Origin of the sequence: Actinopolymorpha sp. B17G11 (assembly GCF_040196095.1) — a bacterium.
In the GTDB taxonomy this organism is placed as follows: domain Bacteria; phylum Actinomycetota; class Actinomycetes; order Propionibacteriales; family Actinopolymorphaceae; genus Thermasporomyces.
The window spans coordinates 114,670-172,340 of sequence record NZ_JBEFTW010000011.1 but is presented as its reverse complement, the minus strand read 5'-3'; the positions used below and the strand labels follow the sequence as shown (position 1 = coordinate 172,340).

Sequence of the window (57,671 nt, the reverse complement as noted above, 5' to 3'; positions counted from 1 at the left end):
CTTGCTGACCCGTCGGGCGACCTGTGGATAGTGACGTCGCGGAGATGCCGGCCGGCCGGTCGTCATCTAACCACCCCAGCCACGCGAGGGGTACGACGGGAGCCAGCACCGCGATCGGCCAGGCGAACAGGTAGCCGTACGCATGGAGTCGCAACGGTGCCGCCACGGTCGTGTCGACCGTCGCGGCCGGGTCCGCGGTCCAGACCACCGTGCCGTTGGCGACGAGACTTCCGGCCGCCGACGCCAGCACGGCGGCCAGGCAGGCACCGGCGATGAGCGCCACGACCATCACCACACCCTGGCGGAGGAAGAACGTCGCGAGAACGGCCCCGAGCATCAGCCCGATCACTCCTGCGAGCACGGCGTACCACGAATCCATCGCCACGAGCCGGCCGGCGTCGAGCTCACTCGCCGGGAGCGGACCCACCTGCGTCATGATCAGCTCGATGTCGGGCGCCAGCACCGCCCACGCGATCCCGCATCCGACCCCGGCGAGCGCAAGCGTGAGAACGATCACCATGCACGCCCGAAGTCGCCCCCGGTCGGGCAGAGACTCCTCAGCGGCGTGTCCGTGGGCGTCGTCGAACGCTGACCGCTCGGGCGGAATCGCCGGGCTGGGAGGAGTCGGTGTGGTCACCGGGCCAGATCCTAGAGGACTTGTGCTGAAGTCAGCTCAGGACGGGACACACCCCGGCCCGAGGAGCGCCTTCAGGTCACCCATCAGCGCAGGAGAAGGCGTGACGCGCCAACGGTCCTCGAGCCGCATCACGAGCGTCTTGCTCTCCGAGCGCAGGTGGAGATGCACATGGGTCATGCCGGGATGGGTCGAGAAGATCTCCTTGAGCCGGTCGACGATTGGAGGGGTGCAGCGTTCGCGGGCCAGTGAGATCGCGACCGGTCCGGTCTGCTGGGCGCTGATGTCGGGAAGCGACAGCTCCATCGCGATCAGCTGGGGCGTGTCGTCGCGCCGGTCGAGCCGCCCCTTGACCACCACCACCGCGTCCTCGGTGAGCTGGAGCGCGGTGAGCTGATAGGTCGACGGAAAGAACATCACGTCGATCCCACCCTCGAGGTCCTCGAGGGTGACGATCGCCCACGGGTCGCCGCGTTTGGTCATCTTGCGCGAGATCCCGGTGATGAGACCGCCGACGGTGACGATCGACCCGTCGGGGCGTTCCTCGTCGGTCAGCAACGTGCCGATCGTGCAGTCGGACGCGCTCGCGAGCACGTGCTCGATGCCGAACAACGGATGGTCGGACACGTAGAGCCCGAGCATCTCCCGCTCGTGGGCAAGCAGGGTCTGTTTGTCCCACTCCCCGATGTCGGGCACCTGCGGTGCCATCAACGCCTCGTCGATGCCGTCGTCACTGTCGCCGAACCCGAACAGCGAGTCCTGACCGATCGCCTCCTGGCGCTTCTGGTCGACAAAGAAGTCGACGGCGTCCTCGTGCCACTGCACGAGCGCCCGGCGGCGGTGCCCCATCGAGTCGAAGGCACCCGCCTTGGCCAGCGACTCGATGACCCGCTTGTTGCAGGCGGTGGCCGGTACCTTGGCCATGAAGTCGCCCGCGTCGGTGAACCTGCCCTTGGCCTCACGGGCGGCCACGATGGCGTCGACGACGTTGTGGCCGACGTTGCGGACCGCGGTGAGGCCGAACCGGATGTCGGTGCCCACCGGGGTGAAGTTGGACGCGGACTCGTTGACGTCCGGGGGCAGCACCTTGATGCCCGACCGGCGACAGGCGTTCAGGTAGACCGCCATCTTGTCCTTGTCGTCCTGCACGCTCGTCAGCAGGGCGGCGAAATACTCGGCCGGGTAGTTGGTCTTGAGGTAGGCCGTCCAGTAGGCCACCTGCCCGTAGGCCACGGTGTGCGACTTGTTGAACGCGTAGTCGGAGAACGGCACGAGGACGTCCCACAGCGCCTTGATGGCACCGTCGGAGTAACCCCTGGAGCGCATGCCCTCGGAGAAGGGAACGAACTCCTTGTCGAGGACCTCCTTCTTCTTCTTGCCCATCGCCCGGCGCAACAGGTCTGCCTGCCCCAGGCTGTAGCCGGCGACCTCCTGCGCGATCCGCTGCACCTGCTCCTGGTAGACGATCAGGCCGTGGGTCTCGCCCAGGTGCTTCTCGCCGACCTCCCGCAGCTCGGGGTGGATCGGGATGATCTCCTGCTGGCCGTTCTTGCGGAGCGCGTAGTCGGTGTGGGCGTTGGCACCCATCGGGCCGGGCCGATAGAGCGCCAGAACCGCGGAGATGTCACCGAAGTTGTCCGGCTTCATCAGTCGCAGCAGCGAACGCATGCCGGCACCGTCCATCTGGAAGATGCCGAGGTTGTCGCCGCGGGCGAAGAGTTCGAAGGTCGGCTTGTCGTCGAGCGGGACCTCCAGCAGCTCGACTTTCTCGCCACGGCTGAACTCGATGTTCTTGACCGCGTCACTCAAGATGGTGAGGTTGCGCAGGCCCAGGAAGTCCATCTTCAAAAGGCCCAGCGTCTCGCAGGTCGGATAGTCGAACTGCGTGATGATCGCCCCGTCGGCCTCCCGCTTCATCATCGGCACGTGGTCGATCAGCGGCTCCGAGGAGAGAATCACCCCCGCGGCATGGACGCCCGTCTGGCGGATCAGGCCCTCCAACCCGCGGCCGGTGTCGATCACCTTCTTGACGTCGGGATCCTGCTCGTAGAGCGCTCGGATCTCGCCGGCGTCGTTGTAGCGCGGATGCTTGTCGTCGAAGAGGCCTGCGAGCGGGACGTCCTTGCCCATCACCGCCGGCGGCATCGCCTTGGTGATCTTGTCCCCGAGCGCGTACGGATAGCCGAGGACCCGCGAGGCGTCCTTGATCGCGGCCTTGGCCTTGATCGTGCCGAACGTCGCGATGTAGGCGACCTTGTCCTCGCCGTACTTCTCGCTGACGTAGCGGATCACCTCGCCACGCCGACGCTCGTCGAAGTCGACGTCGATGTCGGGCATCGAGACACGCTCGGGGTTGAGGAAGCGCTCGAAGATCAGGTCGTACGGAATAGGGTCGATGTCGGTGATGCCGAGCGCATAGCAGGCGAGGCTGCCGCCCGCCGAGCCGCGGGTGGTCGTGGCGATGCCGTTCTGCTTCGCCCACATGATGAAGTCAGAGACCACCAGAAGGTAGGACGGGAAGCCCATCTGGATGATGATCTTCATCTCGTACTCGACCTTCTGGCGGTAGTCCTCGGGGTAGCCGTCCGGGAACCTCCGCTCCATCCCCTTCCAGACCTGCTCGCGGAACCACGACTCCTCGGAGTGGCCCTCGGGGACGTCGAGACGCGGCATGAGGTTGCGGGTCTCGAACATCCCCGCCGTGTCGACCCGCTCCGCGATGGCCAACGTGCTGCGGCAACCGGCCTGCCACGCCTCGGAGCTGTCGATGCCCCGCATCTCCTCGGCCGGCTTGAGGTAGTAGCCCGACCCCTCGAACTGGAACGTCGGCGCCACCAGGGTCGATGCGGTCTGGACGCACAGGAGGGCGGCGTGCGCGGTCGACTCGTGCTCGTAGGTGTAGTGGGAGTCGTTGGTCACCACGAAGGACAGGTCCAGCTCCCCGGCGACCTTCTCCAGGCCGGCCCGCGCCCGCTTGTCGATGTCGATCCCGTGGTCCATCAGTTCGACGAAGAAGTTCTCCCGGCCGAAGATGTCCCGGAAGTCACCGGCCGCCTCCAGCGCTTCCTTCTCCTGGCCGAGCCGGATCTTGGTCGACACCTCGCCGGACGGGCAGCCGGTGGTGGCCATCAGGCCGGAGGAGTGTTCCGACAGCAGCTCCCGGTCGATGCGTGGCTTGCGGAAGAAGCCCTCCATCGACGCCCGGGTCTGCAGCCGGAAGAGGTTGTGCAGACCTTCGGCGTTGCGCGCCCAGATCGTCATGTGCGTGAACGCACCGGCACCGGACACGTCGTCGTCCTTCTGGTGCTGGTGACCCCACCGGACCGGCGCCTTGTGGAATCGTGACTCCGGCGCGACGTAGGCCTCGAGCCCGATGATCGGCGTGACCCCGGCCGCCTGTGCCTTGGTGAAGAAGTCGTACGCACCGTGCAGGTTGCCGTGATCGGTGATGGCGACGGCCGGCATCTGCAGGCGCTCGACCTCGGCGAACATGTCCTTGAGCTTCGCCGCGCCGTCGAGCATGGAGTATTCGGTGTGGACGTGAAGGTGCACGAACGAATCGGCCATGCTCGGATGCGCCTCCTGTTCCGCCTACGCCACAGCTCCGCCTGGAAGACCGTGGCGCGGGGCGCCGGCTGGGGAGAGAGTCCGACTCTAGGCCCACCCGCCGACAGGCCGAAGCCGCCCCGCCGAGTGGCGGTGAACCGGCTCCAACGATCACGCCGATTTCCCTGTGCTGGTGACGTTTCGTGCCTCAGGTGACGCGTTCGGTATCAGCACGGGCCTGGTCGAGCGCACCCGCGAGATCATCGGGATAGGGCGAGGCGAACTCCACCCACGCGCCCGACCCGGGGTGCTCGAACCCCAGCCGATGCGCGTGGAGCCACTGGCGGTCGACGCCCAGGCGGCGAGCCAGGACCGGATCCGCGCCGTAGGTGAGATCGCCGACGCACGGATGGCGGATGGCACTCATGTGCACCCGGATCTGGTGCGTACGCCCGGTCTCGAGCCGGATCTCGAGCAGCGACGCATGCCGCAGTGCTTCCAGCGTCTCGTAGTGGGTAACCGCCGGTTTGCCTCCCGCCACGACCGCCCACTTGTAGTCATGGGTGGGGTGCCGGTCCACGGGAGCCTCGATCGTGCCGCGGGACGGGTCGGGATGGCCCTGGACGAGCGCGTGGTAGATCTTGTCGACCCGGCGCTCCTTGAACGCCCACTTGAGCGCGGAGTAGGCACGCTCGGACTTCGCGACCACCATCAGGCCGCTGGTGCCGACGTCGAGCCGGTGGACGACGCCCTGCCGCTCGGCCGCGCCGGACGTGGCGACCCGGAACCCGGCAGCCGCGAGATGCCCGACGACGGTCGGGCCACGCCAGCCCGGGCTCGGGTGCGCGGCGACACCGATCGGCTTGTCGACCACCACGAGGTCCGGGTCGTCGTGCACGATCCGCATGCCCTCGACCGTCGCGGGTGCGACCGGCGGCTGCGGCGCCGGCAGCTCCACCTCGAGCCAGGCGCCTGCCCACACCCGCGCGGACTTCATCGCCGGCGAGCCGTCGAGCTGGACCTGTCCGTGCTCGACCAGCTCGGCGGCTTTGGTACGCGAGAGGCCGAACAGCCGCGCCAGCGCCGCGTCGAGACGTTCACCTTCGAGGCCGTCGGGGACCGGGAGGCTCCGGCGGTCGCCCATGGCCGGTGTGGCACTCACTCCGCGCCCCCGGTCGGCTTGTCCCCGGCGGACGCCCGCTCGATCGTGCCGTCCCACCGCCGACCACGCAGAGCCATCAGGATGATCAACGCGGCCGCGGCGCAGATCGAACTGTCGGCGAGGTTGAACACCGGCCAGTGCGGCAGTGCGAGGAAGTCGACGACGTGACCACGCAGGAAACCCGGTTCGCGGAAGACGCGGTCGGACAGGTTGCCCAGCGCGCCACCGAGCAACAGCCCGAACGCGACCGCCCACGCCGTGCTCGCGAGCGTCCGCGACAACCGGATCACCACCGCGGCGACGCCGAGCGCGACGAGCGACAGGACGACGGTGTAGCCCTCCGCCAGCCCGAACGCGGCGCCGGGGTTGCGTACCAGCCGCAACGTCAGCAGGCCACCCCACAGCGAAACCGGGTCGCGGTCGGACAGGTAGGCCGTCGCGGCGATCTTGGTGAGTACGTCCGCGACGAGGACGACGGAGGCCACCGACGCAAAGAGGACGATTCGTCGTCGCCTCAGCTGATCATCGACCTCGGTCGCGTCGTTCAGCGACGCTCTTCCCTCTGTTTGCATGACACGCACAGTGTCGCACGCGGGAATGCGAGCAACCGAGCCTTCCCGATGGGGTTGCCGCAGCCCTCGCAGATGCCGTACGTACCGTTCCTGATCCGGCCCATCGCCCGCTCGGTCTGCGCCAGCATGTCGCGGGTGTTGGCGGCGAGGGACATCTCGTGCTCACGTTCGAACGTCTTCGAGCCCGCATCGGCCTGGTCGTCACCCGCGCCGTCCCCGCTGTCACGGAGCAGGTCGGCGATTTCGACGGCGGCCGAGTCGAGTTCGGTGCGCAGCCGGTCCGCCTCGGCCCGAAGCTGGAGGTAGAGCTCTTCGAGCTCCGCCTCCGACCACGGCTCCTCGTCGGCGCGGACCTTCAGGGTGGGCGCACGTTCGGCGAGGTCCGCACCGGTCTCGGCGGTCCTCGGGCGCGTCGCCTTCTTCGCAGGTGCCTTCGCGGGAGCCTTCGTCGCCGCCGCCTTCTTCGCCGGAGCCTTCTTCGCGGAAGCCTTCGTCGGCACCGTGTCCTTGGCCGGGGCCTTCTTCGCGGAAGCCTTCGTCGGCACCGTCTTCTTGGCCGGAGCCTTCTTCGCGGAAGCCTTCGTCGGCACCGTGTCCTTGGCCGGAGCCTTCTTCGCCGCGGCCTTCTTCACGGGAGCCTTCTTCGCCGGAGCCTTCTTCGCCGGAGCCTTCTTCGCCGGAGCCTTCTTGGCCGGAGCTCTCCCCGCGGTCGCCTTCCGGGTCACCGCGTTCCGGCCGGGCGTGTCGCTCCTCGCGGCGTGCGGACGCCCCAGCTGGCCGTCGTGCGTGACCATCAGCGACCTCCGAGTTCGCTCCGGGTCGGCCGCCGGTCCGCCAGATCACCGGAGTCCCGACCGGAGAGCAGGCGCACCAGGCGTTCCTCGACGTCGGGCGCTGCCACCTCGAAGATCTTGTCCCGGCTCCGCTGTCCGGAAACCAGGCTGACCCGCCGCGCTGGTACGCCGAAAGCCGCCGCGAGCGCCGCTCCGGCCGCGTCGCTCGCCCGACCATCGACCGCGGGTGCGGTGACCGAGACGACCAGGGACGGACCGTTGCGTCCGGTGTACGTACCTCCGACCGAGGTACGCCGTGCACCCGGTTTGACCCGGACCGCGATCCGTTTCGACGACTCCATCCAGACAGTGTGCAACGCCGCCGTCGATCACCCCACCGGCATCGGAGTTCTAAGATGGCGGGCCGAATGTGGACCATCCCAAGACCGGAGTACCGGTGACCAATCACGACAACCCGGGCGATTCCCGCGCCTACCGTGCCGTCGAGCCGCAGGTCGACCTGCCCACACTTGATCACGAGATCCTCGCGTTCTGGCACGAGCGGGGCATCTTCGACAAGTCGCTCGCGCAGACCGAAGATGCGCCTCCGTGGACCTTCTACGAGGGCCCGCCGACCGCCAACGGCATGCCCGGCGCCCACCACGTAGAGGCCCGCGTCTTCAAGGACCTGTTCCCGCGCTTCCAGACCATGCGGGGCCGGCACGTCGAACGCCGGGCGGGCTGGGACTGCCACGGCCTGCCCGTCGAGGTCGCGACGGAGAAGGAGCTGGGCATCTCGGGCAAGCAGCAGATCGAGGACTACGGCATAGCCGAGTTCAACGCCGCCTGCCGGGCCTCTGTCGAACGCTACGTGGGTGCCTTCACCGAACTGACCGAACGCATGGGCTACTGGGTCGACATGTCCCAGGCGTACTGGACGATGAACCCGGCGTACGTCGAGAGCGTCTGGTGGTCCCTCAAGCAGATCTTCGACAAGGGCCTGCTGGTCCGCGACTACCGCATCAGCCCCTACTGTCCTCGTTGCGGCACGGCCCTGTCCGACCACGAGCTCGGCCAGCCCGACGTCTACCAGACCGTGGCCGACCCGTCGGTCTACGTCCGGATGCCCCTCACGTCCGGCCCGCTGGCAGGCACCGACGACAAGCCGGGCGCGGCACTTCTCGTCTGGACCACGACACCGTGGACGCTCGTGTCCAACACCGCGGTCGCGGTCCACCCCGACGTCGACTACGTAGCGGCGACGGACGGCGACGAGACGCTGGTCGTCGCCGAAGGACTCCTGCCGGTCCTTGGTGAGGGGTGGGAGGTCACCGCCCGGTTCCGTGGCGCGGACATGGAGCGCTGGACCTATCGCCGGCCGTTCGCGCTCGTGTCGTTCCCGGCCGGCGCCGACGGTGCGGTGCCCGACACCGCGTACGTCGTGGTCGACCCGTACGTCACCACCGAGGACGGCACCGGGCTCGTCCACCAGGCACCGGCGTTCGGTGAGGACGACTACCGCGTGGCCAAGGCGTACGGCCTGCCCGTCGTCAACCCGGTCCGGCCCGACGGCACCTTCGAGCCCGACCTCGCACTCGTCGGCGGGGAGTTCTTCAAGGCCGCCGACCCGGCCCTGGTCGCCGACCTCGACGCCCGCGGCGTCCTGTTCCGCGGCGAGACCTACGAACACAGCTACCCGCACTGCTGGCGATGCCACACGCCGCTGCTCTACTACGCCCTCCCGTCGTGGTTCATCCGTACGACCGCGATCCAGGACGAACTGCTCGCCGAGAACGAAGGCACGAACTGGTACCCCGACACCATCAAGCACGGCCGCTACGGCGAATGGCTGCGAAACAACGTCGACTGGGCGCTGTCCCGGAACCGCTACTGGGGCACTCCGCTGCCGATCTGGACCTGCCCCGACGGACACCACACCTGCGTGGGCTCACTCGCGGAGCTGGGTGAGCTGGCGGGGCGGGACCTGTCCGACCTGGACCCGCACAGGCCGTTCGTCGACGAGGTCACCTTCGCCTGCCCGGCGAGTGTGGACAGCGCCTCCTGTGACGCGACCGCCGAGCGGGTCAAGGAAGTCATCGACGCGTGGTACGACTCGGGAGCGATGCCGTTCGCCCAGTGGGGCTACCCCTACGCCGAGGGTTCGCGGGAGAAGTTCGCGCAGGCCTACCCCGCGCAGTTCATCTGCGAGGCCGTCGACCAGACCCGCGGCTGGTTCTACTCGCTGATGGCGGTGGGTTCACTGGTCTTCGCCCGTTCGTCGTACGAGAACGTCGTCTGCCTCGGCCTCATCCTCGCCGAGGACGGCCGGAAGATGAGCAAACATCTCGGCAACGTCCTCGAGCCGATCCCGTTGATCGAGCGGCACGGAGCCGACGCGGTGCGGTGGTTCATGGCCTGCTCGGGCTCACCGTGGTCGGCGCGGCGGGTGGGTGACGCGACGATCCAGGAGGTCGTCCGCAAGGTCATCCTCACCTACTGGAACTCTGTCGCGTTCCATACCCTCTACGCCCGTCTCGCTGGCTGGGCTCCCACTGGCGGAACTCCCACTGGCGGGACTCCCACCGGTGGGGCGAGCGGCACCGAGGGTGGCGCCGACGCCGTACTCGACCGCTGGCTGCGCTCGGAGACCCACCGCCTCGTGCGCGACGTGTCCTCCGCGTTCGACCAGTTCGACACCCAGCGGATCGGCCAGCTGCTCGCTTCGTTCGTCGACGACGTGTCGAACTGGTACGTACGCAGGTCACGACGGCGGTTCTGGTCCGGCGACCCGGCGGCGTTCGCCACCCTGCACGAGTCGTTGGAGCTGCTCACCCGCCTCCTGGCGCCTCTCACCCCGTTCGTCACCGAACACGTCTGGCAGCGCCTCGTCCGACCGGTCACCCCGGACGCGCCGGAGTCGGTGCACCTCGCGGGGTGGCCGGCCGCCGACGAGGCCGCGATCGACGACGACCTCGCCGCCCACGTCACCCTCGCCCGCCGGGTCGTCGAACTCGGCCGGGCCGCCCGGGCCGAGGCGAAGGTCCGGACCCGGCAACCCCTTCGCCGGGCACTCGTCGGCGCCACCGGATGGACGACCCTGCCGGAGTCGCTGCGTCGGGAGGTGGCCGAGGAGCTCAACGTGCTCGACCTGCAAGGGCTCTCCGACATGGCCGGCGACCTCGTGGACTACGCCGTCAAGCCGAACTTCCGCGCACTCGGCAAGCGGTTCGGCAAGGACACACCACGGATCGCCGCAGCGGTGAGCTCCGCGGACTCCGGTCGGCTGGTCGCGCAGCTGCGTGACCAGGACCATGCCTACGTCGACGTCGATGGCGAGCAGGTGCGGCTGGATCCGTCCGAGGTGCTCACGTCGGAACGCCCGAGGGAAGGCTGGGCCGTCGCCAACGCCTACGGCGAGACCGTGGCCCTCGACCTCACGGTCACCGACGAGCTACGCCGGGCCGGCACCGCCCGCGAGATCGTCCGCCTGATGCAGGAGGCGCGCAAGAACGCCGGGCTGCAGGTGAGTGACCGGATCGCCCTCACCTGGTCCGCCTCGGATCCCGAGACGGCGGCCGCGTTGCGCGAGCACGAGGCGTTCATCGCCGACGAGGTGCTCGCCGGCCAGATCGGTGAAGGTAAGCCTGCGGAGGCCGACGAGGACCTCGCGGCTGGTGAAGCGGAGAACCTCGGCCTGTCGTTCTGGTTCCGCCGCTCCTGAGGCCGCGGAAACGACCTGACGATGCGTGCCATTTCCCCACGATGCGCGGCCGATTCGCCGTGCATCGTGGGGAATGATCACGCATACACGTGATCATTCCCCACGGTTCGAGCAGACGAGAAGGCCCGGGACGCCTGAGACGTCCCGGGCCTTCTCTTGATCTCTTAGAGCGAGGACTCGTCGTCGTCCTCGAGCAGTGCGTTGAGGCGCGGTGTACCGCCGCCACCTCCGGAGGCGACCCGCTCGCCGCGCTCCATGCGTTCGCCACCGGCCGCCATCGCCGCCGGCTTGTGCGAGTTGATCGACCGCGGCCCGTTGGCGTCGGACTGCGGTGACACGCCGTTCTCGACGCTGCCCTGACCGGCGAGCAGACGCAACTGGCTCTCGAAGTAGGCCTTGAGCCGGCTGCGGTACTGGCGCTCGTAGGTACGGAGCTCGTCGACCTCGCGCTGCAGCCGCGTCTTCTCCTTGTCGAGCTGACCGAACAGCTGGTTGCGCTTCTCGTTGGTCTCGCGCTCCAACTGCTCCGACTTCGCCCGCGCCTCGGACTCCAGCCGGCTGGCCAGGCCACGCGCCTCGTTCTCCAGCCGCTCGGAACGGGCCCGGGCGTCGGAGAGGATCCGGTTGGCCTGCTCCTTGCTCTCGGCCACGAGCTGGTCGGCGTTCTGCGTGGCGATCTCCAACAGACGGGCCGCGGCGGTGGACGCCTCGGCGACGCTCTGCGGACCGGCCGCCGGCTGCTGCCGCACCTGCGGATGCACCGGCTCGTGCTGCTCGGGGACGGGCTGCTTCGCGTAGGGCGCACCCTCGCCCCGCTGGGCCGCGGCCAGCTTCTGGCGCAGGTCCTCGTTCTCGTGGTTCAGCCGCTCCAGTTCCGACTCGACCTCGTCGAGGAACTGATCGACCTCGCCCATGTCGTAGCCCTCCCGCAAGCGGACGGGCGTGAAGCGCTTATTGCGCACGTCCTCGGGTGTCAACGGCATGACCTCACCTCAGGCTCGCAGGACTTGACAATGTGGTTCGGAGCAACCGTACCCGGTTTGAGTGGCAAAGACCGAGGGGGCTCCACAAAGGACGGTATTTCGTTCAGTTCGTCACCGTGAGTACAAGCGCCTGAAGTACGTAAATGATGACGATCAGGAGCAGGAAGGACAGATCCAAGGCAAAGCCGCCCAACCTCAGCGGAGGGATTACGCGGCGTAGCGCCTTCAGGGGTGGATCGGTGACGGTGTAGACGCCCTCGAGCGCCACCAGGAGGATGCCGCTCGGCTCCCAGGACCGGGCGAAGAACTGCACCCAGTCGACCACCAACCGGACAAACAAGAACACCAGAAAGATCCACAGGATCACGTAGATCAGCTGGCCGACGATCTGCACGTGCGCTCCTCGGGGTCGCCCATCGGTGAACTGTCGACCCTATCTCCGATTCGAGGCAGGCCCGACCGGGTGGGAAACCGTTCGGCGACCGGTCGGCGCACGCTCGCATCGGCAGACAGCCGCCGCGCTAGCTCTGGTTGAAGAACCCGGCCTCGGCGATCCGCTCCTTGTCCTCGGCCCGGACCTTGACGTTGGCGGGCGAGAGCAGGAAGACCTTGGCGGTGACGCGTTCGATGCTGCCGTGGAGTCCGAAGATGAGCCCGGCGGCGAAGTCGACCAACCGCTTGGCGTCGGAGTCGTCCATGCCGGTCAGGTTCATGATCACCGGGGTGCCGTCACGGAAGTGCTCGCCGATGAGACGCGCGTCGTTGTAGGTGCGCGGATGGAGTGTGGTGATCCGCGACGCCGGAACCTCCGGCGCTACCTGTACACGCCGCCGGTCGGGGAAGGCCGCGACATTGCCCGGGCGTTCGTCGTGCACGGACTGCGACTCGCCCGCGTGGGACTCCCGCTCTTCTGTGTCGTAGTCGCCCTCATAGGCAGGGTCGTACTCGTCGTCGTAGCGGCCCTGGTCCTCAACGAGACCGAGATACACCGCGACTTTGCGCATCGCGCCGGCCATCTGACCTCTCGCCTTCTGCGTTTCAGCTTCGACGGGACGAACCTGTGCTGGTGCCCCACGTGCAGAGGATCCAGCCTCATCACGAGGCTCCGTCCGCGCCGACGCTACCTGTTGGAGGGCCGCACACCTAGTAACCCGCGCCCAACGCGTACGTGTGTCGCGCCGGCGGCGACCGCTTGCTCCAGGTCGTCGCTCATTCCGGCCGAGATCCAGGTCGCGTCGGCGTGTCGCGCCCGGATGCTCGCGGCCACCTCGGCAAGCCGCGCGAACGCCGCTGCGGGGTCACCGTCCAGCGGTGCCACGGCCATCACCCCGCCGAGCCGGAGTAACGGCGATGCGGCGATCTGGTCGGCCAGGTCGGAGACCTCGGCGGGATCGGCGCCACCGCGCCCGGGGCGGTCGTCCAGGCGTACCTGCACCAGGCACCGGAGCGGCTGGTCCACACCACCCACATCCGGGTCGACCGACTGATCGTGCCCCGGCTCGCGGTGTCGCTGGACAGCACGATCGAGAGCACGCACCAACTCGGGCCGGTCGACCGATTGGACGACCGTGGCATACGTGACGACCGAGCGCGCCTTGTTGGTCTGCAGTTGGCCGACGAAGTGCCAGGTCAGATCCAGATCGGCGCAGGCGGCGGCCTTGCCCCGTGCCTCCTGGTCCCGACTCTCGCCGATGTCACGGACGCCGAGTTCGGCGAGCAGGCGTACGTCCGAAGCCGGAAAGGTCTTGGTGACCGCGACGAGCGAGACCTCCGCCGGATCCCGACCACACTGTGAGCAGGCGTTCACGATCCTGTCGCGGACGCCTTGAAGACCTGTCGCGATCTGCGCGCGCCGGACGTCCTCTGCCGGCCGGCCGCCATGGCCGGGGGCGGTGACGGGCTGGGGTCTCGGCCCGCGGTGAGTCATCCGCTACTTGAGGAAGTCGGGGATGTCGAGGTCATCGTCGTCAGTGACCGGACGGCGCGGTGGACGGGCCGTCGTCGGGGTGAACGGCTTGCTCGCCGCGGGCGAGTCGGTCTGCTGAGGACCGCCGTCACGGGTCGCCTGGTCATTGCTTCCGGCCGGGCGGGACTGCTGGCTGTTGCCCAGTAGGCGCTGGCGGAGTTCCTGGGTCTGCGCCGCGAGGTCGCTCCGCGGCGACCGCGCCTGTGCCGGTGTCGCAGCGGAAGTCTGCTCGTCAGCATGCGGCTGTCCTGGCCGGCTGGCCACCGGACCGGGTGCCGCCGGAGTGCCGCCGCTGCCGGGCCGTCCGGCGTAGCCGCTCGACGACGAGCCAGTCGCCGGCCGCTCACCTCCGCCGTTGGACAGCGGGCTTGGCTCCGGCCGTGCGGGCTCGCCGGGCCGCCGGGGTTGGCCGTAGGCCGGTCCGCCCGGCAAGGCCGTCGGTCCGGGCCTCCCGCCCGATCCGCTCCCTTGCCCGACGGCTCCGGCCTGCTGGGCGCCACGTCGCCGCGGCATCCCGCCGTCGAAGCCCGCCGCGATCACCGTGACGCGGACCTCGTCGCCGAGACCATCGTCGATGACGGCACCGAAGATGATGTTGGACTCGGCGTGCGCGGCTTGGGAGACGAGCTGGGCGGCTTCGTTGATCTCGAACAGGCCGAGGTCGGAGCCACCCGCGATGGACAGCAGCACGCCGTGTGCACCGTCGATCGATGCCTCGAGCAACGGGCTGGAGATCGCCATCTCCGCGGCTGCGACAGAGCGGTTCTCCCCACGCGCGGAACCGATGCCCATGAGCGCCGACCCGGCGTTGGACATCACGCTCTTGACGTCGGCGAAGTCGAGATTGATCAGGCCCGGCGTGGTGATGAGGTCGGTGATGCCGGAGACACCTTGGAGCAGCACCTGGTCGGCCTGCTTGAACGCGTCGAGCACGCTGACCTGGCGGTCGCTGATGGAGAGCAACCGGTCGTTGGGGATCACGATCAGAGTGTCGACCTCGTCGCGGAGGGCGTTGATTCCCTCCTCGGCCTGGGTGGCGCGTTTCTTGCCCTCGAAGGCGAACGGCCTCGTGACCACGCCGATCGTCAACGCCCCGAGCGACCGCGCGATCCGCGCGACCACGGGTGCACCGCCGGTGCCGGTGCCGCCACCTTCGCCGGCGGTGACGAACACCATGTCGGCGCCCTTGAGTACCTCCTCGATGTCCTCGGAGTGGTCCTCGGCGGCCTTGCTTCCCACGTCGGGGTTGGCGCCGGCGCCTAGCCCTCGGGTGAGTTCTCGACCGATGTCGAGCTTGACGTCGGCATCGCTCATCAGGAGCGCCTGCGCGTCGGTGTTGATCGCGATGAACTCGACGCCCTTGAGGCCGACCTCGATCATCCGGTTGACCGCGTTGACACCTCCGCCGCCGATACCGACGACCTTGATGACCGCGAGGTAGTTCTGCGGTGCCGCCACGACGCTCGCCTCTCAATAGACATCTCTAGATCGGGTCGCCCTATAACCCTCACCCTCTAGTTCAGGGTTATAGTTATGTCAACCTCGCCTTGAGCAGCAAGGTACGCAACGCCTCGGAAGCTATTCAACGCAACACGCCGGCATGACGGCCACGCGCCTCGCCGGGGTGTGGTCTCCGAGTCAGGTTCTCGTTGTCGGAAAGCCCGGAACGCTGACGTCATAGACCTTCGCACGCTGCTTCAGAAGGGCAGCGAGGACCCGCGCTTTGCTACGGGAGTCGTCGGCGCTCCCCCACATCACGGTGACGCCCCGGTCGAGGTGAAGGGTCACCGAGTCGACGGTCCTCACCCGTACCGTCTCGACCCTTCGGCGCAGTTCCGCCGGAAGCGCTGCTGCCACCTGTGCCCCGGCCTGCCTGAGACCAGCCACCCGCTCCGGATCCGACTCCCTGGCAGCCGTCTCGATCGTCACGAACCTCGTCCGCATCCCTTCGGCGGTGCGGAAGGCTACGCCCTCGGCGTCGACGACCCGGGCAACGCTGCCGTCACGCCACACCGCGACCGGCGTCCGGCAGGTGGCCTCGATCCGGACCTCGTGCGGCCAGGAACGCTCGACCGACGCCCCCTTGACCGCCGGCAGGGCCGCGACCCGCTTGCGTACGGCGTCGAGGTCGATGCGCGCCAAAGGCCGCCCCAGAGGAACGGCGGCGGACGACAGGACCTCAGCCCTGGAAAGCCCCGAGGCCGGAGTCAAGCCACCGACCACGACGGTCCGTGCGTCGAACAGCGTCGAGAAGCCGAACGCCCAGACGGCAAGCCCGGCCAGGACCACGACGGACGCCAGGACCAGTGCCGGACTGAGACGCAGCAACCGGCGCGACCACTGCCGGCGGGCGAACTTGCGGGCCGACGACGCGGACACGCTCGCCGCCGCGCCCGCGGGCGGCGTCCGCGCCGTCGTTCTGGATCTCGTGGGCCGGGACGGCACGGTCATCGGGCTGCGCCTGGCTCGCTTTCTTCCTCGAGTCGCTCACCGACGAGTTCCAGTACCTCGGGCCCGATGAGCGCCACGTCAGGCGCTCCGAGGGTCAGCACCAGATCGCCCGACCGCACGCGTTCGGCCACCCGGATGGGAGCCGCCGACCACGAGCGTTCGTAGACGATCCGCTCGGGCGGCAGCGGGATGTGCGGGATGATCAACGCGCCGGTGATGCCGGGGATCGGATCGTCACCGGTCGGGTCCATCACGATGACCTCGTCGGCGAGGCCGAGGGCCTCACCCAACTCCCGGAAGAAGAACTGCGTCCGCGTGTGCCGCAACGGCCGGAAGCACACGATCACCCGTCCCTCACCGGCGGCGCCCCGGGCGGCGCGAAGGTTGACGAGCATCTCGGTCGGATGGTGGCCGTAGTCGTCGTAGATCCGCACACCGCCCGCCGTGCCCTTGTACTCGAACCGGCGCCGCGTTCCCGCGTAGCTCGACAGGCCCTCCCGGAGGTCACTCGACGGGAAACCGAGGCCGAGCCCGGCGGCGTAGGCGGCAGCGGCGTTCCAGGTGTGGTGCCGGCCGGCGACGTGGACGTCGATCGTGCCCTGGCGGCGGCCGTGGACGACGAGCTCGAACGTCGAACCGAGCGGGCGTACGGCCACGTTGTCGATGCGGACGTCGGCGTCGGTGGCCTCGCCGTAGGTGCGGACGTCGACGCCACGGGCCCGGGCGGCCTCCGCCACCCGGCGGGCGCCCGGATCGTCCACGCACGCGACCAGGAACCCACCCGGCACGATGCACTCGACGAACTGGTCGAACGCCTGGTGGTAGTCGTCCGGCGTCTCGTACATGTCGAGATGGTCGGGATCGACGTTGGTGATGACCGCGACCTCGGGTGAGTACTGCAGAAACGCCCGATCGGACTCGTCGGCCTCCACCACGAAGATGTCCCCGGTGCCGTCGTGGGCGTTGGTCCCCGTGTCGTTGAAGTTGCCACCGATCGCGAACGACGGGTCAGCGCCGCAGTGCTGGAGCGCCACCGCAAGCATCGACGACGTGGTCGTCTTGCCGTGGGCACCCGACACCGCGGCGACCCGGCGTCCGTCCATCACCGCCGACAGCGCCGCCGCCCGCGAATAGAGCAGCAGCCCACGCCGTCGCGCTTCGACGACCTCGGGGTTGTTCTCCTTGATGGCCGTCGAGATCACCAGCGTGTCGGCACCCTCGACCTGGGCGGGGTCATGCCCGACGAAACAGGTCGCGCCGAGGGCGCGAAGGGCGGTGAGCGCGCGGGAGTCCTTGGCGTCGCTGCCACTCACCGTCATGCCGCGGGCGAGCATGATGCGGGCGATGCCCGACAATCCGGCGCCACCGATCCCCACGAAATGAACGTGACCCAGCTTCTCCGCCGGTACCAGCTCCGGTGGTGGTGGAACGATCACAGGCCTTCCTTTCCGGCGTTCCCGTGCGTGCTGGTGGCAACCGAGCGGACCAGCTCGGCCAGCCGGTCGTCGGCGTCCGCGGGCACCAGGTCGTGCGCGACCTTGGCCATCGCGGCCAGCCGGCCCGCGTCGGTGACAAGACCGACGACGTGCTGTCCCACCCATTCGGGGGTGAGGTCCGCGTCGTCGACGAGTACCGCGCCTCCGGCGTCGACGACAGGTTGCGCGTTGAACCGCTGTTCGCCGTTGCCGACCGGGTAAGGCACGAAGACGGCGGGCAACCCGACCACCGCGAGCTCGGTCACCGTGTTGGCTCCAGCCCGGGAGATCACCGCGTCCGCGGCAGCATAGGCCAGTTCCATCCGTTCGATGTAGGGCACCACGACGTAGGGCGGGCTCCCGGCCGGGCTTTCCGGCCGGATGTCGTGTCCCGCACCAGTCGCATGCAGGACCTGTACCCCTGCCGCGCCCAGACTCGCCGCGGCCCCGGCCACGGCCTGGTTCAGGCGTACGGCGCCCTGGGATCCGCCCGTCACGAGCAGGGTCGGCCGGTCGGGATCGAGGCCGAACGCCGCCCTCGCCTCCGCCCGGAGCGCAGACCGGTCCAGCGTCGTGATCTCCCGCCGGACGGGCAGCCCCACAAAGGCCGCATGGCGCAGGGGCGTCCCCGGAAAGCTCACAGCCACATGAGAGGTGACGAACCGGGCCGCGAATCGGTTGGCTATGCCGGGTCGGGCGTTCTGTTCGTGGACCACGACCGGTTTGCGCAGCCGGCGGGCCGCGAGATAGGCCGGCATGGCGACGTAGCCGCCAAGGCCGACCACGACGTCCGCGTCCACCCGCGAGATCACACCGGCGGCGGCGCGCACGGCTCCGGCGAGTCGGCCGGGAACGGTGAGGAGTCGCGGCGTCAACTCCCGCGGGAGCGGCACCCGGGGAATCACGGCAAGTTCGTGCCCGGCGGCGGGGATCAGCCGCGCCTCCAGCCCCTCCTCCGTACCGAGGAAGGTGAGACCCACATCGGGATCAGCCCGGCGGAGTGCGGCCGCCAGGGCGAGTGCCGGACTGATGTGGCCGGCACTGCCGCCACCGGCGAGAACGATGTGCACGAGCTCACCCTTTCGTCGTGCGAGCCTTCTTATCTGATGCCACCTTCGGCCTGGACACCACCTTCGTCCCGGCCGCCGCCTTCGTCCCCGACGCCGCTTTCGCGGCGGCACGGGCCTTCCTCCGGTCGGCCAGGGCCGCCCTGGCTGCCGGCTCGTTCCGCGCGAACGACACAAGGAGCCCGATCGCGAACAGAGTCGGAAGCATCGCGGACCCACCGTATGACACGAGCGGCAACGGGATACCCGCGATTGGCAGGAGCACCAGGACCGCGCCCATGTTGACGAGTGCCTGAGCGGTCAGCCAGCCGATGATTCCCGCCGTGGCGAGCCTGGTGAAGGTGTCGTCCGCGCGCAGGGCTATCCGGACGCCGACGAAGGCCAGCGTCAGGAAGAGGCCGAGCACGATGATCGTGCCGGCAAGGCCGAGTTCCTCACCGATCACGGCGTAGATGAAGTCCGTGTGCGCTTCGGGCAGTCGTCCCCATTTCTCCCGACTGTTACCGATTCCCACACCCCACCAGCCGCCTGTGCCGAGTGCGAAGAGCGAGTGCGCGGCCTGCCAGCCGGTGTCGCGATAGTCGGCGAACGGATCCAGGAACGTCGTGAGCCGCTCCCGCCGGTGCTCTCGCGTCACCACGAGATAGGTGACGACCAGCCCGACGGCGGCCACGGCGATCCCGAAGAACCGCATCGGCGTCCCGACCACGAACAGCATGACGAGCACCAGCGAGAACAGCACCAGCGACGTGCCGAGGTCGCGCTGGGCGAGGACAAGTGCGAGAACAACGCCGCAGACAGGGACGAACGGGATGATCAGGTGTTTCCACTCGCTGAGGAGTTTCTCCTTGCGGGCGAACAGGTCGGCACCCCACAGGACGAGCGCCAGCTTGGCCGCCTCACTGGGCTGGAGAAGGAACGGGCCACCGAACGACAGCCAGTTGCGGTTGCCGTTGACCGAGACCCCGAGCGGCGTGAGCGTGAGCGCGAGCAGGACGATCGACACGATCAGCGCTGGATAGACCACGGCGCGCAGCACCCGCGGCGGCAGGCGGGACGCCACGAACGCCAGGGGCAACCCGGCTGCCACCCAGATGAACTGCCTCGTCGCCAGGGCGTAGGAGTCGCCGTAGACCGACAACGCGTAGACGCTCGACGCCGAGAGCACCATGACAAGCCCGAGGGCGAGCAGCAGCCCACTGACGCCGATGACGAGGTGGTACGACGTCAGCGGACGGTCGAGCGAGCGCCGGATCTCGGCGAGCCAACCGGACTCGTCGTCGCGGGACCGACGCCAACTGGACAGGTGCCCGCGCCCTGCCGCCGGGCGCGAACTGGTCTGGCGCGCGTGGCCGTCCCCTGCGACGGTCCGGCGGTCGTTGGTGGCGCTCGTCACGCGCGTACCGTCTGTGTGAACACGCGTCGTCGTCCCCTCCGGTCGGCTGGTCTCAGGTCACGCCGTGGGGATCAGCCCCGGTGCCCTCGCACCGACGCCGCGAACGCATCACCTCGAGCGCTGTAACTGGTGAAGAGGTCGAAGGATGCGCAGCCAGGTGCGAGCAGCACGGTGTCACCTGGCTGGGCGAGCCGGCCCGCGGCCCCCACGGCCCGATCCATCACCTCAGTGTCGCTGTCGGCGACTTCGATGACGGGGACATCCGGTGCGTGTCGCGCAATCGCGGACGCGATGAGTTCCCGGTCGCGACCGAGCAGGACCACGCCGCGCAACCGGTCCTTGACGGCGTGTACGAGGTCGCCGAAATCCTGACCCTTGGCGAGGCCTCCGGCGACCCAAACCACGGAGTCGTACGCCAGGAGCGAGGCGAGCGCCGCATGGGCGTTGGTGGCCTTGGAGTCGTCCACGTAGACCACGCCGTCACGCTCGGCCACCCGCTGGATCCGGTGCGGCTCGAGGACGAAACCCGCCAGACCTGCCCGGACGGCGGCCGGGGGCACGCCGTGTGCCCGGGCGAGGGCCGCGGCGGCGAGGGCGTTGGCGATGTTGTGCGGCGCCTGTGACGGTAGATCGCTGACGGCACACAGTTCCGCCGCGGACGTCTGTCGTTCGGCGACGAACGCCCGGTCGGCGAGCACACCGTCGACGACACCGAGCATGCCGACCCCCGGCACGCCGGCCGTGAACCCGACCGCCCGGGCCCCCTCCACCACGTCGGCCGCGCGGACCAGTTCCTCGGTGACAGGGTCGGCGACGTTGTAGACGCACGCGATCTCGCAGCCGGTGAAGATCTTGCCCTTGTCCCCGGCGTAGGCGTCCATCGAACCGTGCCAGTCAAGGTGGTCAGGGGCGACGTTGAGAACCGCCGCCGCCCGGGGACGCAGGGGCCGCGCCCAGTGCAGCTGGAAGCTGGACAGCTCGACGGCGAGGACGTCGTACGGCTCGGGGTCGAGCACGGCGTCGACGACCGGCGCACCGATGTTGCCGACCGCCTCCGCCCGCAGTCCCGCTGCCCGCAGGATCGCCGCCAGCATGCCCACCGTGGTGGTCTTCCCGTTGGTACCGGTGAGGGCGAGCCAGGGCGCGGCGGTCGCGGGATCGCGCAACCGGAGCGCGAGGTCCACCTCGCCCAGGATCGGCAGCCCACGCTCCCCCGCCGCCACGAGCAGGGGCGCACCAGGAAGCCAGCCCGGCGAGGTCACCACCAGGTCAGCGTCGTCAGGAAGCGTGGCCGAGGAGCCCGGGCCCAGGCGTACGTCGGCGCCGAGGGTCGAAAGGATCGTCGCCTTCTCGTGTTCGGCGTCGCCCGCGCGGTCGTCGACGACGACGACCCGTGCGCCCACGCCGAGCAGGCCGGCGGCGGCCGAGTACCCGGACACGCCGATGCCCGTCACCAGGGCGGTGACCGACGGCCAGGGCGAGTGCCGGTCCGCGCCGTCCAGCCAACCCAGCCGGTGGTGACCGTTGACCTGCCCGGCAGTGCGCCCAGTCGCCTGCCCGGCGGTGCGCCCAGTCGCCTGCCCGGCGGTCGGTCCCGTGGTCTGTCCGTCGTGCGATGCCGTCATGTGCCCGCCACCCATTCGGCGTAGAAGATCCCGATCGCGCCGGCAACGCAGATGCCGCAGATGATCCAGAAGCGGATCACGATCGTGACTTCGTTCCAGCCCTTGAGCTCGAAGTGGTGGTGGATCGGCGCCATCCGGAAGAGCCGGCGGGGTGTACCCGTCTTCCACCGGGTGAACTTGAAGAAGCCGGTCTGGAGCATGACCGAGGCCGTCTCGATGAGGAACAGCCCACCGATGAGGATGAGCAGCAGCTCGGTACGGGTCATGATCGCGAACCCGGCGATGCCGCCGCCGAGGGCCAGCGCACCTGTGTCACCCAGGAAGATCTTGGCCGGGGAAGCGTTCCACCACAGGAATCCGAAGCACGCAGCAGCGACCGCGAAGGCCACGACGGCGAGGTCGTACGGATCCCGGACCTCGTAGCACTTGGTGCCCGGCTCCTCGAAGCAGGCCTGGTTGAACTGCCAGACACAGATCAGGGTGTACGCGGCGAACACCAGCACCGAGGACCCGGTGGCAAGGCCGTCGAGACCGTCGGAGAGGTTCACGCCGTTGGACGTCGCGGCGATCATCAGCAGCACCCAGAGGACGAAGACCACCGAGCCGAGCTGCAACCAGTCGATGTCGCGGATGAACGAGATGAACGGCGAGCCGGGCGTGACGTCCCGGTCGTCGGGGAACTGCAGCGCGAGGATCGCGAAGACAACCGCGACCGAGGTCTGGCCAGCCAGCTTGGTCTTGGCGCGCAGGCCGAGGCTGCGCTGCTTGGAGACCTTGAGAAAGTCGTCGAGGAACCCGACGAGCCCCAGGCCCACCATGAGCAGCAGGACCAGCGCACCGGACGCCGAGGGCAGCCGCCACGAGTAGACGTGTGCCGCCGCGTAGCCCAGCACGGTCGCCACGATGATGACGATGCCGCCCATCGTGGGCGTACCCCGCTTGGTGTGGTGCGAGGTCGGGCCGTCGTCGCGGATTATCTGGCCGTAGCCACGGGCCGCGAGCATCCGGATCCCGACCGGTGTGCCCAACAGCGCGATCAGTAAGGAGACTCCCCCGGCAAGCAGGATCGCCTTCACGCCTGGCCCTCCAGTGTCTCGGCCCCCTGTCGAATGGCATCACCCAGATAGCGCAGTCCGGCGTCGCGGGACGACTTCACCAGTACCACGTCGCCGCTCCGCAGGTCCTTGCGTAACAACTTCAACGCCTGCGCGGCGTCACGGACGAAGGTCGAGTGGCGAAAACCCGCCGCCCTCGCGCCCCGCTCGATCGGCCTGGCGCCCTCCCCCACGACCACCAGACGTGACACGCCGAGCTCAGCCGCGAGGCGGCCGACCGCCTCGTGCTCCTGCGCCGAGGCCTCGCCCAGCTCCAACATCTCGCCCAGCACCGCGAACGACCGGCGGCCGCCCGCGAGTTCGGGCAGGGTCTGCAGCGCTGCCCGCATCGAGTCGGGGTTGGCGTTGTAAGCGTCGTTGAGGACCGTGACCCCGTCAGCGCGCTCGCCGATCTCCATCCGCCAGCGGGCCAGCGGGACCGCCGCCGAGAGGCGTTCTGCGACCGTCTGAAGGTCCATGCCGATGGCGAGCCCGACGGCCGCGGCGGCCAGTGCATTGGAGACGTGGTGGCGGCCGACCAGCTTCAGGCGTACCTCTGTGGCTCCGTGCGGGCTCACCAGCTCGAAGACCGGACGACCGCCGTCGAGCCAGACCTTCGCCGCACGGACCGCGGCGTCGTCGGCCAGGCCGAAGAGGACCGACGGCGCCTTGGAGCGGTCGGACATCGCCCGGACCAGTGGGTCGTCGGAGTTCAGGATGGCGAGGCCGTCGTCGAGCAGGGCCTCCACCAGCTCACCCTTCGCAATCGCCGTCGCCTCCCGGCTACCGAACTTCCCGACATGGGCGAGCCCGACGTTGAGCACGACCGAGATGTCCGGCGGAGCGATCTGGGTGAGGTACCGGATGTGGCCGATCCCGCGGGCGCCCATCTCCAGGACGAGGTACCGCGTCTCCTCGTCAGCCTGCAACACGGTGAGGGGCATACCTAGCTCGTCGTTGAGCGACCCCTGCGGCGTCACCGTGGGTCCGGCACCCGCCAGCACCTGCCCGAGGAGGTCCTTCGTCGACGTCTTTCCCTGTGATCCGGTTACGGCGACGATGGTCGTGTCCACCAGCCGACCCACCACGAACGCCGCGAGCCGACCGAGTGCCACGACCGAGGCGTCCACGTCGTGGTCGAGCGCGGTCGGCGCGAGGATCGACGGAACGGCGGGCAACGGCTCACTCGCGAGCACCGCGACCGCTCCCCTGCGTACGGCCTCCTCGGCGAACTGGTGGCCGGGACCGTCGGCGACGAAGAGCGCACCTGGGGCCGCCTGGCGCGAGTCGGCGACGACAGGACCCGTCACCACCGCGTCCGGCGACGCGTCGCGGAGTTCGCCACCCACCGCCTCGGCGATCTCGGCGAGAGTCATCCGGATCACCGCTCCGCACCCTTCTTCCGGGCATCCGCGCGGGCGGTGCCGATCGTGTCGGACATCTGTCGAAGAACCTCCTGGACCACGAGTCGGTCGTCAAAAGGTTGTACTACCCCACCGACGTCCTGGCCCTGCTCGTGTCCTTTGCCGAGGATCAGCACGGTATCGCCCGGGCGTGCGGCGCCGATCGCCCGCTCGATCGCCTGCCGCCTGTCGCCGATCTCGACGACCTCGCCACGGAGGGACGCAGGGACGCCGTAGGCCCCGCGGAGGGCGGCCGCCCGGATGGCCGCCGGATCCTCCGAGCGCGGGTTGTCGTCGGTGACAACGGCGAGGTCAGCGTGCCGGGCGGCGGCCTCGCCCATGAGCGGTCGCTTCGCGTGGTCGCGATCTCCCCCGCAGCCGAACACGCCGATCACTCTGCCCTTCGTCCAGCCGCGGACGGACGACAGGACGATCGCGATGGCGTCAGGCGTGTGGGCGTAGTCGACGATCGCCGCGAACGCCGCGCCGGGTTCGGACACGCGCTCCATCCGACCAGGAAGGCTGGCGGTCGCCAACGCGGGCAGGAACGTCTCCGGGCTCAGGCCCGCGCCCGCCAGCATCGCGGTGGCCAGGACGGCGTTGGCGACGTTGAACGTCCCAGGGAGGCCGAGCGTCACCGGCCAGGGCCCGCCGTTCGGACCGTGCAGGACGAAGTGGGACAGGCCGTCGGGTGAGCTGCTCACCTCGGCGGCCCTCCAGTCGGCGGCTGGAGCGCCGGTCGCGGAGTATGTCACGATGTCCAGTCCCCGCTCCCTCGCCAGCACGGCCAGACGTGCGCCGTAGGTGTCGTCGAGGTTGATCACACCGCGGCGGCTGCGATCCGGGCCGAACAGCGCCGCCTTCGCCGCGAAGTACGCCTCCATGTCCCCGTGCAGCTCCAGGTGGTCCTGGCTGAGGTTCGTGAAGCCGGCGACGTCGAAGACCAGACCGTCCACCCGGCCGTAGGTCAGCGCGTGGCTCGACACCTCCATCGAGACGTGACTGACACCACGCTCGCGCATGACGGCGAGAATGGCCTGCAGGTCCGGTGCCTCCGGTGTCGTACGTACGCTCGGGAGGGTCTCGTCGCCGATCCGCGTACCGACCGTGCCGAGTTGGCCGGTACGACGGCCCAGGTGTCGAAGGGCCGCGTCGAGGAGGAACGCCGTCGTGGTCTTGCCGTTGGTTCCCGTGACACCGAGAACAGTGAGATCGCGTGCGGGATAGCCGTAGACCCACGCCGAGACCGCCCCGAGCACGCCCTGTGGATCGGACACAACCAGGGTCGGCAGCCCAGCGGCCCGGCAGCGCTCCAGACCCGTGGGGTCGGTGAGGACGGCGGCCGCTCCGGCCGCGGCCGCCTGTTGTGCGTAGGCGGCACCGTGGGTGGATCCTCCCGGACGCGCGACGTAGAGGTCACCGCCAACGACAGCCCGGGAGTCCTGGGTCACACCTGTCACCACGACTCCGGCGAGCTCGTCCTCAGCGCCGTCATGACCAACAGGTGACCGCGGTTCCGGCTGAGCCGAAACGAGTGCACGAAGCTCGGCCAGCCTCCGCCGGGGCGCGTCCGCCGGTCGCGGCGTCGCCGATCGGGTGGCGGGGACGGCCACAGCCTCTCCTCCCTCCGCGACTCAGGTGCTCCTCGGATCGCTGGTTTGTCTGGTTTCTGCGACCCGCTGTCTGTCCCGAGGTCGACACCTCGCCGGTCGTGCCTGCCCCTGGCCGGACGGTCTGGGGGTGTGCCCTCGACCGCAGGACAGTACCGCGCTCACGCTCCGAGACCGGCCGCGGCCGCGCTACCAGGTGAGTGGCATGGCGGGTGTGGTCGTCCCCGTGGGCGGAACGCCGTACTTCTGGAGGGTGAAGGCCATGATGTCGCGGAAGACGGGGGCCGCGAGGCCACTTCCGCTATTGCCGCCACGCTTCGGATCCTGGACAACGACATAGACGACATAGCGCGGCTGGTCAGCCGGAGCGAACCCGGCGAATGACGCCGTGTAGCCGCGATAGCACCCGCAGGCGGCGTCGACGCGCTGCGACGTGCCGGTCTTGCCGGCGATGCGGTAGCCCGGGATCTGCGCCTTCGTGGCCAGCGCCTCCTCGCCATCGACCACCTGCTCCATCATCGCGGCGACGCTCGATGCCGTCGCCTCGCTGATCACGCGGGACCGCTTCGGTGCGGGCGCCGGGCGGCGCAGCTGGCCTTCCTCGTCCACCCGGCCCCGGACCAGGTTCGGCTCGACCCGCACCCCGCCGTTGGCGACGGTGCCGATCGCGGACGCCATCTGGACGGCGTTGACCGACATGCCCTGACCGAACGCGACTGTCGCGCGTTGCAGGTCACTCCACGACTCCGGCTTCGCCAGCGAACCTTTGGCCTCACCGGCCAGCCCGATGCCGGTGGGTTGGCCGAGCCCGAACCTGCGCAGGTAGCTCGCGTGCTCCGCCTTCGGCATGCGTTCGGCGGCGAGGATGGTCCCGAGGTTGCTCGACTTCGCCAACGCGCCTGTCATCGTCAACGGGATCGTCCCGTGTCCCCAGTAATCGTGGATCTGGTGCCCGTTGCGAAGGAGCGCACCCGGCACCGAGATCTTCGTCTCGGGCGTGACGTAACCGGCGTCGATCAGGGCGGCCGTCGTGAGGACCTTCGCCACGCTCCCCGGTTCGTACACCTCCTGCAAGGGACGGTTCACCCGGTCGTCCGCGGGACTGCTGGTCGGACGGTTCGGGTCGTACGTCGGTGCCGTCGCCATGGCCACGATCTGGCCAGTCTTGACGTCGAGCACCACCGCATCGCCGCTGCGGGCGCCCGTGGCCTTCACCTGGTCGGCGATGGCCTTCTGTGCGACCCACTGGACGTCCCGGTCGATCGTCAACGAGACGTTGGCACCGGGGACCGGGTCCTGCTGGACGCTGGGGGCGAGGGGGATCTGCTGGCCACCGGAGCCCCCCTCGTAGACCATCAGACCGTCCTTGCCCCGCAGCTTGTCGTCGAGGGCGTACTCGAGGCCGGCGAGACCGCGTCCTTCACCGCCGACGAACCCGACGAGATTGGCGGCAACGGGCCCCGAGGGATAGCTGCGGAGGGGATCCGGCTGGTTGAAGACGCCGATCAGATCGCCGGCATCGAGCGCCTTCCTGGCCCGGTTCCACCGTTCGGCGGGTACCTTGCGGGCAAGGTAGACGAACCTGCTGTCCGCCTTGCGGAGCTTGGGCAGCAACTCCTCGGCGGGAACCTTCAGGATGGGCGCGAGGGTCTCAGCGATCTGGACCGCACCGGGACGCGTCATCTTCGGGTCAGCGGTGACCGCCACCGTGTCCACTGTGGTCGCCAACGGGACGCCGTTGACGTCGGACAGGTCCCCCCTGGTGGCGCGGAGAGTGACCTCCTGCAGGCGTTCCTTCACCGCGGCATGGGCGAACGAAGCCGCTTCCACCCCCTGCAGTTGGAGCAGGCGGCCTGCGAAGACCGACATCACGAAGGCGACGATGAGAAAACCCACCCGGAGGCGCCGGCTCGCCGTGCCGAGCTTGAACGACCTACTGCTGCCCGGTCGTCCCGCCGCTCTTCGCGCCCTCACGGCGGTCCGCTCGCTCCTCCGCGTCCGGGGGGCGGCCTGGTGGCGTGCCGTCGTCTGACGCGTGGCAGCGCGATGGGTTGGCTTCGCCCGGTTGGCTGGCTGCCGTGCCGGTACGGACTTCTTCAGTGGCACTGACCGCATTGGGGACGCAGACTTCTTCTGGGCTACCACTCTCTTCTGGGCCGCTGCTTTCTTGCCGGTCGACACCTTCTGTGGCACCGCCTTGTCGCGGGGTACCCCCCTCTTCAGCGGTATCGCCTTCTTGGCGGGCGACACCCTCCGCTGCGCCACCGCGGTCTTGCGGGGCACGGCGGTCTTGCGGGGCACCGCGGTCTTGCGGGGCACGGCGGTCGACTGGCGAGAGTTGCCGCCGCGCGAACGTGGTGCCTCGCGGCGCTCTCGGTCGCGTGGGCGCGATGGACGGCCGGTCATGTGTTCCCTCCGGGCGTCGGCGGCGTTGGGCTGGCCTGCGGTGTCTGTACGGGTGTCTGACCGGGCGTGGCGGTCGGCCGGGCCGGGGAAACTGCGGTCGCTCCGGCCGGCGTCGACGATGGCTTCGGCTTGGGTCTGGGCTTCACCCGTGCCTCTGCCGGTACGGCCTCACCGAGCACCGCACCGTCGGACAGGCGCAGGAACACGGGATTGGCGTTGGGGACCATGCCCATCCGCTGCGCTCGACCGGCGAGGTTCTCCGGTGCCTTGAGGCGAGCGACCCGCTGGTCGAGATCCTCCTCGCGTTCGGCGAGCATCGACGTCTGGCGCTTGAGGTCGTGGATGGCGAACGACCCCCGCTGCAAAGACGTGTTGAGGAGCAGCAGACCGACAAGCCCGACGCCCAGAACGGCGACAACCAGGAGGACGAAGGGCGCTCGGGCAGGGGCCTCGGCCCGCGCCGGTACAACCCGTAGCTGGCGTTCCGGCTGGTCGGGTTCGCGCCATGGCCGCGCGAGGCTCTCGATGAGGCTCATGCCGTGCCCCCTCTGCACGACCACTGCGGTGCCTCACTCCGGCACACCTCGTACCTCGCCGTACCTGCGTGGGGGCTCCTCGCGCTCATGCCGTGCCCCCTCTGTCGCTCGACTTCCGCCCTGCCCGGATGCGTTCGACCGCGCGTAACCGTGCGGAGGTGGCGCGCGGATTGGCAGTGATCTCCTCGTCCGACGCCTTGTCGGCGCCGCGGGTCAGGAGCCGGAGAACGGCCTCGTGTCCGGGTGGCACAACCGGGAACCCGTCAGGTACGTCCGGCCGGGCGAGCGCGGCGAACGTCTGCTTGACCAGCCGGTCCTCGAGCGAGTGGTACGCAAGGACCACCACCCGCCCGCCCACCGCCACCGCGTCCACCGCCGCCGGCAGGGCACGCTGGAGCACCGCGAGCTCGCCGTTGACCTCGATCCGCAGCGCCTGGAAGGTGCGCTTGGCCGGGTGGCCTCCGACCTGACGTTTCGCGGCCGGGATTGCCCCCCGGATGAGGTCGACGAGTCGGGCACTGGTCGTGAAGGGTGTATCGGCTCGCTCGCGCACGATCCGCTCGGCGATCCGCCGGGCGAACCGTTCCTCGCCGTAGTCGCGCAGGATCCTGGTGAGGTCGGTTACCGAGTAGGTGTTGAGAACCTCGGCCGCGGTGATGCCCCTGGTGGGGTCCATCCGCATGTCGAGGGTGACGTCGCGGCTGTAGGCGAAGCCACGGCTCGGGTCGTCGAGCTGGAGCGAGGACACACCGAGGTCGAAGAGCACGGCGTCGACCTCGGTGAGGCCGAGTTGGTCGAGCACGTCGGGAATCTCGTCGTAGACCGCGTGGAGCAGAGTGGAGCGCTCACCGAACTCGTCCAGCCGCTCCCTCGCCGCGTCGAGAGCATGCGGGTCACGGTCGAGTCCGATGAGGCGCGCGTCAGGAAACTCCCGCAGCAGTAGCTCCGCGTGTCCACCGAGGCCGAGTGTCGTGTCGACGACAACGCCGCCACCCGGCCGGCCAAGGACCGGCGCGAGCAGCTCAACCACGCGGTCGGCCAGGACGGGCACGTGGACGGGATGGTCGGCGCATGCGTTCATCTGGTCCGCCACCTCAACGGGCAAGGCCCAGTATGGTGGCGAGTACGGCAGTCGTCGCGATGGACGCCCCGAGGGAGAACGCGATCACCGTGGCACGTGCCCGGACGGCGGCGCGGACGGAGACGTCGTCGGCAGACCGGTGAAGGTCTGGCAGTGTCGCCATGTCCGCGAGGCCTACGACGGTGTCGGCTCGCTCGCGTCGCGCGTGACCGGATGGGTTCACGTCGCCCCCTTGTGTTGCACTTTCGATGGCCGTGCGGCCAGGTCCCCGCCCGCTCGCCCGGGGAAGCCGCCGTCTGGCGCCGGGGAAGGTGCGTCAGAATGCGCAGGGAGCGGGCTGGAGACCTCGCCGCACGAGTAACCGGTGGGTCTCGTATCTGCGAATGTCGTTAGTGGTGGGTCTCAGGTGTCGCCGGCTGGTGACGCTCGTGCGCCGGCTCAGAGAATCCCCGGGAGCACCTCCTCACTCAGGTCGGAGAAGGTCTGTTCCTGCTCGGTGGAGTAGCGCGCCCATGCCTCGGCATCCCAGATCTCCACCCGGTTCATGGCGCCGATGACCACACACTCGCGGGTCAGTCCGGCGTACTCGCGAAGCATCGGCGGGATGGTGACCCGCCCCTGCTTGTCGGGCTTCTCATCCGATGCACCGGCGAACAACATCCGCAGGTAGTCGCGTGCGGCCTTGTTGGTGACTGGTGCCTGCCGCATCTGGTCGGTCAACCGGGCGAACTCCGGGGTCGGCCAGACGTAGAGGCAACGTTCCTGCCCACGAGTGACCACAAGCCCCTCCGCCAGCTCTTCCCGGAATTTTGCTGGGAGGAAAAGCCGGCCCTTCTCGTCGAGCCGAGGGGTGTGGGTGCCGAGAAACGTGGCCGCCACCTCCCCCAGATGCTCACCAGGTGCCGCTCTCCACCACTGGCCGCCACTTTACCCCACTTCCCTCCACCGTCAACCATCCTTGACGCGTGCCGCACCGGTCGCGCCACTGTTTGCGTCGTGAAGGCGCAGGTCAGAAGGGGTGGTGCGAAAGGGAGGGCGATGGAGGGCACGCCGGCCGGCGTGCCGGAACAATCAACCGGCGGTGAACAACTTGGTCCGACCGGACGTGTCCACTGGGACAGGAGAAACCTCCCGTGCCGAATGTGGCCCCCTGATGAACACAAACCGAGATCGAAGACGTACGGTTCGAACGAAGAGGTCAAGCCGGCACAGTCGCGCCAGACAGCACGAATCCGGCGCAGGTTGGGCGCGGGCCTTTGTGCAGTGCTCTGGATAGACCGGGGCCGGACGTTCACGCGGGCGGACGCGCGGTCACGGTTGGCGACAACTCGGCGAACCACCGCCCCGCAGACCGCTCGAACCTGAGAGACTCGGACCAATAGCCGTTTGTCGCGGCACTGCCGGTTAAGGGAGGCCATGGTGTCGACCGGCCCGATCATTGAGCCGACGAAGCGACCGACCGAAAGACGCTGGGCCCCCGCGGCCGACTTTCCCTATCTCGCCCAGACCGCCAGCCGGGTGAGGGAAGCCGTCGAAAGCGTGATCGAGGGCAAACCAGACGTCGTCAAGGTCGCGCTCACGGTCCTGCTCGCCGAAGGTCATCTGCTCATCGAAGACGTCCCTGGCGTCGGAAAGACGATGCTGTCGAAGGCGCTCGCGCGCTCGATCGACTGCAGCGTCCGGCGGATCCAGTTCACCCCCGACCTGTTGCCGAGCGACGTCACGGGCGTGTCGGTCTACAACCAGGAGAACCACGACTTCGAGTTCCGGCCGGGTGGCATCTTCGCCAACATCGTGGTCGGCGACGAGATCAACCGTGCCTCGCCCAAGACGCAGTCGGCCCTGCTCGAGTGCATGGAAGAGGCCCAGGTCACCGTCGACGGCACGACGTACCACCTCGAACTGCCGTTCATGGTCATCGCGACCCAGAACCCGATCGAGATGGAAGGCACCTATCCCCTGCCGGAGGCACAGCGGGACAGGTTCATGGCCCGGGTCTCGATGGGATACCCGAGCGCGCAGGCGGAGTTGGAGATGCTCGACGCCCACGGCGCCAACTCGCCGCTCGACGATCTCGAACCCGTCACCGACGCCCGCGAGATCGCCAAGCTCATCGACATCGTGCAGGGCGTCTACGTCGCTGAGGCAGTGAAGCAGTACGCCATCGCCCTCGTGACCGCCACCCGGCACTCCCCTGATCTCCGACTCGGCGCGTCGCCGCGCGCGACGCTGCACCTGATCCGGGCGGCCCGGGCCGCGGCCGCGCTCGACGACCGCGAGTACGTCCTGCCGGACGATATCCAGACTCTCGCCATCCCCGTCCTGGCCCACCGGCTGCTGCCTGCCGCCGAGGCCCAGATCGCGCGTCGTACGGCAGAACAGGTCGTCTCCGACCTCGTCCGTACCGTGCCGGTACCCGACCCCCAGCGCCGCGCCCGGTGAGCCCGATGGGCGGCCGGTTCTCCTCCCTCACCACCCGCGGCCGTGCGTTCGTCGCCGCAGGAGTCGCCGCCGCCGTCTGTGCTCTCGCCCTCGGCCAGAAGGACCTGCTCAGGGTCGCGATCTTCCTGGTCGCGCTTCCGATCGTGACCGTCCTCGTCGTCGCGCGGACCCGCTACCGGATCGCGGCCAGCCGCACGATCCAACCGGTGCGTGTTCCGGTCGGCCAAGCCAGTCACGTCCGGCTGCGGCTGGAGAACGTCGGCCGGATGCCCACCGGGCTGCTGCTGCTCGAGGACCACGTGCCATACGTCCTCGGTGCGCGGCCCCGGTTCGTCCTCGACCGGATGTCCGCCCGGTGGCGCCGCGACGTCGGCTACTCCGTGCGTTCCGACGTCCGGGGGCGCTTCACGCTCGGCCCCCTGACGCTGCGGGTGACCGATCCGTTCGGCCTGGTCGAGCTCACCCGTTCGTTCAAGGCACAGGACACGCTGCTCGTGACACCGGAGGTCCATCCGCTCGTCTCGGCGCGGATCGGCGGTGAGTGGGCGACCAACGGCGAGAGCCGCCCCCGCGCCGCGGCGGCCGACGGCGAAGAAGACGTCACCGTCCGCGAATACCGTGACGGCGACGACCTGCGTCGGGTGCACTGGCGGTCGAGCGCCCGTCGCGGTGAGCTCATGGTCCGGCGCGAGGACCAGCCGTGGCAGAGTCGCGCCACGGTCATCCTCGACACCCGCCGCATCGGTCACCGGGGCAGCGGACCGGCGTCCTCGTTCGAGTGGTCGGTCAGCGCCGCGGCGTCGATCGGCGCCCACCTGCTGCGGCGGGGGTACTCCCTGCGGCTCGCGACCGACGCCGGCGCCTCCGTCGCCACGGCCGCCCGGGAGTCCGGTCCGTCCGCAGAGGCCGAGGGGCACCTGCTCGACGCGCTGGCCGTGGTCGGCCCGTCGTCGATCGGCCAGCTCACCCACGGTTCGCTGAGCCTTCCCCACGACAATTCGTACGGCCTGCTCATCGCCGTCCTGGGCGTCATCACACCGCCCGAGGCCGAGGCCATGGTCCGTATCCGGCAGCGTTCGGCGTCCGGGTTGGCCATCGTCGTCGACGCGCCGAGCTGGGCCATGTCCAAGGAGCGCTCACCCGCGGCGGTCGCCGAGCAGCTCTCCGAAGCGTTGCGGATCCTGCGCGGCGGTGGCTGGCGGACCGTCGTCGCGCGTTCGGGTGACCCGGTGCCGCACGTCTGGACCCAGCTCGTCGTCGGCGAAGGGTACGGGCAGGGCGGGTCCTCCTCCGCTCCGGCCAGCGGCACCACCAGACCGGTGGGCTACCCGACCGTCGGCGTGCCGACGGACGGCTCCGCCCCTCCCCTCACGGGTGCGGTGCCCACGGCCGACGGGCCCACATCCCCGCGGAGCGACATGGTGGGAGGACCGGCGACGTGAACGAAGCACTGCGAAACACCATCGCGGGAGTGGCCGCCACGTTCCTCGCCTGTCTGGCCCTGCTTCCGGCCTACCAAGGTCAGGAATGGCTCGGGTCCGCGGTGCTCGTCCTGCTCTTCGTCGGGGCCACCGGCTTCGGCCTTCGCCAACTCGGCACCCCCCACCTGCTCGTCCCGCTCGGCCAGCTGGCGGCGCTCGGTTGGGCGTTCATCCTGGTCTATGCGCACGAGGATCTCCGGTTCGGCTTCCTGCCGAGCGGGGGCTCGGTCGAAGCTCTGACCGAACGCATCAACGAAGGGCTGCTCGTCGTCGTCCGGTACGCCGCGCCCGTGCCCTATGACCATGATCTCGCCATGGTGACGGCCCTGGGCATCGGCCTCGTCGCCATTTCCGTCGACACCATGTGCGCCACGTTCCGTCTGGCACCCTGGGCGGGACTTCCGCTGCTGCTGCTCTACAGCATTCCGGCCACCACCGTCTCAGGCGGCATCTCGGCGCTGGCGTTCATTCCGGCGGCGATCGGCTACGTCATTCTCCTCGTCAGTGAGAGCCGCGAACGCCTGAGTCGATGGGGCCGGGTGATCGGGATCGCCGACGACGTGGCCGGGCCGCAGGACAACGTGCAGGCGTCGCTGTTCGGCCAGACCGGCCGCCGCGTCGGCGCGATGGTCATCGGGCTCGCCGTCGTGGTACCCGCCCTGATGCCGGCACTTCCGGAAGGGATCTTCGGCCAGGGGGAAGGCGGCGGCTTCGGCACGAGCGGCCAGACCATCAAGGTCGACAACCCGATCGTCGACCTCCGGCGCGACCTGAGGCTCCCCCAGAACGTCCCCGTCCTCACCTACCGCACCACGACGGACACACCCGACTACATCAAGCTCGTCACGCTCGACGAGTTCGACGGCGAGCGGTGGCGTCCGTCCCAGCGCAGTGTCCGGAACATCGAGAACGAACCGGGCGAGTCCAGTCGGCTGCCCGACCCTCCGGGCCTCAGCCAGTCGGTCCCCCGGACCAACGTGCGTACGACGTTCCAGGTCACCGATGCGCTCGAGTCCCGCTGGCTGCCGTCCCCGTATCCCGCGACCACGCTCAAGGCTCCTGGCGAGTGGGGCTACGACCCCGACACGCTCGACATCGTGAGCCGAGGGAAGAGCTCGGCCGGTCTGATGTATGACGTGAGCACTCTCAAGCTCGGACTCAAACCAGGCGAGCTCGATGCCGCAGGTCTCGCGCCGGAGGCGGTGTTCAGCCGCTACACCGAGCTGCCGCCGCTTCCCGAACAGGTCAAGAACATTGCCCTTCGCCAGGTGGGCGATGCGAAGACCAACTACGACAAGGCGATCGCGCTGCAGAGCTGGTTCCGTACCGATTTCTCCTACGACATCAACGTCGAGTCAGGGCACGGCGAACCAGCGATGCTGGAGTTCCTCGCCGACAAGCGCGGCTACTGCGAGCAGTTCGCGGCGACGATGGCGATCATGGCCCGCTCGCTCGGCATCCCCGCGCGGGTCGGTGTGGGCTACATGGCCGGGACCCGGCAGCCGGACAACCGCTGGCTGGTGACCGCGCACGACTCGCATGCCTGGCCGGAGCTGTACTTCACCGGCTATGGGTGGGTGCGGTTCGAGCCGACACCGCAGGCTCAGACCGGGCTCGCCCCGTCGTGGACCGTCCCGGACTCGGACACCCCGTCGGCTCCGACCCCCGAGACGACAGTCGACCCGGACGACCCCAGCCAGGACACCACCAGCAGTGCCAGTCCCGCGCCGCTGCCAGGTGAGGACGACCCGCTCCGGGGCGCTCCGCAGACACCTGCCGACCCGGGCATCAGTCCGGTTCCGTTCCTGATCCTCGCGGGCGTCCTGTTGGTCGCGGCGGTGCCGTTCCTCGTCCGCACGGCGATCAGGCAGGTCAGGTTGTCGCCACGCCAGCCGCCGGGCCGACTGGTCGAGGGGGCCTGGCGGGAACTTGCCGACTCGAGTATCGACGCCGGGCTGACCTGGGACGATGCCGCGACCCCGCGGGCCACCGGCGCCCGGCTGCGGCCCAAGGTGCCCCAGGACGCTGTTGCAAGCCTGCAGGAGGTCGTCGAAGCCGTGGAGCGGAGTCGGTACGCCCCCGATCCCGGCTCGGCGGGCGACGTCACAGAACCGCTCAAGGCGGTGACGCAGGCGTTGCGGTCTACCGGCTCACGCGCTCAGCAGGCGCGGGCCGTGCTGCTGCCCCCGTCGCTGGGCCGCCAGCTACCTCGGCTGTGGCGTCCGGTGTTCGGGCTGCTCGACCGGATGGACACCGCGGGCGCACGCTCGGTCAGGCAGGTGCTCCAGCTGCCCTGGCGCCGCCGGAGGACACCCGCCGCGCACTGAGTGTGGCAGCCCTACCGTGGAAGCAGTTGCCGCCCTCAAGGGTGCCGCCCTGAAAGGGTGCCGCCCTGGAAACAGCGGCAAGACGCGGATTCTCCGCCAAGTGCCGGACCTGAGAGCCAGCTCAGAGGAGCGAGTCGGTCAGAAGCCGGACTCGCGGCGTCGTCTCCAGCGTTCCTCCATGCGTTGCATGAACGTCCCACTGGCCTTCGCCTTCGCCTTGGCCTTGGGTCGCCGGCCGCCGCGCCCGCGAATGGGGACGACCTTGGACATCTCGCCGGCCGCGGGCATGTGCCGCACACTGGTCGCGACGTAGTAGGCCGACACCAGCATGACAAGGAAGCCGAGCACGCTGACCACGATGTAGGCGGCGACACTGCGCCCGGTCGTCATCATGATCGCGCCGCCGAGCATCAGCACCATGCCGACAACAAACACCACCGCACCGAGTGCTGCGCGGCGGCGTTGTCGGGTGCGTAGATCGACCCCTCGCAGCGCCGAGGCGAGCTTAGGGTCCTCGGCAGCAAGGGCCCGCTCCATCTGCTCGAGCAACCGCTGCTCGTGGTCGGAGAGAGGCACCTGACCTCCAACGGGACACTGCCGTGTTTCGAGCTTTGCTGTGTTCGATCTTCGGGCCTAGATGCAGTCTAAGCAGGCTTGGACCAGCACGGTAGCCGACCTCTCACGTTCGACGGTTACCGGCGCACTGTTCCGCATATGTCACGCATATGGAGCCAGGCCCGGATGGTCGCTCGCGGGTCACACGGTACCTGACGATCAGCGGTTGATCACACTCGCCGAGCAAGCAGGTGGATCTGGGTCGCGATGGCACGGAACGTCGGGTGTTCCGCGGCAGTTGCCTCCAGTTCGAGCAGTGCCGCGGCGGCCGACGGCTCGTCGGCGAGGGTCGCTGGGGCCAGATCGGCGAATACCCGCACACCGTGCTCGGCAAGGACGACAAGCCCGACGTTCCCGACCGCCCGGCGGAGTTGGGTGGCGGTGAACCTGCGCGGCGTCGGCCCCTCCGGCTGCCACCCGTCGGCCGGCTCCGCCAGGACGGCGCGGGCGTCGGACAAGTGCCCGCCAATGACCTTGGCCAGGACGACGGCGTACCGGTTCGCGGCCACCAGACTGAGGGCGGCGCCCGGGCGCAGGACAGCCGCCATCGACTCGAGGGCAGCGCCCGGGTCATCGACGACCTCGAGGACGCTGTGGCACAGCACGAGGTCGGCGCCCGCCGCGCCGACAAGCTCCGGCAGGTCCGTGACATCGCCCTGCACAGCCTGGACGGAACCGGTGACCGCTGCCTCGTCGGCCCGCCGCTTCAGCGCAGCGAGCGAGTCAGGACTGGGATCGACGACGGTGACCCGGTGTCCGAGCTCGGCGAGCGGAACGGCGAGGTGACCAGTGCCACCACCAGCGTCGACGACGTCGAGCTGGGCGTGCCCTGCTACGGCGGACTGCTCGGCCAGGATCGTGCGAACCAGGCGCCAAACCACCTCGCTGCGGACGGCACGACGATGGCCCGCGCCGCTGGCCGCCTCTCCACGTTGCGCGCGGGGGTCAGAGCCATCAGCGGACCGGCCGCACTCGGGCACGGGACTGTGCCTCCTCGTTCGCATGGACAACTGCTACCAGCCTATTTGTCCAGGCGCCCAGAGGTCAGGCGGCCGTGTCGCGAGCCCGCGGCTGCGGCACGGCGGCGCGGCTCACCTCGCCCGGCTCGTCGAGGAGGTCTCCGTCCCTCGGCAGGGGCGGTTGATGCGGGAGTTCGAGCAGCCGTTCGACGTCTGCCAGAAAGCGTTCGGCATCGCGGACGAGATCGGCCGCCTCCCGGTCGGTCACCGCCTGACGCAGACCGGCCTCGGCGGCCGCCCGCTTACCCGCGCCGGCCGCGAAGAAGGCCGCCCACTCGCCCAGCTCCGGCGTGACGCGGGCGAGCATCGTCCAGGCATCGCGCTGCCCGCGCCGGCCGCTTGGCCTGGACCGTCCGGCCAGGACCGCGGCGGCGGTGCGCAGCGCTGCGATGTGCGCGGCGACGTAGCGCTCTGCAGGCGTCGCGGCCAACTCCGCCTCGGCGAGGGAGGCACGGGCACGCTCCAGCGCGACGAAGACGCCCGGTCCGAGCGGTGCCTGAAACTCAGGTGTCGCGTGCGTCCGCATGCGGGACTCCTTTCACGAAAGCCGGACGGCACCGACGCAACGCAGTCGGCACGCGCCCGGCGACAACCTCGGCTTCGAGCTCGTCGCACCAGCCGCCGGGCGAGGCACTTCCCCTGCCCTGCGCACCTCGCCCGGACCCAACTGGCGCCCGCCGCGACAGGGTCGAGCTGTCGCACCGGGCAGTTCGCCCGCCGGGGACCCGACTCCCCGACGGACGAGATCGAACGCATGTTCGAACAATGGCAAATGTAGCCCGGCGCGACAACCAGGTCAAGAACCCGTCGCCGCGGTCTGAGGACTGGGCACGCTGCCCTGTTGCGATCACGGCCCGGAGTCTCGCAGGGACCACCGACAACCGCCGACAGTCAACCGCCGACCGCCGACCGCCGGCTGGCGGCTGGCGGCTGGCGGCTGGCGGCTGGCGGCTGGCGGCTGGCGGCTGGCGGCCAACCGTCCCGAGATCCAGGTTCATGATCAAGAGGCGGAAACCTGGCGATCGCGGGCCATGTTTCCCCGTTACCTACCTCTTGATCATGAACCGCGGCCGGACGCGGTCTCCCCCGGTCCGTGGGCCGCCCACTCCAGCGGTGAACCGGCTACAACTCCGGCGTCGTCGAGCGTCCTGCCGCCGGCACGGGATCTCGCGTCGACGAGGCGCTGGCGTACGGCGTCGGGCTGCACGCTCACCCCCAGGGCCTGGCGCTGCGGGCACGACGCGCCGGTGGTGTCGGGCAGCAGGTGATCGGCCGTCGGCCCCACAGAGTCCGCGCGGGCTGTCTCCCGGGCGGGGCGGCCCGCGCGGCGCCGCACACCCCAGACATGGCGAAGCGGCTGGGCCCCACCCCCGTGGGGGCCCAACCGCTCCACCGCTCGCAACCTCGGCCGCCGAGGTGTCGTCGCGCCGCCTGACTAGGGCTGTCCTTGTCCGCCGCGCGTTGCCACGGGCCGTGGTCGTTCCATGTCCGAAATCCTCGCGACTGGAAGGTTTCGCGACTATCCGGCGACGTACTCATTCGTTCCTAGGTAGTTCCCCAGGGGAATCCCTGGGCACCCCCGACACGCCGGGCGTCCACGAACGACTACGCTCCGACGTCTGTGGCTCGGGTCGTGGTGATCGGAGGCGGGCTGGGCGGCCTGGCGGCAGCCGCGCGCCTCGCCAAGCTGGGACACGCCGTCACCCTGCTGGAGCGTTCCTCCCACCTCGGCGGGGTCGTGCGTACGGCCGAACGCGACGACCCCGCAGTCGGCCGGTTCCGCTGGGATGCTGGACCAGCCGCGGTGACACTGCCAGCCACGTTGCGTGACCTGTTCCGCAAGTCGGGCCGACCGCTGGAGCGGGTCCTCGAACTCGCGCCGCTACCCACGCCGCGCCGGCACGTCTTCTCCGACGGCACCGCCCTTGACCTTCCAGTGGGCAGCAGATCCGGCCAACGACGCGCGGTCGAGGCAGCGCTGGGCTCCACCGCGGGTGCGGCCTGGGAGGCGGTCGTCGACGACCTCGCCCCGACCTGGGAGTTGCTTCGGACCCGGGTGCTCGAAGTTCCGTTCTCCGGCGTACGAAGCCTCGGCCCCCATGGGGTGTGGGCCCTCGCTCCCGGTCGGTCGTTGCGGGCCTTTGCCCGGCGCCGACTGACCGACGTCCGTACCAGGAAGCTGCTCGAGTATCCGGTGCTCGCGACGGGTTCGGGCCCCGCGGACGCGCCAAGCTTCACGGCGGTGCGTGCGTACGTCGAACGGACGTTCGGCATCTGGACCTGCGCGGGCGGGTTCGGCGCCCTTGTCGACGCCCTGGGCCAGCGGCTCGACGAACGTGCCGTGACCGTACGCCTCGAGGCCGAGGCGGTGGCGATCCGAGGCGACGGTGCCGTCAGTGGTGTGGAGCTGCGTGGCGGGGAGCGCCTGGCGGCTGATGTCGTCGTGTCCGGCGTCGACGTACGCACCGTTGCCAAAAGCCTCCTGGCCCGGCCGCCGCGGGCCATGCGCCGCTCTGCCCGGACGCTGCGGGACCCGTTGCCTCCCCCACTCGTCCACGTCGGTCTGGCCGACGCAGCGGACGACCTCCTGCACGAGACCGTCTTCCACGGAGACGACGCCCGTGAGTCACCGACGGTGGTGGTGCGCGCACCCGACGACCCGAGCCTCGCCCCGGCGGGCCATCGCGCCGTGAGCATCATCGTGCACCGCAACGGGGGAACCGGGACCACCGCGGATCCGCTGGAGCTCCTGGCCCGGCGCGGGTGGGACATCCGCGACCGGGTCGTCGCCCGCGTCGACGGCGACGCGACGAGCTACGGACCGGCGTGGCGGGGGGCCGTCCGGGGCCTCGGCGTCGCCCGCAACCACACGGCTGTGCGCGGGCTGTTCATGGTCGGCGCCACGGCGCATCCGGGTCCTGGTGTGCCCGAGGTGTTGTTGGGAGCCGCGGCGGTCGCCACGGAGATCGGCCGCGCGTGAGGCGCCGCGCGAACGCGCCGGACCGTCAGTGGCGAACGCCGGCCTGAGCGACGTTCGAGTAGATCTCCCGGGTGGCGGTCGACCGGTTGAGCGTGTAGAAGTGCAGGCCCGGGGCGCCGCCGGCGAGCAGCTTCAGGCACAGGTCGGTGGCGACCTCCACGCCGATCGCGCGTACGGCGGCCGGGTCGTCCTCCACCGCCAGCAACCGGTCGGCGAGCCAGCCGGGGAACTCCGCGCCCGACAGTGTCGCGAACCGCTGGATCTGGCGCACGTTCGTCACGGGCATGATTCCCGGAATGATCGGGATGTCGCAGCCGTACCGGCTCGCCCGGTCCACCAGGGCGAGGTAGTCGTCGGCGTTGAAGAAGAACTGGGTGACCGCGAAGTCGGCGCCAGCCGCCGCCTTGCGGGCAAGGAACTCGGCGTCGGCGTCGAGGCTGACCGCTTCCGGGTGGCCCTCGGGAAACGCCGCGACACCCACACAGAACTCGCCCAGCTGGCAGAGCAGCTCGACCAGTTCGTCGGCGTGGTCGAGGCCCTCAGGGTGTGGTGTCCACGGCTGGCCGGCTCCGCCTTCGGGATCCCCCCGCAGAGCCAGCACGTTGCCGATGCCCGCATCGGCGTACGCGCCGATCACCGACCGCAGCTCGGCCCGGGAATGTCCGACACACGTGAGATGGGCGACGGGGGTGAGAGTCGTCTCGGCGGCGATCTGCCCGGTGATCCGCACGGTGCGGTCCCGGGTGGAGCCGCCGGCACCGTAGGTCACCGAGACGAACGTCGGCGCGAGCGTCTCCAGCTCACGCAACGCCCGCCACAGTTGTTGTTCACCCTGATCGTTCTTCGGTGGAAAGAACTCGAACGAATACGAACGGTCACCGCGAGCGAGCAGGTCGCGGATCGTGGTGGTGGCAGGTCTCGTCGAGTGCAGTCCTAGAGCCATGCGCCCAGGTTACTGGCCGGCGGGTCCGTGCCGTCTAGGCTGGCGGACGTGCCGAACACGACGCACGTGCCCTGGCCGCCGCCCGCACCGGCCGGCGCAGAGGCAGCTGCCGCGGGCGAAACAGCGCCCGGGCACTGGCGGGCCGATGCCGGCCACGTTCTCGATCTTCCGGGCCTGCGGCAGCGGGTCGACGCCGCCCTCGACCGGTTCCTAGACGAGCGGGCCGCCGAGCTGCGGGCGATCGACCCCGAGCTCGACGTCCAACTGGACGTGGTCCGTTCGTTCGTCGCGGGCGGCAAGCGACTGCGGCCGGCGTTCTGCTCCTGGGGCTGGCGTGGTGCCGGCGGCGAGGCGGACGATCCGCGGATCGTGACCGCCTCGGCCGCGCTCGAACTCCTCCAGACCGCGGCGATCGTGCATGACGACGTGATGGACGCCTCCGACACCCGGCGCGGAAGGCCGTCGGTGCACAGGCAGTTCGCGAGCCTGCACGCGACCAGGCGCTGGGACGGTCCGGCGGAGCCGTTCGGTATCGGTGCCGCCCTGCTCCTGGGCGACCTGTGCCTGTGCTGGTCAGACGAGATGCTGCGCGGCTGCGGCCTGCCCAACGACCGGCTGCTGGCGGCCTTCAGGTACTTCGACCTGATGCGTACGGAAGTGATGGCCGGTCAGTATCTCGACCTGGTGAACCAGGCGGCGGGAACGTCGTCAGTTCCGGCGGCGATGCGGGTGGTGAGGTACAAGAGCGCGAAGTACACCGTCGAACGGCCGCTCCATCTCGGCGGGGTCCTCGCCGGTGCGTCGCCCCAGTTGCTGGCCGCGTACTCGGCGTACGGCATTCCGCTCGGTGAGGCGTTCCAACTCCGAGACGACGTACTCGGCATCTTCGGCGATCCCCAGGTGACCGGTAAGCCCGCGGGCGACGACCTGCGGGAAGGCAAGCGCACGGTCCTCGTCGCCAAGACGCTCGAGGCCGCGACACCGGCACAGGCCGAGCGGTTCCGCACGTGCTTCGGCGACCGGGACCTCGACTCCGGTGGGGTGGCCGAGCTGCGGGATGTGATCGTGGCCACCGGTGCGCTCGCCACGGTGGAGCGGCTCATCGCCGAGCTCACCGACGCCGCGTCGACCGCGCTCGCGAAGGCCCCGGTCGCGACCGAGGACGCGCGCTCGGCCCTCGGTGAGCTCGCCCGGCTGGCGACGCAGCGCTCCGGCTAGCACCGCCCGGTGCGTCCTCAGGGCTAGGGGGTTTCCCCTGGATCTTGGCCGGGCTCGCGACGTCCCGCATCCCGCCTGGCTGCGTTCTCGTCGTCGCCAAGAGGACACCGCTCTTGACTCCTCCTCGGCCTTGCCAGCCGGGCGCGGATACGCCGCTCGCTATCCGACCCTGATCCACGGGACACCCCCTAGTCGAACGTGGGGACGTCGAGTTCGGGTCCCGTGCCGGCGAGCAGGACGGCGAAGGGGCCCCACTGCTTCTCCCTGGCGCGATCGGAGAACACGTCGAGCGCCATGCGGGCGGTCTGCGGGTTGAGCTCGGCGAGACCCGCCCATCCCTCCCACAGCACAAGGATCCCCGCGTCGTCGCGCACCTCGCTCAGGCAGTCGGCGAACGCGTCGAAGTTGCGCCCGAAGTACGTCGGGAACCCGAACGTCGCGGCAACGGTGTCGAGGAGTCCCGCCTTGTCGACCACGGTAGTCGTGTCGAACTCGACGAAGCGCCAGCCAGCCTGCTCGGCGGCCGCTTTCACCTTCGCCTCGCTCGGTGCGGACCGCCACTGGTAGACGCCGGGGGCTTGTTCCCCAGCGAGCAACTTGTCCAGCTCAGGCATCGCCCACTCCTTCCGGGCAGCTCCCCCGCGCCCGTTCCCCGGCTCCGCGTCCACGCAGGCCGGTGTGAAAAGTTCCGTGTCGAAACGGCCGGTGAGCTGACGGCGCCAGTGAAGTGACGGCGCCAGTGCCGGCGTGTGGTCAGAAGCCGAGCGCCTGGGCCTGCCGGCGTACCTGCCGACCGCGGTTGTCAGCCAGCGCCGCGATCGGTGTGCCATCGAGGCCGTCATCGGGCGTGTGGAGCCATCGGACGGCTTCCACCTCGTCATAGCCGGCGTCATGGAGGACCGTGAGTGTCCCCGCCAGGCCCTTAACCACCCGGTCACCGGCCAGGAAGTCGGCCGGGACGTGGAGCACTCCCCGCTCCCCGTGCGGCAGGGCGATCAGCTCCCTGTCGCGCAGGAGCTGGCGTACGCGGTTGACGCCCACACCGAGCCGCTCGGCCACCTCGGGGAGGTTCAGCCAGGCGGGGACGAGGTGGTCGAGGTCGTTGGTGGCGGCACTCGTGGTCGACTCGTTCCTGCTCACCCTGCCAAGCCTGCCACCGTTGCCTGGACGCTAACCGCCGGGTCTGTGAGGAGTTCGGCATCTACCCGGACGCCCCTGTCGGCGAGGCGCCGCCCCTGCACCAGGTCACGGGGCCGGCCGACGGCGATCAGCGCGGTGAGGCGGTCGTCTCCGGTGAGCCAGAACGCCGACCAGGACGGGTCGCGGTCGGGGTCCCCGCGCCACACGATCCGATCGCTCGCCGCGGGATGTCCGGCGTACTGGACAAAGCGGCCGAACTGCTCGCTCCAGACGTACGGCACCGGGTCATAGGTCTCGTCCCGGCCCAGGAGGGTGGCGGCGGCAACGGCCGGTGCCCGCAGCGCGTCGTCCCAGTGTTCGCCGCGGATCCGAGTGGCGTAGCGGGGCGACCAGCGGGCTGTCACGTCGCCAGCCGCCACGACTGCGGGCCAGCTGGTGAGAAGGTCCGGTCCCACGGCGACGCCGTGGTCTAGCGCGAGTCCGGAGCCCTCGAGCCAGGAGGTTGCCGGACGGACACCCACACCGACGACGACGAGGGAGGCGGAGAGCCGGCGTCCGTCGGCGAGGTCCACGCCGTCAGGACGTACGGCCGCCACGCGCTGGCCGCAGAGCAACTCGACGCCGGCGGCGGCGTACCACGGCGCGAAGTGCCGTCCGACCTCGGCGGGCAGCGCGTGCGTGACCGGGGTCGCGGCCTGCTCGAGCACGGTGACTCGGCAGCCGTGCCGAGCGGCGGCCGTCGCCACCTCGGCACCGATCCATCCCGCGCCGACGACGATCACCCGCTCACCGGCCTGCAGTCGGGACCGCAGCGCGACGGCGTCGTCGCGGGTACGGAGGTAGATCGCGCCGTCGCCGGGGAGCCGGACCGGTTCGGCTCCGGTCGCGATGACGAGTCCGTCGTAGGCAAGGGTCCCAGCGTCGGTGTCGAGCTCTCCTTCGCGCAGGTCGGTCGCTGTCGTGTCGAGGCGGACGTCGACCTTCAACGCGGCCGCGTCGAACGGCAGCGTCGGGTCGTCGGCGTCGCCGAGCAGGACGGCCTTGGACAGGGGCGGCCGGTTGTACGGCGGATGTGGCTCGGCTCCGACCAGGACCAGCTCACCCGAGTACCCCTGGCCGCGCAGGGCAATGACGGCCTGCAGGCCCGCGAGTCCCGCACCGGCGACAACGACACGTTCCATCGTTCGCAGCCTATGGTGGCCTCCCATGACAACCGATCACGCGGTGTCCGGCTCGGGCGGTGCCACCGTCTCCACCACTCCTTCGCACGATGTCCTCATCGGCGAGGCGTACGCCGATGACTCCAGGCTGGCTGCCCGGGTCTCGATCTACGACTGGCAGCGGCCGCGCCTCGATCTGGTGGGGCTCGCCCTTGCGCGGCTGGGCGACGTCGGCGGTCCGGTGCTGGACGTCGGTTGGGGCACTGGTGCCTACACCTCGCGCCTCCGGGCGACCAGGCCGGACCTCCGTGTGGTTCCGGTCGACCTGTCTGTGGGCATGCGGCCGGACGTCGTCGGCGAGGTCGACCGGCTGCCGTTCAGCGACGGCAGCGCGGGCGGGGCCCTGGCGATGCACATGCTGTACTACGCGACGGATCCGCGTGCCGCGCTGGCTGAGTTGCGCCGCGTGCTCCGGCCGGGTGGCCGGCTTGTCGCGAGTACGAACGCCCACGACGACAAGGCCGAGATGGGTGGGCTGTGGCAGGCGAGCCTGCGTGATCTGGGCATCGTCGACCCGCCGGCCTACTCCTTCGACGACCGCCGGTTCTCCCTCGACGTCGGCATCGAGCTCGTCCGCCAGGTGTTCGGGACGTGCGAGGTGCAGGAGCGCCGCTACCGACTCGTCGTCCCCGAGGTCGCTCCGGTGCTCGCCTACGTCGACAGCACGCGTGACCTCGCCCGTCACCTGCCGCCGTCGGTGTCGTGGGAGGACTACCGTGGAGCCGCCGAGTGCCGGATCCGCGCCGAGATCGAGCGCACCGGAGCGTTCCACGTGACCGGGCACATGGGAATCCTGGCCGCCACCGCGTGACTCACCATCCGCCCCGGCCGGAGCACGGAGAGTGACACCGCTCGACGACGAGCGGCGCGGCCTGCTGGGCGGGTTGGCACGGTGTCCCTACACTCGTGACGTCCGAACCGATTTGTCAGCGAGGCCCTCGCGTGGACGTAAGCGTCAGTGACCCCATGGTCGGTCGCCTGCTCGACGGCAGGTACCGGGTGGGGCGCCGCATCGCGCGCGGCGGCATGGCGATGGTCTACGAAGCCGTCGACACCCGGCTGCACCGCACGGTCGCGCTCAAGATGCTCCACGCCGGCCTGGCCGACGACGCCGACTTCGTCCGCCGCTTCCACCGCGAAGCGCGTTCTGCGGCCCGGCTGTCCCACCCCCACGTCGTGGCGATGTTCGACCAGGGCGAGGACGACGGCACGCCCTACCTCACGATGGAGTACGTACCCGGCCGGACGTTGCGCCACGAGCTGTCCAGCAGGGGTCGCCTTGATCCTCGGGAAGCGCTGACGTTCCTCGACCTGATCCTGCAGGCGCTCGCGACGGCACACGAGGCGGATTTGATCCATCGGGACGTGAAGCCGGAGAACGTCCTGCTCGGCGACGACGGTTCGGTCAAGGTCGCCGACTTCGGCCTGGCGCGCGCGGTCTCGCAGGCGACGAGCACGGCGACGCAGGGGCTGCTCATCGGCACCGTCTCCTACCTCGCGCCCGAGCAGCTCACCCACGGCGCGGCAACCGCGCGTGGCGACGTCTACGCGGCCGGCATCATGCTCTACGAGATGCTCGTGGGGGCCAAGCCGCACGACGGCGACTCGCCCATCCAGGTGGCGTACAAACACGTCAACGATGACGTCCCACCGCCGTCGCAGGCCGTGCCCGGGATTCCGGCGTACGTCGACGGTCTGGTCCTGCGCGCGACCGCGCGCGACCCCAATCAGCGTCCCGCCGACGCGCGGGCGTTCCTGCAGTTGGTCCGGCGGGCGCGCAGCGCGCTCGGGCAGGGGGTCGACGACGCGCAGCTCACCCAGGATCTCGGGATGGCCCAACGGCAGGGCCAGCCGTCGCAACCGCCGCGGGCCGAGCACACGTTGGTGGCGCCCATGGAGCCGATGCCGGCCGGGGCGCATCGTCAGGGGGGGCGGCTTGGTCCGTTCACCCCGAGTGGTGCCCCAGGCGTCGTCGGCGTCCGGCAACCTTCCTACGACGACGAGGACTACGAGGGTCGGCCACCGCCGCCCTGGTGGCGACGCCTCTGGGTCATCGGCGCGTTCGTCCTGGCTCTGTTCGTCGTGGCCGGCAGCGTCTGCTGGCTGGCCGCGGTGGGTCCGTTCACCCGCGTACCCGAGGTGATCGGCACGAGCAGGGCCGCCCTCCCGCAGCTAGGTGAGCGCTCCGGCGTGGTGTTCGTACCTAGGCTCGTCTTCCACGAGCAGGTACCCAAGGATCGCGTCATCCGTTCCATCCCCACCCGTGGCGAACGCATGTTCCGTGGCGGCACTGTCGAGGTCTGGGTATCCCGCGGACCGGAGCGTCATCTCGTTCCCAACGTCATCGGCATGACCGAACGTCGGGCCCGGAGGGTCGTCACGGGCGCCAACCTCGCAGTCGCTCCGATCCAGCAGGAGTACAACTCCGACGTCGAGGCCGGCCGGGTCATCCGTACCTCGCCCACCCCGGACACGCCACTTCGCCGCGACGCGCCGGTGACGCTGGTGGTCAGCAGGGGCCCGGAGCCGTTGTCCATTCCGTCCGTCGTCGGGCTCGAGATCACCCAGGCCACGACCACGTTGGAAGGGCTCGGGCTGACAGTGGCGAGATCCGACGCATTCTCCGACACTGTGCCACCGAACGCGGTCATCAGCCAGGACCCGCAGCCGGGTCAGGGCCATCGCGGCGACACGGTGAATCTCGTCGTGTCCAAGGGCCCGGAGTTCATCCCCGTGCCAGACGTCGTACGCATGGGCGAGGAGGAGGCGACGAAGGCCTTGACCGATGCGGGCTTCGAGGTCGAGGTACGCCAGTCCTCGCTCTACCTCGGCATGAACGTCATCGCGAGCCAGAACCCGCCGGCCGGACAGCCGACGCGGGTGGGGTCCACGATCATCCTCGAGAAGGTGTGAGCCTGCCTCCACGCCCCATCGGTTCTCACGTACCGGTCTCGGGCGGACTCGTGAAGGGCGCGTTCCGGGTGGCCAGCGGGATCGGCGCCTCGGCGCTCCAGGTCTTCGTCGGCAACCCGCGCGGGTGGGCCCTCGCACACGGCGACCCGGCGCAGGACCATGCGTTCCGGGACCAGTGCGCGGGGGCAGGGTTTCCGGCGTACGTCCACACGCCGTACCTCGTCAACCTCGGCTCGCCCACGGCCACGACCGTGCGGCGGTCGCTGGACTCGATCGCCCACAACCTCGCCCGCGGGCACCGTATCGGCGCGCGGGGCGTCGTCGTCCACACCGGTTCATGCGTCGCGCAGGGCGGCTTCGACCAGGCGATGCGGCAGGTGCGGGAGGGGCTGCTGCCGCTGCTGGACAAGCTCCCGGACGACGGGCCCACGCTGCTGTTGGAACCGACCGCCGGACAGGGACAGTCGTTGTGCGCCGGCGTCGACCAGTTGCCCGCCTATCTGGACGCTCTCGAACGCCATCCGAGGCTCGGCATCTGTCTCGACACCTGTCATGTCTTCGCCGCGGGCGCACCGCTCGACCGGCGGCGAGGCATGACGCGCACGCTCGACACGCTGGTGGAGACGATCGCACCGGTACGCCTGGAGCTGGTGCACGCGAACGACTCCAAGGACCCGTGCGGCAGCTTCCGTGACCGGCACGAACGGATCGGTCAGGGCCACATCGGCAAGGCGGCGTTCGGTGAGTTGCTCCGCCATCCCGCCGTTCAGGGCGTTCCGCTCATCGTGGAGACGCCGGGCGGCAAGGACGCCTGGGCCGAGGACATCGCGCTGCTCCGCAGGCTCGCCGCACGGAAACGCCGGTCCCGATGACCGGGCCACCCCCTGACCTGCGTACGCCTCACACGGCCGGAGAGACGTCGGCACCCGAACGGCTGGACCGCGGGTCCCTGCTCGCCGTCCTCGGCCTGCTGGCGGTGACTGCGACCTGGGGATCGACGTTCTTCCTCATCAAGGACCTCGTCGTGCGGGTGCCGGTGCCGGACTTCCTCGCGGTGCGGTTCGCCGTCGCAGCCGCCGTCCTCGGGCTCCTCGCGGCCAAGAGCGTCCGCCGCCTCTCCCCACCCACCCGCCGCCGCGGCATCGCCCTGGGCGCCGTCTACGGCTTCGCCCAGATCCTGCAGACCGAAGGGCTCGCGCACACGTCGGCGTCGGTGAGCGGCTTCGTCACCGGGATGTACGTCGTCATGACACCGCTGCTCGCCGGCGTGCTGCTGCGGCAGCGGATCGGCCGGGCCGCCTGGCTGGCGGTGTGTCTCGCCACTATCGGGCTCGCGGTCCTGGCGCTGCGCGGTTTCGCGTTCGGCTACGGTGAGACGCTCACGCTCCTGTCCGCCGCGTTGTACGCCCTGCACATCGTCGGTGTCGGCGCCTGGACGAGCAGACGAGACGCGCTCGGGCTCTCGGTCGTCCAGCTGGCGGTCATTGCGGTGGTGTGCGGTGTCGCTGCGCTGCCGGGCGGCATCGCGGTGCCTGACCGGACCGGCGACTGGGCGTCGTTGCTCTACATGGCACTCGTCGCCGGGGCGTTCGCGTTGGTGACCCAGACCTGGGCGCAGGCGCACCTCACCGCGACGCGGGCCGCCGTCATCATGTGCATGGAGCCGGTCTGGGCCGCCGGTTTCGCCGTCGCGATCGGCGGAGAGCTCGCGACTGTGCGGATGGTGGCCGGCGGCGGACTCATCCTCGCCGCGATGTACACCGCCGAGTTGGCGCCGGCACGCTCGCCGCGAGCGCGGTCGACCACCACGCCTTGCTGACGTTGTAAGGACGTCCACCTTCGGCTACGACAATGGCTTGAAAACTTTCGGTCCGGCGGCCATTCTCAACGCTGAGTCCCACCTGGGAACGTGCCCACAAGGTTCGCGCAGGCAGCGTCCCGTGTCCGACGAGGATCCGGCGAAACGCGCCGTCACGAGCACGCTCGAAAGGTACGACGTTGACTGCCACGACCGATGTTGCGACGAGTCCGAACCGCCCGACCACCGGGACGCCGATCCGGACCGCATGGAGTCCGCGGGAGAAGTCCAACCTCCGCAAGGCCCTGCTGTTCATCAGCCCGTGGATCGTCGGTGTCCTCGCCTTCGTGCTGTATCCGATCGTCTACTCGTTCGCCCTCAGCCTGACGAAGTACTCCGGGATGCAGGCACCCGAGTGGTTCGGCGTCGGTAACTACGTGCGACTGGTCCAGGATCCGCTGGTCTGGACCTCGATCTACAACACGCTCTTCTACTCCGGCTGGGCGGTGCCGATCGGTCTGGTCGTCGCCCTGCTGCTCGCCCTGGCGATGAACCGGCCGGTGCGGGAGGTGGCGTTCTACCGCACCGCGTTGTACATACCATCGCTCGCACCGATCTTCGCGCTGTCGTTCATCTTCATCGTGCTGGTGAATCCGGGCACGGGCATCGTCAACCAGTTCTTCGGGCTGTTCGGCGCACCGCCGACGGACTATCTCGCCGATCCGACGACCGCGAAGATCGTCATCGTCGCCACCGCACAACTGGGTGCGGGAAACGCGGCGCTCATCTTCCTCGCCGGGCTCAACAACATCCCGCAGACGTTGTACGAAGCCGCGCGGATCGATGGAGCCAACGCCTTCCAGTCGTTCTTCCGGATCACGATTCCGCTTCTCACACCGGCGATCCTGTTCAACCTCATCACGGGAATCAGTGGCGGCCTGCAGGTCTTCACCCAGGCGTACATCATGACGCGAGGTGGCCCCAGCAACGGCACGTTGTTCTACATGTACTACCTCTACAAGAACGCCTTCAGCTATGCCGAGTTGGGCTATGCATGTGCGCTCGCTCTCATCCTGTTCCTTGCCGGGGTGGTGCTCGCCGTGGCGGTCTACCAGGTGTCGAGGCGCTTCGTGAACTACGAGGTCGCCACCTGACGTCATTCAGGCAGCCCTGTTCGGCACCTCGTCGCGCGCCCGAGAGAAGAGGACTTCAGCATGGCACTCCAGACCGACACCGGCATCGAGTCCCCACGTCACGACAGTGGTCCGGTGCTGTCCGCGCGTTCGCGTGCGGTGCGCAGAGCCTGGGACAAAGTGGGCAACCGCATCTTCCTGGTGGCGATGGCGGCCCTGTTCCTGCTGCCGTTGTACTGGATGATCGCAACGGCACTGAAGTCGAACGAAGAACTCGCGACGACACCGCCGACGATCGTGCCGGACAGCTGGAAGTGGAGCAACTTCGTCGAGGCGTTCCAGACGATCCCGTTCGCGACGTACTTTTCCAACTCGGTCATCATCACCGTGCTCGGGGTGATCGGCTCGGTGGTCTCGAACCTCATCGTGGCGTACGGCTTCGCGTGTATCGACTGGCGCGGGCGCGACAAGGTGTTCTACATCGTCCTTGCGACGCTGTTCATCCCGTTCCCGATCGCGATCATCCCGACGTTCGATCTCTTCGCCTGGTTGGGGTGGATCAACACGTTCCTGCCGCTCGTCGTCCCGCACTTCCTCGCGAGTGCGTTCTTCGTCTTCCTGCTGCGGCAGTTCCTGCTCCAGGTACCGCGGGAACACCTCGACGCCGCACGCGTCGACGGCGCGAACGAATGGCAGATCCTGTGGCGCGTGGTGTTCCCGATGGCGCGACCGGCGGTCGCCGCCGTCGCGATCTTCGCCACTGTCGACTCCTGGAACGACTTCATGGGACCGCTGCTGTATCTGCAGGACGAGGCGAAGCAGACCCTCGCCATCGGACTCGAGGCGTTCAGGAGTACGCACGATGTGCAGTTCAACCTGCTGATGGCGGCATCGGTGATGATCGTGGCGCCGCTCGTCATCTTGTTCTTCGCGTTCCAGAAATACTTCATCCGCGGTATCACGCTCGGCAGTTTCAAATAGGAGAGGACACCCTCGAAAGATGAGAACTCCCCGTATCCGTCCTCGCCGACTCGTGCTCGCCGCGCTCGCGCTGGTCATGGTCGCGGCGACCGGCGCCGCCTGTTCGAACGACCGCGGCGACAACGAGCTTCTGGTCTGGACCTCGCTCGGTGGCGAGATCGACATGAAGCCGCAACAGGAGATCATCGCCGAGTTCGAGAAACAGAATCCCGGCGTGCACGTGCAGATCGTGCCGAAGGCAGGTCGGTTCACCGGTGACAACACCGCCCTCATCGCGGCCGTCCGCGCGAACGAACCACCTAACGTCTTCATCACCGACCGGTTCACTGTCGCGAACCAGGCGTCGACCGGTCTGCTCGCCAACCTCACGCCGTTCGTCGAGGCCGACGGAGAGAACCTCCCGGACAACTACCTTCCGTTCGCGATCGACGAGGCTTCCTACAACGGCGACCTCTATGCCTTGCCCTTCGACACCGACGCGCGCGGCCTTTACTACAACAAGGAGACTCTCCGCGAGGCCGGCGTAGATCCCGAGGTGCTGGACCCTTCGAACGGCCCGCCCACGATCGATGAGGTCCTCGAGATCGCGGAGCAGGTCAACGAGACCGACGAGAAGGGCAACTACACCCGGATGGGCATGATCCCGTGGGACGGTCAGGCGTTCCACGCGACGTGGGGGCTCATCAACAATGCCAAGTGGTACGACAACGACTCCTGCGAGATCACCGTGCAGTCGCCAGGTTGGGAGAAGACGTTCGGGTTGTTCCAGGCCTGGGCGGAGAAGTTCGACTACCAGAAGGTGTCGGCGTACCTCGCGACCTACCGCCCGCCGAACGCCGACCCGACCACGTCGCCGTTCTACACCGGCCGGCTGGCGATGGCGATCGACGGTAACTGGAGCCTGGCCAGCATCAAGCAGTACGCACCCGACCTCGACTACGGGGTGACGTACATGCCGGTACCAGAAGAGGGTGACGAGCCGATGACCTGGGCCGGCGGCTTTGCCCTCGTCATGCCCAAGAACGTGCAGAACCCCGACCTCACGTGGAAGTTCATGAAGTTCTACGCCGGGGAGGACGGTCAGCGGATCTATGCCAAGGGCGCCAGCAAGATCCCGACCTGGAAGTCGCTCATCGATGACAAGAGTGTCACCGGCGAACAGGGAATCTTCCCGAGCATGATGCCGTACGCGACCAACCGGCCGGCGTTGCCCGTGGGTGCCCAGATCTCCGACGCGATGAGCGCCGCACAGTCCAGTGTGCTGCTCGGCGAGGTCACACCGGAGGAAGCGCTTCAGCAGGTCCAGGATCGGGTGGGCCCGCAGATGAAGCAGTTCTGCCCGTTCACCTTGAGCTGACGAGCCGCTGGGAAGCCCGGACATCAGGCCCTGCTGCACGCTCCGTCCCAGCATCTGAGAGCATGGGTTTTCGTGCAGGGTCGGCGCGGTGACACAGACGGCACGACGAGCACCGTGACGGAGATCGACGTCCGTCGCGGGGTTCCGGCGGGCCATCGCGTCGCCAGTGAGTGGCGGGTCTCCCACTACGGGCCGGTTCCCCGGCGTACCGACCCTGGCGGCTGGGACCTCCGGATCAGCGGTGCCACGGCCTCGGGCCACGACCACCTGCTCGGTCTGGCCGCTCTCGAGGCCCTTCCGCGGGTCCGGGTACACGCCGATCTGCACTGCGTCAGCGGTCACACCGTGCTCGACCTGTGCTGGTCGGGCGTACCCACCGCGGCGCTCTTCGACCTGATTCCGCCACGCGAGGACGTACGTTACGTGATGGCCTGGGCGCAGTTCGGTTACTCCGCCAACCTGACGCGGGCCGACTTCGCCGCCGAGGGGTCGTTGCTCGCCACCCACGTCGCCGACCGTCCGCTCGAGCCCGAACGCGGTGGCCCGCTCCGGCTCGTCGTCCCGCACCTGTACTCGTGGAAGGGCCCGAAGTGGCTCCGTCAGATCGAGTACCTCACCCAGGACAGGCGCGGGTTCTGGGAGGAACGCGGCTACCACAACTCCGGCGACCCGTGGACTGGGCGGCGCTACTCCCATCAGGAGGAGACCGGCGAGGGCCCTCCCCTCTGACCGGCGCCAGTCCCTCCGGCCGGCGTCAGTCGTTGATTCGTCAAGCATTGTTAGGGGTTCACCACTGCGCGCCTGTCCAACGTGGCAAGGGACACGTGGCCTGATTGTGACCATCAGGCGCGTCCGGATCCCGGACGACCATGCCAGTAGGTGAGAGCGCACGGATACGCTCCACTCCTCGAGCGGCACGCAGGTCCGCCGCTAGTGGTATGGGAGGCCCACCTGTCATGGTGGTCGTCATGGCGCCGGGCGCACCGGAGGAACAGGTCGATGCGGTCGTCGCACGGATCGAGTCCACGGGCAGCCAGGCATTCGTCAGTCGAGGGGTGCTGCGCACCATCATCGGCGTGGTGGGCGACGCCGCGGACTGCTACGAACTCAACCTGCCGGTGATGCCGGGAGTCTCGACGGTGCTGCGGGTGTCAGCGCCCTACAAGCTCGTCAGCGCCCAGGCGCACACGGGACGTTCTGTCGTGCAGATCGGTCCGCCCGGACACCAGGTCTCGATCGGGCCGGGCACGTTCACGCTGATCGCCGGGCCACCGGCCATCGAGAGCCCGGAGCAGGCCCTGGGAGCCGCCCGGCTGGCGGCAGCCGCCGGCGCGACAGTCCTTCGTGGGGGCGTGCACAACGCACGAACGCTGCCGCCGGGCTTCCCGAGCCAGGGCGAGGCGGGGCTGAAGGTGCTCGCCAACGTCCGCGACACGACCGGTCTGCTGATCGCGGTCGAGGTCGTCGACCCCGGTGACGTCGATCTCGTCTCGTCCTACGCCGATCTGCTCCAGGTCGGCGCCGCCCACATGCAGAACCTCCCGCTCCTCGACAGCGTGGGTCGATCCGGCCGGCCGGTCCTGCTCACCCGCGGCCGGCAGGCCACGGTCGACGAGTGGCTGATGGCGGCGGAGTTCGTCGCCCAGCGCGGCAACCTCGCCATCGTGCTCTGCGAGGGCGGGATCCGTACGTTCGAGACCGCGACCACCGCCACTCTCGATCTCGGGGCGATTCCGCTCGCCCAGCAACTCTCCCACCTGCCGGTGATTGTCGACCCGTCCCGCGCCTGCGGCCGGCGCGACCTGGTGGTGCCGCTCGCCCGGGCGGCCATCGCGGTCGGCACCGACGGGCTTCTGGTCGATGTTCATCCCGACCCGGAGAACGCTCTCGTCGACGGGCGCCAGTCCTTGGCCGGAGCCGAGCTGCGTGAGCTCGCCTCCGCCGTACGTCAGTTCCCCCGGATGCTCAACCGGTCCCCCACGGCCGCGGGCTAGGTGGCTGGCGCGTCCCGACGCACGGGCTCGCTCGTGGAGACCTGGGGCCCGGCGGCTACCGCGTCGATCTCCGCCAGCAGGCGCTCACGCAGCGGCTCCTCACACAGCGCGGCTCGAACGCCGGTGCGAGCGATCTGGACAAGGCAGGCCTGGGTCAGCCCGAAGACGGTGGCGGCTCGCACGTACTCGTCGTTCAGCTGCGCACCGAACATCCCCGGGTCGTCGGTCGAGAGGGTGACCGGCACACCGTGGTCGAGGAACCTCGGCAACGGATGGACCTCCCAGGACGCCACCGCCCTCGTCCGGACGTTGGATGTCGGGCACATCTCCACGGTGATCCGGCGTTCCCGCAGGTGGTCGAGCAGCCGCGGATCGGAGACCGCACCGATCCCGTGCCCGATCCTTGCCGCACCCAGGTCGTGGATCGCCGACCAGACGCTGGCCGGTCCCGTCGTCTCTCCCGCGTGCACGACGCTCGCGAGTCCAGCCTCGCGGGCGAGAGTGAAGTGCCGGCGGAACTGCGCCCGTCCGACGCCCACCTCCAGACCGCCGAGGCCCAGCGCGACCAGGCCGGCCGGGCGATGCCGCAGGGCGAACGCCACCGTCTCCCATCCGCTCCGCTGGCCCTCGCCTCCGGCGATGTCGAAGATCCAGTTGAGGCCGACACGGTGCTCCGCCGCCGCCAGTTCGCGGCCCTGGGTGAGCGCCTCGGCAAGCTCGTCCGGGGCGATCCCGGCCCGCAGGTGCGAGGTCGGCGTGACCGTGACCTCGGCATACCGGACGTTGTTGCGGGCCGCGTCGCGCGCGAGCCCGACGACCAGGGCGACGATGTCAGCGCTGGTGCGGACGAGGCCACTCACGACGCCGTAGACGGCCAGGAAGTGTGGGAAGTCGCGGAACTCGTAGTAGGCCGCGAGCGCGGCTCGTTCGGTGGGAACGCCGGCGTCCGGGTGGCGGCGCGCCAGCTCCAGCACCGTCTCGACGGATGCGGAACCCACCAGGTGCAGATGAAGCTCGACCTTGGGCAGGGAAGCGACAGCTGACATGACGTCCGACATGGGTGGGACCTCCGCTGGTCACTTACTCCGCGAGTATGCGGGCGAGCACGTCACCGGCCCGCTTGCACGCGTCCGCGTCGACGTCGAGGTGGGTGACGAGCCGGATCGTCGACGGGCCGAGCACGGACACCAGGACCCCTTCGGCGCGCGCCTGCAGAGCTACGTCTCCCGCGGCCAGTCCCAAACCCGCGATGTCGAGAACCACGATGTTGGTCTCGACATCGGCCAGGTCGACAAGGCCCCGGCGGGCGTCGGCGAGCGTTTCGGCGAGGGCCCGCGCATGGGCGTGATCTTCGGTGAGCCGCTCGACGTGGTGGTCGAGTGCGTACGATCCGGCGGCCGCCAGGACGCCGGCCTGCCGCCATCCCCCACCGAGCCGCTTGCGCCAGACCCGGGCCTCGGCTATCTGGTCCGTCGTACCGGCCACGAGCGAGCCGACCGGAGCACCCAGCCCCTTCGACAGGCACACTGAGACCACGTCGGCGAGAGCGGCGTACTCGCCGAGTGGTGTACCGGTCGCCACGCTCGCGTTCCACAACCGGGCACCGTCGAGATGGACGCCGACACCGGCCGACCGCGTGATGTCGCGCAGCTTGCGGAGGGGATCCAGCGGCTGGATGCTGCCGCCGCCGAAGTTGTGGGTGTTCTCGACCGACACTCCCGCGGTCGACACGAAGTACGGACCGGCTTTGGGCGCCAGCAGCGTCTGCACGGCACCGAGGTCGAGCAGGCCGCGTGGATGGGACCAGGTGCGGGTGGTGATGCCGAAGATCGCCGCGTGTGCCCCCAACTCGGCCCGGGCGATGTGGGCCCGTGACTCGCACAGAACCTCCTCGCCAGGTCGCACCAACGAACGGACTGCGAGCAGGTTGGCCATCGTCCCGGTGACCGTGAAGAGCGCGGCCTCCTTGCCGAGCAGGTCCGCGACCCGCTCCTCCAGGCCACGACAACCCGGATCCTCGGCATAGACGTCGTCGCCGACCTCCGCCCGCGCCATCGCTGTCCGCATGCCGGGGGTCGGTGTGGTGACCGTGTCGCTGCGGAGGTCGATCACGTCCTGGGAAGTCTGAGTGGCCACGACGGCACCGTAACCGATGCCGTCGTGGCCACCGCCCTGTCACCCCCAGGACAACCGTCATCCCTTCACGGCGCCGACGGAGAGACCCTCGACGAGGAACCGCTGTGCGTAGGCGTAGGCAAGCACCACCGGGACGCTGATCAGGATCGACGCCGCCGAGAGCTGACCCCACGGCACGATGTCGCCGACGATCATCTGCTGGAGACCGAGTGGAAGCGTCTTCAGGCTCTCGTCGGTGAGGAACACGAAGGCGAACAGGAACTCGTTCCACGCGTTCGTGAGTGTGAAGAGCCCGACCGCCAACAACGCCGGCTTGGCGAGCGGAAGGATGATCAGCCGGAACGCCTGCATCCTGGTCGCACCATCGGCCATCGCCGCCTCCTCCAGCTCGAACGGGATTCCCCGGAAGTAGCCCATGAGGAACCAACAGGCGAAGGGCAACGCGAACGTCGGATACGTCAGGAACAGCGCTC

At 69.4% G+C, this 57,671-nt stretch carries 50 protein-coding genes (2 of these 50 only partly in view); 15 read left to right on the top strand and 35 right to left on the bottom strand.

What is annotated here, in order from left to right:
- From ABN028_RS14435 to ABN028_RS14410, 6 genes are all read right to left on the bottom strand, one after another.
- Positions 1-637: the 5' portion of a hypothetical protein gene (locus ABN028_RS14435; RefSeq protein WP_349696932.1), read on the bottom strand. It extends 20 nt beyond the left edge of the window; the window shows 637 of its 657 coding nt (coding positions 1-637); it begins with the start codon at positions 635-637; its stop codon lies off the left edge, out of view.
- Positions 638-673: 36 nt separating this feature from the next.
- Complete coding sequence (gene dnaE, locus ABN028_RS14430) at positions 674-4,201, bottom strand: DNA polymerase III subunit alpha (protein ID WP_349327968.1); 3,528 nt, start codon at positions 4,199-4,201, stop codon at positions 674-676.
- 187 nt (positions 4,202-4,388) lie between these two features.
- On the bottom strand, positions 4,389-5,324 hold the full coding sequence (locus tag ABN028_RS14425; RefSeq protein ID WP_349328119.1) for an RluA family pseudouridine synthase: 936 nt from the start codon (positions 5,322-5,324) through the stop codon (positions 4,389-4,391).
- Between the two features lie 14 nt (positions 5,325-5,338).
- The gene (gene lspA, locus ABN028_RS14420) at positions 5,339-5,914 is read right to left on the bottom strand and encodes a signal peptidase II (RefSeq protein WP_349696931.1); all 576 of its coding nucleotides are present in this window, start codon (positions 5,912-5,914) and stop codon (positions 5,339-5,341) included.
- The gene (locus ABN028_RS14415) at positions 5,887-6,708 is read right to left on the bottom strand and encodes a TraR/DksA family transcriptional regulator (protein WP_349696930.1); all 822 of its coding nucleotides are present in this window, start codon (positions 6,706-6,708) and stop codon (positions 5,887-5,889) included. Before ABN028_RS14415 ends, lspA begins: the two co-directional genes overlap by 28 nt.
- Entirely contained in the window at positions 6,708-7,049 is a 342-nt protein-coding gene (locus tag ABN028_RS14410) for a DUF167 domain-containing protein (protein ID WP_349327965.1), read from the bottom strand. Before ABN028_RS14410 ends, ABN028_RS14415 begins: the two co-directional genes overlap by 1 nt.
- 95 nt (positions 7,050-7,144) lie before the next feature.
- Between ABN028_RS14410 and ileS the strand changes: the two genes are divergently transcribed.
- Positions 7,145-10,408, top strand: a complete 3,264-nt coding sequence (gene ileS, locus ABN028_RS14405; RefSeq protein WP_349696929.1) for an isoleucine--tRNA ligase — start codon at positions 7,145-7,147, stop codon at positions 10,406-10,408.
- 164 nt (positions 10,409-10,572) lie between these two features.
- On the opposite strand, the gene ABN028_RS14400 is transcribed toward ileS, so the two are convergent.
- From ABN028_RS14400 to mraZ, 18 genes are all read right to left on the bottom strand, one after another.
- On the bottom strand, positions 10,573-11,391 hold the full coding sequence (locus ABN028_RS14400; protein WP_349327963.1) for a DivIVA domain-containing protein: 819 nt from the start codon (positions 11,389-11,391) through the stop codon (positions 10,573-10,575).
- A gap of 103 nt (positions 11,392-11,494) precedes the next feature.
- Complete coding sequence (locus ABN028_RS14395) at positions 11,495-11,785, bottom strand: YggT family protein (protein WP_349327962.1); 291 nt, start codon at positions 11,783-11,785, stop codon at positions 11,495-11,497.
- Positions 11,786-11,912: 127 nt separating this feature from the next.
- Positions 11,913-12,407, bottom strand: coding sequence for a cell division protein SepF (locus ABN028_RS14390; protein WP_349327961.1), 495 nt, complete (start codon positions 12,405-12,407; stop codon positions 11,913-11,915).
- Positions 12,408-12,511: 104 nt separating this feature from the next.
- Positions 12,512-13,234: a YggS family pyridoxal phosphate-dependent enzyme gene (locus ABN028_RS14385; RefSeq protein WP_349696945.1), complete on the bottom strand. Its 723-nt coding sequence runs from the start codon at positions 13,232-13,234 to the stop codon at positions 12,512-12,514.
- An 87-nt stretch (positions 13,235-13,321) separates the two neighbouring features.
- Positions 13,322-14,815 (bottom strand): cell division protein FtsZ, encoded by a 1,494-nt coding sequence (gene ftsZ, locus ABN028_RS14380; protein ID WP_349696928.1) that lies wholly within the window; start codon positions 14,813-14,815, stop codon positions 13,322-13,324.
- Between the two features lie 180 nt (positions 14,816-14,995).
- A complete protein-coding gene (locus tag ABN028_RS14375; RefSeq protein ID WP_349696927.1) occupies positions 14,996-15,808 on the bottom strand; it encodes a cell division protein FtsQ/DivIB in 813 nt (270 codons plus the stop codon).
- Complete coding sequence (gene murC, locus ABN028_RS14370; RefSeq protein ID WP_349696926.1) at positions 15,805-17,244, bottom strand: UDP-N-acetylmuramate--L-alanine ligase; 1,440 nt, start codon at positions 17,242-17,244, stop codon at positions 15,805-15,807. Before murC ends, ABN028_RS14375 begins: the two co-directional genes overlap by 4 nt.
- Positions 17,241-18,353 carry an undecaprenyldiphospho-muramoylpentapeptide beta-N-acetylglucosaminyltransferase gene (gene murG / locus ABN028_RS14365; protein WP_349696925.1) on the bottom strand — a complete coding sequence of 371 codons (1,113 nt, stop codon included), beginning with the start codon at positions 18,351-18,353 and terminating at the stop codon, positions 17,241-17,243. The genes murC and murG overlap by 4 nt, the downstream gene beginning before the upstream one ends.
- Positions 18,354-18,357: 4 nt before the next feature.
- Positions 18,358-19,746, bottom strand: coding sequence for a putative lipid II flippase FtsW (ftsW, locus tag ABN028_RS14360; RefSeq protein ID WP_349327956.1), 1,389 nt, complete (start codon positions 19,744-19,746; stop codon positions 18,358-18,360).
- A 71-nt stretch (positions 19,747-19,817) separates the two neighbouring features.
- Positions 19,818-21,371 (bottom strand): UDP-N-acetylmuramoyl-L-alanine--D-glutamate ligase, encoded by a 1,554-nt coding sequence (gene murD, locus ABN028_RS14355; protein ID WP_349696924.1) that lies wholly within the window; start codon positions 21,369-21,371, stop codon positions 19,818-19,820.
- Positions 21,368-22,447 carry a phospho-N-acetylmuramoyl-pentapeptide-transferase gene (gene mraY / locus ABN028_RS14350; RefSeq protein WP_349327954.1) on the bottom strand — a complete coding sequence of 360 codons (1,080 nt, stop codon included), beginning with the start codon at positions 22,445-22,447 and terminating at the stop codon, positions 21,368-21,370. The genes murD and mraY overlap by 4 nt, the downstream gene beginning before the upstream one ends.
- Positions 22,444-23,841: a UDP-N-acetylmuramoyl-tripeptide--D-alanyl-D-alanine ligase gene (locus ABN028_RS14345; protein ID WP_349328117.1), complete on the bottom strand. Its 1,398-nt coding sequence runs from the start codon at positions 23,839-23,841 to the stop codon at positions 22,444-22,446. Before ABN028_RS14345 ends, mraY begins: the two co-directional genes overlap by 4 nt.
- Before the next feature lie 5 nt (positions 23,842-23,846).
- Complete coding sequence (locus ABN028_RS14340; RefSeq protein ID WP_349696923.1) at positions 23,847-25,481, bottom strand: UDP-N-acetylmuramoyl-L-alanyl-D-glutamate--2,6-diaminopimelate ligase; 1,635 nt, start codon at positions 25,479-25,481, stop codon at positions 23,847-23,849.
- Between the two features lie 186 nt (positions 25,482-25,667).
- Positions 25,668-27,452 (bottom strand): peptidoglycan D,D-transpeptidase FtsI family protein, encoded by a 1,785-nt coding sequence (locus ABN028_RS14335; RefSeq protein ID WP_349327952.1) that lies wholly within the window; start codon positions 27,450-27,452, stop codon positions 25,668-25,670.
- A gap of 428 nt (positions 27,453-27,880) precedes the next feature.
- Positions 27,881-28,420, bottom strand: a complete 540-nt coding sequence (gene ftsL, locus ABN028_RS14330; RefSeq protein WP_349696922.1) for a cell division protein FtsL — start codon at positions 28,418-28,420, stop codon at positions 27,881-27,883.
- Between the two features lie 85 nt (positions 28,421-28,505).
- On the bottom strand, positions 28,506-29,501 hold the full coding sequence (gene rsmH / locus ABN028_RS14325) for a 16S rRNA (cytosine(1402)-N(4))-methyltransferase RsmH (protein ID WP_349327950.1): 996 nt from the start codon (positions 29,499-29,501) through the stop codon (positions 28,506-28,508).
- 13 nt (positions 29,502-29,514) lie between these two features.
- Entirely contained in the window at positions 29,515-29,724 is a 210-nt protein-coding gene (locus ABN028_RS14320) for a hypothetical protein (protein WP_349696921.1), read from the bottom strand.
- Positions 29,725-29,939: 215 nt separating this feature from the next.
- Entirely contained in the window at positions 29,940-30,380 is a 441-nt protein-coding gene (mraZ, locus tag ABN028_RS14315; RefSeq protein WP_349327948.1) for a division/cell wall cluster transcriptional repressor MraZ, read from the bottom strand.
- 537 nt (positions 30,381-30,917) lie between these two features.
- Here mraZ and ABN028_RS14310 point away from each other — a divergent pair.
- From ABN028_RS14310 to ABN028_RS14300, 3 genes are read left to right on the top strand one after another with little or no spacing between them, the layout of a single operon-like run.
- The gene (locus tag ABN028_RS14310) at positions 30,918-31,943 is read left to right on the top strand and encodes an AAA family ATPase (protein WP_349327947.1); all 1,026 of its coding nucleotides are present in this window, start codon (positions 30,918-30,920) and stop codon (positions 31,941-31,943) included.
- A 5-nt stretch (positions 31,944-31,948) separates the two neighbouring features.
- Positions 31,949-33,385 carry a DUF58 domain-containing protein gene (locus ABN028_RS14305; protein ID WP_349327946.1) on the top strand — a complete coding sequence of 479 codons (1,437 nt, stop codon included), beginning with the start codon at positions 31,949-31,951 and terminating at the stop codon, positions 33,383-33,385.
- Positions 33,382-35,751, top strand: a complete 2,370-nt coding sequence (locus ABN028_RS14300) for a transglutaminaseTgpA domain-containing protein (protein ID WP_349696920.1) — start codon at positions 33,382-33,384, stop codon at positions 35,749-35,751. Before ABN028_RS14305 ends, ABN028_RS14300 begins: the two co-directional genes overlap by 4 nt.
- Positions 35,752-35,889: 138 nt before the next feature.
- Here ABN028_RS14300 and ABN028_RS14295 read toward each other — a convergent pair whose 3' ends face one another.
- The 4 genes from ABN028_RS14295 to ABN028_RS14280 form a co-directional block, all read right to left on the bottom strand.
- A complete protein-coding gene (locus tag ABN028_RS14295; protein WP_349327944.1) occupies positions 35,890-36,327 on the bottom strand; it encodes an SCO2097 family morphological protein in 438 nt (145 codons plus the stop codon).
- 209 nt (positions 36,328-36,536) lie between these two features.
- On the bottom strand, positions 36,537-37,346 hold the full coding sequence (locus tag ABN028_RS14290; protein ID WP_349696919.1) for a methyltransferase domain-containing protein: 810 nt from the start codon (positions 37,344-37,346) through the stop codon (positions 36,537-36,539).
- A 64-nt stretch (positions 37,347-37,410) separates the two neighbouring features.
- On the bottom strand, positions 37,411-37,911 hold the full coding sequence (locus ABN028_RS14285; RefSeq protein ID WP_349327942.1) for an SAV_6107 family HEPN domain-containing protein: 501 nt from the start codon (positions 37,909-37,911) through the stop codon (positions 37,411-37,413).
- 531 nt (positions 37,912-38,442) lie between these two features.
- A complete protein-coding gene (locus ABN028_RS14280; RefSeq protein WP_349696918.1) occupies positions 38,443-38,778 on the bottom strand; it encodes a hypothetical protein in 336 nt (111 codons plus the stop codon).
- Between the two features lie 228 nt (positions 38,779-39,006).
- On the opposite strand from ABN028_RS14280, the gene ABN028_RS14275 reads away from it, so the two are divergent.
- On the top strand, positions 39,007-40,365 hold the full coding sequence (locus tag ABN028_RS14275) for a phytoene desaturase family protein (RefSeq protein ID WP_349696917.1): 1,359 nt from the start codon (positions 39,007-39,009) through the stop codon (positions 40,363-40,365).
- Between the two features lie 25 nt (positions 40,366-40,390).
- Here ABN028_RS14275 and metF read toward each other — a convergent pair whose 3' ends face one another.
- Positions 40,391-41,308, bottom strand: a complete 918-nt coding sequence (metF, locus tag ABN028_RS14270) for a methylenetetrahydrofolate reductase [NAD(P)H] (protein WP_349327940.1) — start codon at positions 41,306-41,308, stop codon at positions 40,391-40,393.
- Positions 41,309-41,356: 48 nt separating this feature from the next.
- Between metF and ABN028_RS14265 the strand changes: the two genes are divergently transcribed.
- On the top strand, positions 41,357-42,526 hold the full coding sequence (locus tag ABN028_RS14265) for a polyprenyl synthetase family protein (protein WP_349696916.1): 1,170 nt from the start codon (positions 41,357-41,359) through the stop codon (positions 42,524-42,526).
- A 188-nt stretch (positions 42,527-42,714) separates the two neighbouring features.
- Here the strand turns inward: ABN028_RS14265 and ABN028_RS14260 are convergent, their stop codons facing one another.
- From ABN028_RS14260 to ABN028_RS14250, 3 genes are all read right to left on the bottom strand, one after another.
- Positions 42,715-43,140: a barstar family protein gene (locus ABN028_RS14260; protein WP_349327938.1), complete on the bottom strand. Its 426-nt coding sequence runs from the start codon at positions 43,138-43,140 to the stop codon at positions 42,715-42,717.
- 139 nt (positions 43,141-43,279) lie between these two features.
- Positions 43,280-43,666, bottom strand: a complete 387-nt coding sequence (locus ABN028_RS14255; protein ID WP_349327937.1) for an Rv2175c family DNA-binding protein — start codon at positions 43,664-43,666, stop codon at positions 43,280-43,282.
- Positions 43,663-44,847 (bottom strand): NAD(P)/FAD-dependent oxidoreductase, encoded by a 1,185-nt coding sequence (locus ABN028_RS14250; RefSeq protein ID WP_349696915.1) that lies wholly within the window; start codon positions 44,845-44,847, stop codon positions 43,663-43,665. Before ABN028_RS14250 ends, ABN028_RS14255 begins: the two co-directional genes overlap by 4 nt.
- 25 nt (positions 44,848-44,872) lie before the next feature.
- Here ABN028_RS14250 and ABN028_RS14245 point away from each other — a divergent pair, with 25 nt between their 5' ends.
- The 9 genes from ABN028_RS14245 (at position 44,873) to aroF (ending at position 55,062) form a co-directional block, all read left to right on the top strand.
- Positions 44,873-45,697: a class I SAM-dependent methyltransferase gene (locus ABN028_RS14245; RefSeq protein ID WP_349696914.1), complete on the top strand. Its 825-nt coding sequence runs from the start codon at positions 44,873-44,875 to the stop codon at positions 45,695-45,697.
- Between the two features lie 131 nt (positions 45,698-45,828).
- Positions 45,829-47,799, top strand: a complete 1,971-nt coding sequence (gene pknB / locus ABN028_RS14240) for a Stk1 family PASTA domain-containing Ser/Thr kinase (protein WP_349696913.1) — start codon at positions 45,829-45,831, stop codon at positions 47,797-47,799.
- Positions 47,796-48,671: a deoxyribonuclease IV gene (locus ABN028_RS14235; protein WP_349696912.1), complete on the top strand. Its 876-nt coding sequence runs from the start codon at positions 47,796-47,798 to the stop codon at positions 48,669-48,671. The genes pknB and ABN028_RS14235 overlap by 4 nt, the downstream gene beginning before the upstream one ends.
- On the top strand, positions 48,668-49,618 hold the full coding sequence (locus tag ABN028_RS14230) for a DMT family transporter (protein WP_349696911.1): 951 nt from the start codon (positions 48,668-48,670) through the stop codon (positions 49,616-49,618). Before ABN028_RS14235 ends, ABN028_RS14230 begins: the two co-directional genes overlap by 4 nt.
- 179 nt (positions 49,619-49,797) lie before the next feature.
- Positions 49,798-50,751: a carbohydrate ABC transporter permease gene (locus tag ABN028_RS14225; RefSeq protein ID WP_349327931.1), complete on the top strand. Its 954-nt coding sequence runs from the start codon at positions 49,798-49,800 to the stop codon at positions 50,749-50,751.
- 60 nt (positions 50,752-50,811) lie between these two features.
- The gene (locus ABN028_RS14220) at positions 50,812-51,711 is read left to right on the top strand and encodes a carbohydrate ABC transporter permease (RefSeq protein ID WP_349327930.1); all 900 of its coding nucleotides are present in this window, start codon (positions 50,812-50,814) and stop codon (positions 51,709-51,711) included.
- Between the two features lie 19 nt (positions 51,712-51,730).
- Positions 51,731-53,068 (top strand): ABC transporter substrate-binding protein, encoded by a 1,338-nt coding sequence (locus ABN028_RS14215; RefSeq protein ID WP_349696910.1) that lies wholly within the window; start codon positions 51,731-51,733, stop codon positions 53,066-53,068.
- 114 nt (positions 53,069-53,182) lie between these two features.
- Complete coding sequence (locus ABN028_RS14210; RefSeq protein WP_349696909.1) at positions 53,183-53,797, top strand: molybdopterin-dependent oxidoreductase; 615 nt, start codon at positions 53,183-53,185, stop codon at positions 53,795-53,797.
- Positions 53,798-54,024: 227 nt separating this feature from the next.
- Positions 54,025-55,062, top strand: coding sequence for a 3-deoxy-7-phosphoheptulonate synthase (gene aroF, locus ABN028_RS14205; RefSeq protein WP_349327927.1), 1,038 nt, complete (start codon positions 54,025-54,027; stop codon positions 55,060-55,062).
- Here aroF and add read toward each other — a convergent pair.
- The 3 genes in view from add to ABN028_RS14190 are tightly spaced (at most 57 nt apart) and all read right to left on the bottom strand, a layout consistent with a single transcriptional unit that may run on beyond the window.
- Positions 55,059-56,120, bottom strand: a complete 1,062-nt coding sequence (gene add, locus ABN028_RS14200) for an adenosine deaminase (RefSeq protein ID WP_349696908.1) — start codon at positions 56,118-56,120, stop codon at positions 55,059-55,061. The two genes, aroF and add, sit on opposite strands and share 4 nt — an antisense overlap.
- A 22-nt stretch (positions 56,121-56,142) precedes the next feature.
- Entirely contained in the window at positions 56,143-57,198 is a 1,056-nt protein-coding gene (locus ABN028_RS14195) for a threonine aldolase family protein (protein WP_349696907.1), read from the bottom strand.
- A 57-nt stretch (positions 57,199-57,255) separates the two neighbouring features.
- Positions 57,256-57,671: the 3' end of an ABC transporter permease gene (locus ABN028_RS14190; protein ID WP_349696906.1), read on the bottom strand. The gene runs 1,588 nt beyond the window's last position; the window shows 416 of its 2,004 coding nt (coding positions 1,589-2,004); its start codon lies off the right edge, out of view; the stop codon is at positions 57,256-57,258.

What these genes read in the sequence shown, in the direction of transcription:
- ABN028_RS14400 (WP_349327963.1), bottom strand. Translation starts at nt 11,391, where the DNA reads ATGCCGTTGACACCCGAGGACGTGCGCAATAAGCGCTTCACGCCCGTC.
- ABN028_RS14250 (WP_349696915.1), bottom strand. Translation starts at nt 44,847, where the DNA reads ATGGAACGTGTCGTTGTCGCCGGTGCGGGACTCGCGGGCCTGCAGGCC.
- ABN028_RS14345 (WP_349328117.1), bottom strand. Translation starts at nt 23,841, where the DNA reads ATGACTCTCGCCGAGATCGCCGAGGCGGTGGGTGGCGAACTCCGCGAC.
- ABN028_RS14375 (WP_349696927.1), bottom strand. Translation starts at nt 15,808, where the DNA reads ATGACCGTGCCGTCCCGGCCCACGAGATCCAGAACGACGGCGCGGACG.
- ABN028_RS14305 (WP_349327946.1), top strand. Translation starts at nt 31,949, where the DNA reads ATGGGCGGCCGGTTCTCCTCCCTCACCACCCGCGGCCGTGCGTTCGTC.
- lspA (WP_349696931.1), bottom strand. Translation starts at nt 5,914, where the DNA reads ATGCAAACAGAGGGAAGAGCGTCGCTGAACGACGCGACCGAGGTCGAT.
- aroF (WP_349327927.1), top strand. Translation starts at nt 54,025, where the DNA reads ATGGTGGTCGTCATGGCGCCGGGCGCACCGGAGGAACAGGTCGATGCG.
- add (WP_349696908.1), bottom strand. Translation starts at nt 56,120, where the DNA reads ATGTCGGACGTCATGTCAGCTGTCGCTTCCCTGCCCAAGGTCGAGCTT.
- ABN028_RS14215 (WP_349696910.1), top strand. Translation starts at nt 51,731, where the DNA reads ATGAGAACTCCCCGTATCCGTCCTCGCCGACTCGTGCTCGCCGCGCTC.
- ABN028_RS14390 (WP_349327961.1), bottom strand. Translation starts at nt 12,407, where the DNA reads ATGGCCGGCGCGATGCGCAAAGTCGCGGTGTATCTCGGTCTCGTTGAG.
- ftsL (WP_349696922.1), bottom strand. Translation starts at nt 28,420, where the DNA reads ATGAGCCTCATCGAGAGCCTCGCGCGGCCATGGCGCGAACCCGACCAG.
- rsmH (WP_349327950.1), bottom strand. Translation starts at nt 29,501, where the DNA reads ATGAACGCATGCGCCGACCATCCCGTCCACGTGCCCGTCCTGGCCGAC.
- ABN028_RS14285 (WP_349327942.1), bottom strand. Translation starts at nt 37,911, where the DNA reads ATGCGGACGCACGCGACACCTGAGTTTCAGGCACCGCTCGGACCGGGC.
- ABN028_RS14260 (WP_349327938.1), bottom strand. Translation starts at nt 43,140, where the DNA reads ATGCCTGAGCTGGACAAGTTGCTCGCTGGGGAACAAGCCCCCGGCGTC.
- metF (WP_349327940.1), bottom strand. Translation starts at nt 41,308, where the DNA reads ATGGCTCTAGGACTGCACTCGACGAGACCTGCCACCACCACGATCCGC.
- ABN028_RS14425 (WP_349328119.1), bottom strand. Translation starts at nt 5,324, where the DNA reads ATGGGCGACCGCCGGAGCCTCCCGGTCCCCGACGGCCTCGAAGGTGAA.
- murD (WP_349696924.1), bottom strand. Translation starts at nt 21,371, where the DNA reads ATGACGGCATCGCACGACGGACAGACCACGGGACCGACCGCCGGGCAG.
- ABN028_RS14415 (WP_349696930.1), bottom strand. Translation starts at nt 6,708, where the DNA reads ATGGTCACGCACGACGGCCAGCTGGGGCGTCCGCACGCCGCGAGGAGC.
- dnaE (WP_349327968.1), bottom strand. Translation starts at nt 4,201, where the DNA reads ATGGCCGATTCGTTCGTGCACCTTCACGTCCACACCGAATACTCCATG.
- ABN028_RS14220 (WP_349327930.1), top strand. Translation starts at nt 50,812, where the DNA reads ATGGCACTCCAGACCGACACCGGCATCGAGTCCCCACGTCACGACAGT.
- ABN028_RS14230 (WP_349696911.1), top strand. Translation starts at nt 48,668, where the DNA reads ATGACCGGGCCACCCCCTGACCTGCGTACGCCTCACACGGCCGGAGAG.
- ABN028_RS14310 (WP_349327947.1), top strand. Translation starts at nt 30,918, where the DNA reads ATGGTGTCGACCGGCCCGATCATTGAGCCGACGAAGCGACCGACCGAA.
- ABN028_RS14410 (WP_349327965.1), bottom strand. Translation starts at nt 7,049, where the DNA reads ATGGAGTCGTCGAAACGGATCGCGGTCCGGGTCAAACCGGGTGCACGG.
- ABN028_RS14245 (WP_349696914.1), top strand. Translation starts at nt 44,873, where the DNA reads ATGACAACCGATCACGCGGTGTCCGGCTCGGGCGGTGCCACCGTCTCC.